The following is a 57,671-nucleotide window of genomic DNA, read 5'->3' as shown; positions in this document are numbered from 1 at the left end:
TGTCAGCGAAAAGGGCGGCCATGTGGTGTGGTACCTGGACAGCCGGGCCGTCGGCGCCCCCAGAGTGACGGTGGAGCAAGCCATTGCCAGGGCCAAACAATTCCTGGACTCCCGGGGCTATAAAAACATGGTTAATATTTATCACCAGGTACAGAACGGCTTTGTCATTATCAACTTTGCGCCGGAAGAAAAGGGGGTTATTCTCTACCCTGACCAGGTTAAAGTAAACGTTGCCCTCGACAACGGCCAGGTGGTGGGTTTTGATGCCAGGGGCTACCTGATGGCTCACAAGCAAAGAGACATCCCCACTCCCAAAATTTCTGCCGACCGGGCCAGAAGCAAAGTAAACCCGCGCATGGAAGTGATCAGCACCCGGTTGGTTATAATCCCCACCGACTCCGGCCAAGAGAGATTTTCCTATGAAGTTACCGGCCGCATAAACGGTGAAACATTCCTGGTCTATGTCAATGCCATGACCGGCAAGACCGATCAGGTCTTAAAATTAATTCAGACACCCAACGGAACCCTAACCATGTAAATTGACAGTTTAATAAACAGATGGTAAACTGTAAATCAATACTCCATACAAAAAACGATGACGGGGAAGAAGGTTGTGGGAATTGCTCAGCGAGCCGGGGGACGGTGCAAGCCCGGCCAAGGAAACAGCCGGGCCGCCCCGGAGTGCAAGCCGAAACAACAGTAAGCTTTGCCGGTTCTTCACCGTTACAGAAGTCCGAGTGGGTTGCCGCCGTCATGTACCGGCAGCCAATGAGGGTGGTACCACGGATACTAAAACTCCGTCCCTTTACGGGACGGAGTTTTTTGCTTTGGGGTCACCCCCCAAAGAAATACCAAATCAAAAAGCTGAAAGCTGATGGCTAAGAATACGGAGGTGCAAGCATGCTCGAGATTCTGGAGCTCCTACAAAACAACAGCAGACTGACGGCCAAGCAAATCGCCACCATGACCGGGCGGGAAGAGAAGGAAGTCCGGCAGATCATTGAACGACTGGAAGCAGACAAGACCATCATTAAGTATTTTACATTGATCAACTGGGAAAAAGCAGGCGTGGAAAAAGTGTCCGCCTTGATTGAGGTAAAAATAAGCCCCCAGAGGGACGTGGGTTTTGATGCGGTGGCGGAGCGCATTTACCGTTTTCCGGAGGTCAAGACCGTCCACCTGATGTCCGGGGCCTACGACCTGGCGGTTTTTGTGGAGGGAGTTACCATGAAGGAAGTGGCGCTGTTTGTGGCCACCAAGCTGGCCACCATTGAGAACGTGCTGAGCACGGCCACTCATTTTGTCCTCAAGACATATAAACAGGACGGGTTTATCTTTGAAGACCGGGAAACTGATAAAAGGTTGGTGATTACCCCGTGAGTACAGGCAAATGGACAGACTACATCAATCCTGCCGTAAGGAATATTCCTCCCTCCGGCATCCGCCGCTTTTTCGACCTGGCAGCCGAGATGGAAGGGGTCATCTCCCTGGGCGTGGGAGAACCGGATTTTGTTACACCCTGGCATATCCGGGAGTCCTGCATATATTCCCTGCACAGGGGGAGAACCTCCTACACCAGCAACCACGGCCTGCTGGAGCTCAGGGAAGAAATAGCCGGTTACCTGGCCGGCCAGGGGGTTCGGTATGATCCCCGGAAGGAAATCCTGGTTACGGTGGGGGTCAGCGAAGCGCTGGACCTGGCGCTCAGGACGGTGGTCAGCCCCGGCGATGAGGTGATTATACCGACCCCCTGCTACGTCTCCTATATTCCCTGCACCAGTCTGGCCGGCGGCGTTCCGGTGACCGTGGCCACAAGCATGGAAGACAGGTTCAGGTTGACCGCCGATAAACTGGAGGCCGTCATTACGCCCAGATCAAAGGCGCTGCTGCTCTGTTTCCCCAACAACCCCACCGGGGCGGTCATGGACCGGGAAAGTCTGCTGCAAATTGCAGAAGTGGTGCAAAAACACGACCTGCTGGTAATCTCCGATGAAATTTACGACCGCCTGACCTATACCGGTCAGCACACCTGCTTTGCCTCCCTGCCCGGCATGCGGGAGCGCACCATTCTCTTAAACGGGTTTTCCAAGGCCTACGCCATGACCGGCTGGCGGTTGGGCTACGCGGCAGCCCACGAAGATTTTATTGCCGCCATGACCAAAATACACCAGTATACCATGTTGTGCGCTCCCATTACCGCACAGGTTGCCGCCTTGGAGGCCTTGCAGAATGGAAAAAGCGCCATGGAAAAGATGGTGGCCCATTATAACCGCCGCCGGCGTTTAGTGCTCCAGGGATTTAAGGAAATAGGACTGCCCTGTTTTGAACCCGGCGGCGCCTTTTACGCCTTTCCTTACATCGGGCACACCGGCCTGACCGCCTCGGAGTTTGCCGAGAACCTGCTGCTGGAGGAAAAGGTGGCCGTCATCCCCGGCGATGTCTTCGGCCCCGGCGGCGAACACTGCATCCGCTGCTCCTATGCTTCCTCGGTGGAAGATTTAACCGAGGCCATTAACCGCATGGGCAGGTTTATCAAGCGCAAGGGCTTGAGTAAATCCAGGGTCGTATATATTTAGCTGTCAGCTATCAGCCCTCAGCCGTCAGCTTAAATAACACAAAAGCTGACGGCTGACAGCTAAAGGCGGAACCCCAAAGAAATACCCAAAATAATATGTAATTTTGTGCAGGAATTGACATAGTTATATAGAATAGGAACTACAATTTGCATGTTCGGAGGTGATCGCAGGACGGAAGAATGGTGGGACCCCAACCCCCCACCCTTAAGGCTAATAGCGAGCGACGAACAGCAAAAGCTGTTCCCAAAGAATCACCCTAAAGGGCCAATGGCTAGAGCCAACGGCCGACCTCAAAGGAATACCACATAGTAGAACAGGAGGACGGTAGAATGAAAGGGATCTTTCTAACCCTTTTTATAGGGTTTCTTTTATTTAGCGGGCTTTACTGCATGCGCCGGGCCAAAACCCTGAACGACTTTTTCCTGGGGGGCAGAACCGTAGGACCCTGGCTTTCCGCCTTTGCCTACGGCACTACCTATTTTTCGGCGGTTATCTTCATCGGCTATGCCGGCAAAGTGGGCTGGGGCTTCGGCCTGTCCGCCCTCTGGATTGTTGTCGGCAATACCCTGCTGGGCAGCCTGCTGGCCTGGTGGGTGCTGGCCAAGCGGACCCGGCAAATGACCGTGCGGTTAAACACCATGACCATGCCGCAGTTCCTGGGGGCCCGTTACCAATCACCGAGCCTCAAGATCTTTGCCGCACTCATTATCTTCGTCTTTATGATCCCTTACTCGGCATCAGTTTATATGGGTTTAAGCTACCTGTTTGAGCGGGTCTTTGAAATTCCCTATACCTATGCGGCCGTCGCCATGGCGGTGTTAACGGCCATGTACCTGGTCACCGGCGGCTACCGCGCGGTGGCCCTGACGGATGTGGTGCAGGGAACCGTTATGATTTTCGGGGTCTTCACATTAATTTACTATGTGCTGGGAGCGCCGCAGGTTGGCGGTTTCATGCCTGCCATCAGCAAGCTGGCGGCCGTCGATCCCCGGCTTGTTGCGCCGGTTGGGCCTCCCGGCTTCATTCCCATCGCTTCTTTGGTGATCCTGACCAGCCTGGGAACCTGGGGCCTGCCCCAGATGGTGCAAAAATTTTACGCCATTAAAGATGAGGCGGCCATTAAACCGGCGGCCGTTGTGGCAACCCTGTTTGCCCTTGTCATCACCACCGGTGCCTACTTTACCGGCAGCCTGACCCGGCTGTTCTTTGAGAAAGTACCCGTTGATGCGGTTACCGGCAAACCGAACCCCGATCTGATGATTCCCCAAATTATGATGAACAACCTGCCGGAATGGGCCGTAACCTTGATCCTGCTGCTGGTGCTTTCCGCCTCCATGTCGACCCTGGCTTCCCTGGTGCTGGTTTCCAGTTCATCCGTAACCATCGACCTCATCCAGGGAATTTGCCCGACCCTGAGCGAGAAACAAAATGTCCGGCTGATGAGAGTTTTCTGTGCGCTGTTCATCGCCCTTTCGGTGGGCCTGGCCCTGGCCAAACCCACCATTATCCTGAGCCTCATGGCCATTTCCTGGGGAACGGTGGCCGGCGCCTTTCTGGCTCCTTACCTCCTGGGCTTATACTGGCGCGGCGCCACTACCAAAGGGGCCTGGATCGGCGCCCTTACCGGTTTAACCATCTCGGTGATCTTTTCCTTCTACTTTAAATTGGACGCCGGCAAAATCCCCCTGGTGGGCTCCCTGGCCATGCTGGTGCCGCTGGCGGTGATGCCCCTGGTCAGTCTGGTAACCGAGCCGCTGCCCGAGGATCACCTGTGTAAGGTATTTGGTGACAGTGCGCCCAGATGTACCATGTTAGTGAAAAACAAGAAGGTGGAGCAGCTATGATCTGGAACAAACAATATGAAACCATGGACCGGGAAGCCCTGCATCAGTTGCAGGCCTCCCGGCTTCAACAAACCGTAGCCAATGTTTATCAAAAGGTTCCTTTCTACAAAGAACTGTTTGACCGGCACGGGGTAAAACCCCAGGACATAAAAACCGTTGCAGATGTTACCAAGCTGCCCTTTACTACCAAGACAGCCCTGCGGGACAACTATCCCTTTAATATGTTTGCCGTGCCGATGAAAAAGGTGGTGCGACTGCACGCTTCCTCCGGTACCACCGGAAAACCCACCGTGGTTGGCTATACCCGCCAGGACATTGAAACCTGGTCGGAGTTGGTGGCTCGCATGGTGACCGCCGCCGGGGTGACCGAGGAGGATGTGGCCCAGGTAAGCTTTGGTTACGGTTTGTTTACCGGAGCATTCGGGTTGCACTATGGTTTGGAGAAGGTAGGAGCCACCGTGGTTCCCTCTTCCACCGGCAACACAGAAAAACAAATCATGCTGATACAGGATTTTGGCACCACCGCATTGATCGGCACACCCACCTATGCCCTGCACATGGCGGAAGTGGCCAGGGGCATGGGCATTGATCCCAGATCCCTGGGGGTAAAAGTGGGCCTTTTTGGTTCCGAGGCCTGGACCGAAAGCATGAGGGACGAAATTGAGAGAGTTTGGGGGCTGTTTGCCACCGATAACTACGGCCTCAGCGAAATCATCGGGCCGGGAGTGGCGGGGGAATGCCGGGAACGCAAAGGCATGCATATTTCTGAGGACCACTTCCTGGTTGAAGTGATCAACCCCGACACCGGAGAGCCGGTACCCGACGGGCAAGAAGGGGAACTGGTCATTACCAGCCTGACCAAAGAGGCGCTGCCCATTATCCGCTACCGTACCAGGGATATTACCGTGAAAACCAGCGAACCCTGCCCCTGCGGCAGAACCACTGCCCGTATACGCAAGGTCACCGGCAGAACCGATGACATGCTCATCGTCAGCGGCGTCAATGTATTCCCCTCCCAGATCGAAGATGTGTTACTGCAGATCGCAGGGGTGGCGCCCCATTACCAGATCATTGTCACCAAGAAAGGATATCTGGATGCCCTGGAAGTTCAGGTGGAAATGAACGAGGATGCTTTCACCGGCAACTGGCGGGATCTCGAAGAACTGGAAGCAAAAGTCAGGGCGCGGCTGCTGGCGGTTCTCTCCATCAGCCCCAAAGTAAAACTGCTGGAACCCCGTTCTTTGGAACGGAGTGTAGGAAAGGCTAAGAGAGTCATTGACTTGAGAAATAAATAAGTCTAGGCTTAAGGGTAGTCCTCTGGGGTCCAGTCTGGGCCGGGAAGCATTTCTTTTGGGTCGAGTCTGGGCCGGATGCATTTCTTTAGGGTCTCACGTATTCATAAAGGCGGGACCTTAAAGAAATGCAGTATTAGCCCAGACAAGACCCCATAGAAATACCCAATAGCCCAAACGTGACCCCATAGAAACACCCAACAGCCCAGGACGCGACCCTATTCACTATCTAGGAGGCAAAACTTATGAAAGAACTCCTTTCCGGCAACGCTGCCATTGCCCGCGGGGCCTACGAGGCCGGGGTTACCGTCGGCGCCGGTTACCCGGGTACCCCCAGCACCGAAATTCTGGAGAACTTTGCCAAATATCCGGATATTTATGCCCAGTGGTCACCCAATGAAAAAGTGGCCCTGGAAGTGGGAGCCGGTGCCTCCATCGCCGGGGCCAGGGTGCTGGTGACCATGAAACATGTAGGAGTCAACGTGGCTGCCGACCCGCTTTTTACACTGGCCTATACCGGCGTTAACGGCGGGCTGCTCCTGGTGTCCGCCGACGATCCGGGCATGCACAGCTCGCAAAACGAACAGGACAACCGCTTCTATGCGCTGATGAACAAAATCCCCTGCCTGGAACCGGCTGACAGCCAGGAAGCCAAAGATATGGTGGGTCTGGGCCTGGATATCAGCGAACAATTTGATACGCCGGTCATGCTGCGGCTTACCACCAGGGTCTCCCATTCCCAGAGCTTTGTGGAGCTAAAGGAACCAGGCCCGCGAACCCTGCGTCCCTACAGCAAAGACCCTCTCAAGTATGTCATGGTACCCGCCCACGGCCGTCTGCGCCGTGTTTTCCTGGAAGAACGCACCGCCCGGCTAAAAGAATACAGTGAGAACTGCCCCGTTAACTTTATCGAGTGGGGCGACCGCAGTCTGGGTGTTATTACCAGCGGCATCAGTTACCACTATGTCAAGGAGGTTCTTCCCCGGGCATCGGTTCTCAAATTGGGACTGACCAATCCGCTGCCGGAAAAACTCATCAGAGCATTTGCTGCCGGGGTCGCGCAAATCCTGGTGATTGAGGAACTGGAACCCTTTTTGGAACTGCAAATCCGTGCCCTGGGCATTGCAGCAAAAGGAAAGGAACTGCTGCCCTCCTACGGAGAACTCAGTCCGGCCCTCATGGCAGACCGCTTATCCAAAGCCGGCTTTCCGGTGGCCCGGGAATACCTGGCGGCAGCGGCGGCCGGACAAGAAGCCGCCGGTGAGCCCTTACCCGGCCGGCCGCCGGTGATGTGTGCCGGCTGCCCCCACCGGGGTGTGTTTTATACCTTAAAGAAACTGAAATTAATCGTCAGCGGCGATATCGGCTGCTACACCCTGGGTAGCCTCAGTCCGCTCAGCGCCATGGATACCTGTATCTGTATGGGCGCTAGCATCGGGGCCGCCCTGGGCATGGAAAAGGCCAATCCGGAACTGGCCCGCCGCACCGTGGCCGTCATCGGCGACAGCACTTTCCTGCATTCCGGCGTGACCGGCCTGATGGATGTGGTCTATAACGGCGGCACCTCCACCGTGCTGATTCTGGACAACCGGACCACCGCCATGACGGGGCACCAGGAAAACCCCGCCACCGGGACAACGCTCTTAGGCAAGCCGGCGCCCGAGGTGGACCTGGCCGCCGTTGCCAGAGCCGTCGGCGTGAACCGGGTCCGGACCGTGGACCCCATGAATTTAGCTGAACTTGAACGGGCCGTCAAAGAAGAGGTGGCGGCGCCGGAGCCTTCCGTCATTATTGTAAGGCGCCCCTGTATGCTGCTTAAGAAAAATACAGCAGCCCAACCGGTGGCAGTAGACAAAGAGACCTGTGTAAACTGCGGCATGTGTTTACAATTAGGCTGTCCGGCCATTTCCCGCCGGGAGGGAAAGGCCCATATCACGGCTATCCAGTGCAACGGCTGCGGGCTGTGCATCCAGGTTTGTAAAAAAGGCGCTCTCACAAAGCGGGGTGATGAAAATGCTTAAGCCAATCAACATCTTGCTGGTGGGTGTCGGCGGGCAGGGAACCATTCTGGCCACCCGGGTCCTGGCCAAAGCGGCCCAGGACGCCGGCTATGACATTAAAGTTTCCGAGATCAAAGGTATGGCCCAGCGGGGCGGTAGCGTCGTCACCCAGGTGCGCTTAGGGGAAAAGGTCTACTCACCGATCATTTCCCAGGGCGGCGCCGATGTTATTTTAGCCTTTGAAAAAATGGAAGCCCTGCGCTGGCTGTCCTACTTGAAACCCGACGGTCATATGATTGTTAATGACCAGGCCATTCCGCCGGTACCGGTGCTGACCGGAGCGGCGGTCTATCCAACAGATTGCCTGGCCAGAGTCAAACAGGCCGCGACCCACACCATCGTAGTAGATGCTTTAAACATTGCCATCGGCTGCGGCAACCCCAGGGCTGCCAACGTGGTCCTCATCGGCCTGCTGGCCAGGCGGCTGCCCATTGCCAAAGACACCTGGTTGCAAGCCCTTCAGGCCCGTGTACCGGAAAAATTTTTAGACGTAAACCTCAAAGCCTTTGAGAAAGGATATGCTCTCTGACTGAGAGCATATTTTTATATATAATTGTCGAAATTTTTAGCGAATTTAGTCTTGCCCCTTTGAAGAATACGGCGTATATTAAATAATAAGCAAGTACCTATTTTAAAGACATTGCATAAATGCATATGTATTACATTGCGGAACCAACTTAAAACAAACCCTTTGCATTCCGGAACAGCATCAGTATTTTTCTTCCTGCTCACACAGAAAAACCTACAAGACATGTCCTGCCGCCTGTGGTACAATTATTTTCATAACTGAACAGACCAAATGACAGCCGGCTGCTTGATTTTTGGCGCCAAAGCTGTACAAAAGGCTGCCCCGGAAAATTTTGGCACTATTCAGATTTAGTGAAAAACTCCACATTGCCGTCAGCTGAATATCTGTTGACAGATTGATGGGACAGGTGTTAATATTTTTGTGGAGTACACTTGTATATTGGTTTCTGGATTGTGCAATTTGAGACAATATTGCCTGCTTTTCCAGGTTGGACAAGTTTGTCTTTTTTTGTCTAACTAGCTGTGGATCGTGTGTAACTGCTTTTATTAGTTACTAAACTAACGATCTGCGCTGGAAGAGCGGCTGTGCCATTTATGGCGGGGTAGGGTAACTCTATCCTTTTTCACAAAAAAACGGAGGTGAACTTAATGACCGAAGCCAAGAAGACTCCTCTCTTGGACGAACTCGAGAAAGGCCCCTGGCCCAGTTTCGTAAAAGAAATCAAGAGAGCTGCCGCTAACAGCCCGTCTGCTCAGGACCTGCTTGGCCAGCTGGAGCTTTCCTATGTTGACAAGAAAGCTCACTGGAAGCACGGCGGCCTGGTAGGTGTTATGGGTTATGGCGGCGGTGTAATCGGTCGCTACTCTGACGTTCCTGAGCAATTCCCCAACGTGGAAATGTTCCACACCATCCGCCTGAACCAGCCCTCCGGTTGGTACTACACCACCAAGGCCCTGCGTCAGGTTTGTGACGTTTGGGAAAAGTATGGTTCTGGTCTGACCAACCTGCACGGTTCCACCGGTGACCTGGTACTGCTGGGCACCCAAACCGATAAGCTCCAAACCATCTTTGATGAAGTTTCCAACTTCGAAGAGCATCCTTTCGATTTAGGCGGTTCCGGTTCCAACCTTCGTACCCCCAGCTGCTGTGCCGGTCCCGCTCGTTGCGAATTTTCCATGATCGACACCCTGGATCTCTGCCACGACCTGACTAACGAGTTCCAGGATTACCTGCACCGCCCCATGTGGCCTTACAAGTGCAAAATTAAGATCTCCGGTTGCCCCAACGACTGCGTAGCTTCTATCGCTCGTTCCGACATCTCCATCCAGGGTACCTGGAGAGACGATATCAAGATTGACCAGGAAGCTGTTCGCCAGTATGTTGCAGAAGGCTTTGATATTGAAGGCTTGGTCATTTCCAAGTGCCCCACCAAGTGCATGAGCTGGGACGGCAACGAACTGACCATTGACAACGCCAACTGCACCCGTTGCATGCACTGCATCAACAAGATGTGCAAAGCCCTGCGCCCTGGTGACGACCGCGGCGCTACCATCCTGATCGGTGGTAAAGCTCCTATTCTCCAAGGCGCTATGATGGGTTGGGTAATCATCCCCTTCATGAAGCTTGAACCTCCCTACGAAGAACTCAAAGAGTTCCTCGAAAAAGTTTGGGAATGGTGGGATGAAAACGGTAAGACCCGTGAGCGTGTTGGTGAGCTGATCCTCCGTCTGGGTATGCGCAACTTTCTGCGCGCTGTTGACCTCGAGCCCGTTCCGCAAATGGTCCTGGCTCCGCGTGCAAACCCCTTCTTCTTCTGGTGGCCTGAAGAAGTTGTTCAAGACTAATTGGAAAAACATGCAGGCTGATGCCGCATAAAATAATGAAACGGGGAGAGGTGAACCACATTGGCACAAGCAAGAACTGATATCGGACCGCCGCTCTATAAAGACATGTTACCGCCTATTATCAAAGAAAACTACGGCAAGTGGCGTTATCATGAAATCTTAAAGCCCGGCGTGCTCGTACACGTATCTGAAACCGGAGCCAAGCTGTACACCGTACGCGCTGGTTCTCCGCGTCTGATCTCTATCTACTTCATTCGTGAAATCTGTGATCTGGCAGACAAATACTGCGATGGTTACCTGAGATTTACCAGCCGCCACAACATCGAGTTCCTGTTAAGCGATGAAACCAAAATTGATCCCCTGATTGCTGACCTGAATGCAATGGGTGTTCCCGTTGGCGGTACCGGTAACTCCATTACCAACATCGTTCACACCCAGGGTTGGGTACACTGCCATACTCCGGCTACCGATGCTTCCGGTATCGTGAAAGCCGTCATGGATGAGCTGTTCGAGTACTTCACCACCATGAAACTGCCTGCCAAGCTGAGAATTGCTCTGGCTTGCTGCCTGAACATGTGCGGTGCTGTACACTGCTCTGACATCGCTATTCTGGGTATCCACAGAACCGTGCCCAGAATCGACCATGAAAACCTGCACAAGGTTTGCGAAATCCCGACTCTGACTGCCAGCTGCCCCACCGCAGCGATCCGTCCCAACCCCAAACTGAAGTCTATTGACATTAAAGCCGAGCGCTGCATGTACTGCGGTAACTGCTACACCATGTGCCCGTCCGTACACATCATCGACCCCAAGAACGATGCTGTGTCCATCTGGGTAGGTGGCAAGATTTCCAACAGCCGTATCGGTCCCAGATTCTCTCGCTTGGCTATTCCTTTCCTGCCCAACAACCCGCCGCGCTGGCCGGAAGTTGTTGACGCAGTTAAGAAACTGGTTGAGGTATGGGCTGCCAATGCTCAACCCGGCGAGCGTATGGCCGAGTGGATCGACCGCATCAGCTGGGAGAAGTTCTTCGAAATTACCGGTCTGCCCTTCACAGACAAGCACATCGACGACTTCACCCTTGCTCAAACAACCTTCAGATGCACTACTCAGTTCAAGTGGTAAGAATATAGCTGCTTGACTCTGAGTATAATATTTAAAGAGCCGCTGCCGTAAGGCGGCGGCATCTCAACATTTTACCACCCGTGAGGATGGTAGGAAACGGTGGTGTAATAAATGGAAGAATTAAAAGCTCAAATTCTCGCTTACCTGGAAGGCGTAAGCAAAGAAAAGCCTCGTGTAATTGCCGAAAAGATTGGTGCTAAGAAAAAAGATGTTGACAAGGCTTGCTCCGAGCTGGCCAAAGAGGGTAAAATTGAGTATCTCTATATAGGTACCTCCTATGTGACCCTGGCCGGTAAAGACCACACACCTGGCAAAATTAAGGAAGAATAAACTTATACCCCAAAAAGAGCGGATCATTCTCCGCTCTTTTTAAATTCAAGTTGGGGACGGTTCTTGACTTGAATTCCAGCAAATGGAATTCAAGTCAAGAACCGTCCCCAACTTGAATTGCATCTGGATGTTTTTGTTGGGTTAAAATAGTTGCGGAGGGCTCAGTATGGGCAAAGATGTATTGGTAACAGTAAAAGGCGCCCGCAGGGACCAGGACAATGAAACAGAAGTCATCGAGTTGGTATCCCCGGGTACTTACTACTTCAAAAACAATACCTATTACATTATCTACAAAGAGACCGCCCTCACAGGCATGGAAAATGCAACCACTACCATCAAGGCCGAAGGTAACTCCGTGACCATCCTGCGCAACGGCAGTGTCAGCATGAGACAAGTCTTTGAAAAAGGCAAGCTGCACAGGTCCGTCTACCAAACCGGCTTCAGCAGTATGGAAATGGTTGTTAAGCCCTGGAATATTGAGGTTGACTTGACAGAGCTTGGGGGAAGTATTAAGCTAGAATATGAGTTGGAACTAAGCGGCGCGCCGGTAGGTTATAACAGCTTGGAGATTGTAGTCAAAGAAGTCTAGCTACAGCATGTTCTGGCCCGCGGCTTCAGGAATTATCAAAAAGATGAAGGCTGAGGGCCGATGGCTGATGGCCGTGATGCAAGTCATCCTAAAGAGATTAAGGATATGTGTTGAAACATGAATCTAAGTTTGAAAGATAGGAGGGTACTTCCCCTTGCAAGGATTGGTTGAACAAATAAAAACCGGTTTGGCCGCTGCATTGCAAAAGGCCATTGCCGGGGCAGTGGACAAAGGTTTGATAAACCCGGTGGAGGTACCGGAAATTACCATTGAGGTTCCCCGGGAAAAGGGACATGGGGATTTTGCCACCAATTTAGCCATGCAGCTGGCTCGCTCAGCTAAAATGGCGCCCAGAAAAATTGCCGAAGCTGTGGCGGAAAACCTGGACCTGGCAGGAACTCCCGTAGAACGTGTGGAGATTGCCGGCCCGGGCTTTATTAATTTCTACCTGCAGCCCGGCTGGGTTTACGGTGTCATTCCTTTAATCATTGAGCAGGACAGAAACTATGGCCGGCTGGAAATTGGCGAGGGCCAAAGGGTGCAGGTGGAATTTGTCAGCGCCAACCCCACAGGCCTGCTGCATATGGGCAATGCCCGGGGCGCCGCCCTGGGCGACAGCTTGGCTTCCATCTTGGATTTTGCCGGTTACCGGGTGAGCCGGGAGTATTACATCAACGATGCCGGAAACCAAATTGAAAACTTCGGCCGCTCCCTGGAGGTCCGTTTCCTGCAGCAGCTTGGCCAGGACATCCCCATGCCCGAAGAGGGTTATCACGGGGAAGATATTATCGACACAGTAAAGGGATACATTCGTAAATACGGCACCGGTCTGGCCGAAGCCGATGCAGTGACCCGCAGAAAGACCCTGGCGGAATACGCCCTGCAGGAAAAACTCACCCATATTCGCAATACCCTGCTGGACTTCGGGGTGGTCTACGATGAGTGGTTCTCCGAGCAGTCCCTGCATGACAGCGGGGCCATCCAAAGGACCCTGGATGAGCTGAGGGAAAAAGGCTACATATACGAACATGAAAACGCCCTCTGGTTTAAAGCCACCGAATTTGGCGACGAAAAGGACGAAGTGGTGGTCCGCTCCAACGGCATACCCACCTATTTTGCCGCCGACATTGCCTATCATAAAAACAAATTTGAACGGGGCTTTGACAAAGTCATCGACATCTGGGGCGCCGACCACCACGGCCATGTCAACCGCATGAAAGGTTCCATGGAAGCCCTGGGTTATGACAGGGATGCTCTGCAAATCATCCTCATGCAGTTGGTCCGCCTGTACCGTGGCGGCGAGATTGTTCGCATGTCCAAGCGCACCGGCCAGTTCGTGACCCTGGAAGAACTGGTGGAAGAAGTGGGCCGGGACGCCGCCCGGTACTTCTTTGTCATGCGCAGCCCGGACAGCCACCTGGAATTTGACCTTGACCTGGCAAAATCCCAGACCAACGACAACCCGGTCTTTTATATTCAATACGCCCATGCCCGCATCTGCAGCATCCTGCGGCAGCTGCAGGAGCAGGGACGCCGGCTGCCTAACGTCAGCGAAATTAATGTGAACGTGCTGACCGAGCAGGCAGAACTGGACTTGTTAAGAAAGCTGGCAGACTTCCCCACCGAGATCGCCGCCGCTGCGGAGCTCATGGCCCCCCACCGGATTGCCCGCTATCTCCATGACCTGGCAGGCCTGTTCCACAGCTTCTACAACAGTCACCGGGTCATTACCGATGACGAAACCCTTTCCCAGGCCCGCCTGGTGCTGGTGGACTGCGTCCGCATTGTATTGAGGAACGCCCTGGGTCTGTTGGGGCTTACGGCGCCGGAAAAAATGTAGGAGTAGGTAGCTATGAAAGAAATTTTATTGTCCACCGTAAGCGGCTTTGCGGTGGGCCTCCTTTTTGCCAAGTTAAAATTGCCGGTCCCGGCGCCGCCTACCCTGGCCGGGGTGATGGGCATCGTTGGCATGTTTTTAGGTTATATGCTGGCAATGCGCTTTGGGGTGCGTTAACTATTGACATGACATGTCCCGGTCGTTAGAATGGGATAGGCAGCCAAAATTCAACTGATTTTGACAGGAGGCAACCATGGCCAAGTTTATTTTTGTGACCGGCGGAGTGGTGTCATCCCTGGGTAAGGGTATTACGGCGGCTTCCTTGGGGCGGCTGCTTAAAAGCCGCGGGTTGAAAGTCGCCATTCAAAAACTGGACCCGTACATTAACGTCGACCCGGGGACCATGAGTCCATACCAGCACGGCGAAGTTTTCGTAACCGAAGACGGGGCCGAGACCGACCTGGACCTGGGGCACTACGAACGGTTTATTGATACCAACTTGAACAAAACCAGTAATGTGACGGCCGGCGGCATTTACTGGTCGGTGATCAGCAAAGAACGCCGGGGCGATTACCTGGGGGGCACCGTTCAGGTGATTCCCCATATCACCAACGAAATTAAAGACAGGGTTCTGCGCATGGCCCGGGAACTGGATGCCGATGTGGTCATCACCGAGATCGGCGGCACCGTGGGGGACATCGAATCCCTGCCCTTCCTGGAAGCCATTCGTCAGCTGCGCACCGACCTGGGCCGGGACAATGTGATGTATATCCACGTGACATTGATGCCCTATCTTAGAATGGCCAATGAATTTAAGACCAAGCCCACCCAGCACTCGGTGAAAGAGCTGAGAAGCCTTGGCATTCAACCGGATGTCATTGTCTGCCGCACCGAGAAGCCCTTCCCCAAAGAAATGGAAGAAAAGCTGGCCCTGTTCTGCGACATCGACAAAGATGCGGTGATTCAGGCAGTGGATGCTTTTTCCATTTATGAAGTTCCCCTGCAGATGGAACAGGAGGGCCTGGACGATATCGCCGTGGAGCGGCTCGGTCTTAAGTGCGGCGAAGCGGATATGACCGGTTGGCGGGACATGGTCAACCGGATGAAGAATCTCAAGAACAGCACCACCATCGCCCTGGTGGGCAAATATGTTTCCCTGCCGGATGCTTATCTCAGCGTGGCCGAGGCACTGCGCCATGCCGGGCTGCATCATGATTCCGCTGTGGAAATTCGCTGGGTCAATTCCGAGGATTTGGAGAAAGTACCGGCGGAACAATTGCTGAAGGGCGCCGACGGCATCCTGGTACCCGGCGGCTTTGGCGACCGCGGTATTGAAGGAAAGATCAATGCCATCCGGTATGCCCGTGAAAATAAGATTCCCTTCCTGGGGATTTGTCTGGGCATGCAACTGGCCGTGGTGGAGTTTTCCCGGGCGGTGCTGGGCTGGCAGGACGCCAACAGTGCGGAATTCAACCCCCACTGTCAATACCCGGTGATTGATTTATTGCCGGAACAAAAGGACCTGGACAAGATGGGCGGCACCATGCGGCTGGGAGCTTATCCCTGCAAACTGGCGCCCGGCACCTTGGCCTACCAGGCCTACGGTGAGGAAATCATTTACGAACGCCACCGCCACCGTTATGAGTTAAACAATGAATACCGTGCAGACCTGGCCCAGGCCGGTATGGTCTTCAGCGGTACCCTGCCCAACGGCAAGCTGGTGGAAATCGTGGAATTACCTGATCACCCCTGGTTCCTGGCCACCCAGTTTCACCCGGAATTCAAATCCCGACCCAACCGCCCGCACCCTGTTTTCCGTGACTTTGTAGGGGCGGCCATAAAGAATCGCAGGTCATGCTAACGGGTATTCCTTTTGGGTCCGGCCATCAGCCCTCAGCCTTCAGCCATTGCTTTTTTCATACAGCATCATAACAGCAGCATAAAACACTTTCAGCTTTGGTTTTTTGCCAAAGCTTTCTTCTTATCCCGAGGTATGTTTTTGTTCCACAGGCGTAAGATAACAAATGGCAGTACAACAATCACCAAAACCCAAAGCTTAACACAAAGCCCAAAAGAAATACTCTAACAACTAAAAACCGATGGCCGCTGGCCCCTACCCAAAAGGAATACAACAAACCCTTAAAGCTGAGGGCTGATGGCTGACAGCTGAAGGCCCGTCCCCAAAGAAATACCCCAAATTAAGGAGTGATACCTTTGCGTAAAAAACTGATCGCCGGTATCATCATCGGCATCGTCCTTTTCTCACTGGCGGCTGCCATAGCTTTTAAAAGCAAAGCCGGGGCGCCCGGCCGTGAAGGGACAGGAGAAAAAATTGCCGTGGTACATATTGAAGGGATGATCGTTTCATCCGCCCCGGGTGGCTTTGGCTCCTCCGGAGTGGCAGCCGCCGACAGAATTGTGAGCGACCTGAAAAAAGCTAGGGAGAATCCGGACATTAAAGCAGTCATTCTAAAATTAAACACCGGGGGTGGCACAGTGGTGGGCTCCGATGAGATCGGGCGGGAGGTGGAGAGAGTCCGCCGGTCCGGCAAAAAGGTGGTGGCCGCCATGGGTGAGATGGCGGCCTCCGGGGGGTACTGGATTTCCTGCAAAGCGGATAAAATTGTGGCCAACCCCGGCACCTTCACCGGCAGCATCGGTGTGATTATGGAACTCACCAACCTGCAGAACCTGTACAATAAATTAGGCATAGAATTCGACAACTTTAAAACCGGCCCCAATAAAGACATGGGCGCCACCTACAGGGAACTTACGCCGGAACAACGCCGGATCTTCCAAAGCCTGGTCAACGACACCTATGAAGACTTTATTAAAGTGGTGGCCGAAGGCAGAAAAATGGATCCTGCCAGGGTGAGACAATTGGCCGACGGAAGAATCTATACCGGAAAACAGGCGAAAGCCCTGGGGCTGGTGGATGAGCTGGGGGATTTCACCGAGGCGGTAAAAATGACCGCCCAATTAGCCGGCATTAAGGGAGAGCCGGAACTGGTAGATATGACCGGCGAACAACCCTTCTGGCAGCAATTTTTTAGCAGCATGCAGGGCAGGGGCGGCATTCTGTCTTTACCCCCGGAAGGACTACTCCTGGTGCCGGACCCCTCCGTACTGCCTCTGAAGGCAGAAGTAAAATAGGGAGGGAAACACCTATGAGTGAATTCAAAGATGATCTGACGAGAGACGTGAGCGGTGACCTGCCTGTAACACCGGGACCGGCTGTTCCACCGGCGGTAACGGAAGGCATCCAACCGGAACCGCAACAGCCGCCCCTCAAATACTATGAAATTATTTACGGGGTTTTGTTTGACCCGGTGCAGACCATGAAACGGGTTGTACAAAAACCTCCCCTAGGAACTACCCTCATCATTGTCATCCTTTTGGCGCTGGCAGGTTTGCTGACCAGTCTGTATATCTATGCCCGGAGTGGACCGTCCGATTTAGGGCTGGAAATGGGCCTACCCTTACATCACGCCATGTTTTTCTCGCGGGCCCTGCGGGCGGCGGCCCCTGTTTTGGCCATGCTGGGCGCCGTTTTTTACTTCGTTAAATGGTTTTTCTACAGCGCCCTGCTGCACCTGCTGGCGGATTTTTACGGCGGGCGGGGCGAGGCCCGGACGGTCTTTGTGGTCTACGGCCTGGCCGGGCTGCCGGAAGTCTTTTTGATTCCCCTGAACGTATTAACCACCCTGATCTCACCCGCCATGGCCACAACGGTCAACACCCTGGGGGGCATTGTGGCGCTGATTTGGGGAGTTGTTTTATTAACCATTGGCCTGCGGGAGGCCCACCGTCTCAGCACCGGGCGGGCCCTGGCCGTTATTTTTACACCGGTGCTGGCGGTTATCGTGCTGGCCCTGATCACCGTGGTTGTCCTGGTATCGGCTATGTCTGCCTTTATGCCCCCGGCATGGTAACATGTCATATCTTTGGAAAAATAATGAAAGATCCGGGTATCACAGCAGGTATTGCACCCCTGGTGTCGAAAACTTATCAAACGCGCGCTGTATGAACCTAGGGGGTGCAGAATAAAATGAATAATGACAACATCGATGTTCTCATTGTGGATGACCAGATGGGAGTAAGGCGGTTGTTATTTGAAGCGTTGGCTGACGAAGGATACATCGTAAAAATGGCGGGCGGCGGATTAGAGGCTTTGAAGATTCTCTCCGGTACCCAACCCTCCCTGGTGCTGCTGGACATGAAAATGCCGGGGATGAACGGGATTGAAACCCTGCAGGAAATTCGCAGGCTTTACGGCCAATTACCGGTGGTGATGATGACAGCCTATGGCGACATGGAGATCATTGACCAAACCAAAAGTTTAGGTGTAAAAGATTATCTCAGCAAGCCTTTTGATTTGGAGGAGGTACGGGTTTTGGTCAGGGCTATCCTGGCTGAAAGCAGAAACACAGGCAACTTCAAGCCGGTATCAGCCAGCACCCTGTAACCGGCTATTTCATCATTATGAAAAAAAGGAATTTACCCGCCGGCGGCGAACTCTTAATGGCAAAGAGGAGGTTATAGAGGTGCTTATAACCACAGTCACCACATTGGCCATTCGCTGTCCGGAGTGCGGCGCTCTAGAATTTCATAACCTCTCACGCTTCGCCCTTTCAGGCCGGGGCAAGCTGCAAATTAGCTGTTCCTGTGGTGCTTTCCTGCTGGGTGTTGTCAGCAGACCTCCCGGCAGTTACTGGCTGCAAATACCCTGTGTTTTTTGCGAGACCAAACACATCCGGGAAATATCCGGTATGCGGCTCTGGGGAAAGGAAACCATTTACCTCACCTGTCCGGAATCCGGACTGGAGCTGGGGTTTATCGGACGGCCGGAAGAAGTTAAGCTGCTGGCGGAGTCCCTGGATACAGGCCTGGAGACCCTCATGGACGAATTAGGGTACGACGACTACTTTACCAACCCTGAGGTGATGCATCAGGTAATGGAATGCCTTCAGGAGATTGCCGACAACGGGGGCCTGTACTGCCAGTGCGGCAATAACCACATTGAAGTGGAAGTTTTCCTGGACCGGTTGGAACTGCACTGCCAAGAATGCGACAGCATTAACATCGTATACGCTGAAACAGAGGAAGACCTGAAGGTCATTCAGCAGGTGGAAACCATTGAGTTGACTAAACATGGCTTCAAGTGCCTTGACAGTTTTTCCAATACCCCTAAACTGACAAAAAAGACCCGGCGCAAGCGGAATAAACAATCCTAGAAACATAATTCCGGGTAACTATGGTCATACTGTTTTTGACCCCTTCAACCGGGGGTAGACCGACAAGCTCCCGCCGGAATATGGTCCCAGAAGATAAAGCAGTACCAGTTTCGCCGGCTCGGACGCGGTCCGGGCTTTTTATTTTGTCCCAATTCAAGTCGGGGACGGTTCTTGACTTGAATTGCCTAGCAATAGGCAGGAGGCTGCGCCGTATTGTTTTATCCGGGCGCACCTACACAGTAAAAATGAGGAGGGTTTTTAAATGCCACTTGTTCCTGTAAAAGAACTGTTACAAAGGGCGGAAGAAGGTAAATACGCCGTAGGGGCCTTTAACGTCAACAACATGGAGATTGTACAAGCTATTTTAGCGGCCGCCGAAGCCGAAAGGGCGCCGGTTATCATGCAGGCCAGCCAGGGTGCCATTAAATATGCAGGCATTGAGTATATCTATGCCCTGGCCAGTTTGGCAGCCAGCCAGGCCACTGTGCCGGTGGCCCTGCACCTGGACCACGGCACCAGTTTTGAACAGTGCATGAAGTGCATCCGGGTGGGCTTTACTTCAGTGATGATTGACGGTTCTAAACTTCCCCTGGAGGAAAACATTGCCCTCACCAACAGGGTATTGGAAGTTGCCCGGGCCACCGGTGTGTCCGTGGAAGCAGAACTGGGTAAAATCGGCGGCACCGAAGACGATATTCATGTGGACGAAAGAGACGCTTTCTTTACCGATCCCGAAGAAGCCAGATATTTTGTGGAGAAGACCGGCGTAGATTCTCTGGCCGTCGCCATAGGTACCGCCCATGGCCAGTATAAAGGGGTACCTCAATTGGATTTCCCCCGTTTGGAGAAAATCGTCAGCCTGGTCAAGATCCCCATTGTACTGCACGGTTCCTCCGGCGTTCCCGACGAAGCGGTTCAAGAGGCCATCCGACTGGGTGTGCGGAAGGTGAACATTGACACCAACATCCGGGAAGCTTTCACCGCCGCCTGCCGCCGGGTGCTGGACAACAATCCCAAAGAAATCGACCCCCGCAAAGTCCTCGGCCCTGCCCGGGAAGCCGCCACCCAGGTGATCAGGGAGAAGATCCGGGTCTTTGGCAGCGCAGGAAAAGCTTAAGGGTATTCCTTATGGGTCTAGCCGTCAGCCATCGGCCATCAGCTCTCAGCTTTTCTCCCTAAGGCTGATGGCTGACAGCTGAGGGCTGAAGGCTTGACCCCAAAGAAAAACAGGCTAAATCCAGGAGGTACAACTATGCTTCTCTTCATAGACACCGCCAATGTTGATGAAATTCGTGCCGCCAATTCCCTGGGAGTCATCTCGGGTGTCACCACCAACCCCTCTCTGATTGCCAGGGAAGGGCGGGATTTTGCGGAAGTGGTCAAGGAAATAACCTCCATCGTCGATGGCCCTATCAGCGCAGAAGTCATCAGCCTGGAGGCCGAGGGAATGATGAAAGAAGCGGTGGAACTGGCTGCCATCCATCCTAACATTGTCATTAAGATTCCCATGACCGCCGAAGGCTTAAAGGCCACTAGGGCCTGTGCCGAAAAGGGCATTAAAACCAACGTGACTCTGGTATTCTCGGCCAACCAGGCCCTGCTGGCCGCCCGGGCCGGGGCCACCTACGTCAGTCCCTTTGTGGGCCGACTGGACGACATCGGACACGACGGCATCGGGTTAATTTACGACATCGTAGAAATATTTGATAACTACAGCCTGGAGACACAAATCATCTCAGCCAGCATACGCCACCCGCTCCATGTGCTGCAGTCCGCCAAGGCCGGCGCCCATATTGCCACCGTTCCCTATAAAGTCCTCATGCAGATGATCAAACACCCGCTGACAGACAAAGGCATCGACGCCTTCCTGGCAGACTGGGCGAAGCTGAAGGGCTAGACTTAGGGGTGGGGCTCATGGGTCCAGTCTGGGCAAGCCCAAAGCCAAACAGTTGACCAATCCTCCTCCCTGCGCTATACTGAAAATGGCGCATCACACAGTTCGCCTGACCCGTAAAAGGGTTGTCTCACTCAAAGAAGCATAAGAAAAGCTAAGGCTTCTGTGCATAAAAGCTTGGCGTACCCCAGGGGCACAGCCACGCCAGGCTTTTTCTGACTTTTTAGGAGGATTTTTGAGGTGGCAAATATCATCAGTAAGCTTTTCAACAAATGCAAGGACGCCTGCATGGACTCGTACCACCGGCTCTTAAACCTCCCGGAAGCGCCTCAGAAGGTGGCACAGGGAATTGCCCTCGGCATTGCCTTTGACTTTTTGCCTGTTCCTTTTATCAGCATCCCCCTTTCCTTTCTGGTGGCAAAACTGGTGCGGGTGCATGCGGTGGCGGCCACCCTTACGGTTTGTCTGTTTAAACCTGTTGTTCCTCTGTTTTTCACCTTGAATATCTTTGTAGGCAAACTCCTGGTTGGTACGGCCCCTTCGCCCATTACCGATGAACTTGCGCACGGCGTTCCCATCCTTACCAAAGCCCTTTTAAAAATCAAAGCTCTGGGTTTTCCCTTTTTGGTTGGCAGTGTCACCAACGCCCTCTGGGCCGGCCTTTTAGTCTACTTCATTGCCGTTAAATTCTTAGAGGCCCGTCAAAGGGCCATTAAAAAAAAACCTGAGGGCAGCCGCTGCTGTGAATAAAACCATTTGGCCCTGGATATAAAGTTCATAAAAAATAAATACAGAATTAAAGGTGGAGTGTACTTGCCTGAGAACGATGTGCCTGTTAACATACAGGCTGAATTAGAAGCAAAGACCATGCGGGAATTGTATGGCATCGCCCGCGAGCTTGAAATTCCCGGCTATTATAAATTAAGAAAGAAAGAACTGGTTTTTGAGATCTCCAAACTGCAGTCAAAACAAAGCGGCGTATCCTATGCCGGCGGGGTTCTGGAGATTTTGCCCGACGGCTACGGTTTTTTAAGGCCTTCTACCTATGTGCCCAGCAACGACGACATCTATGTTTCGGTGTCCCAAATACGCAGGTTTGACTTGCGGACCGGCGATCTGGTGTACGGTCAGGTCAGAAAGCCAAAGGATAACGAGCGATACTACGGACTCTTACGGGTAGAACAGGTTAACGGCGGCAGACCCGAACTGGCAGCGGAACGGATGCACTTCGCCGGCCTCACACCCCTTTACCCCCAGGAACGCATCCGGCTGGAAACCGGCCCCGAAAGGATTTCAGCCCGCGTCATTGACCTCATTGCGCCCATCGGCAAAGGGCAAAGAGGTCTGATTGTTGCCCCACCCAAAGCAGGCAAAACCATTCTGATCAAAGAAATTGCCAACAGCATCACCGTCAATCACCCGGAAATCGAATTATTTATCCTGTTAATTGATGAGAGGCCCGAAGAAGTTACCGACATTGAACGGTCGGTAAAGGCCGAGGTCATCAGCTCAACCTTTGATGAGCCGCCGGAAAACCATGTGAAGGCTTCCGACATGGTGTTAGAGCGGGCCAAAAGACTGGTTGAAAGCGGCCGCCATGTGGTGATTTTGTTAGACAGCATCACCCGTCTGGCCAGGGCCCACAACCTGATTATTCCCCCCAGCGGCAGGACTCTGTCAGGGGGTGTGGACCCGGCGGCCCTGCATAAGCCCAAGCGTTTCTTCGGCGCCGCCCGTAACGTGGAAGAAGGGGGCAGTCTTACCATCCTCGCCACCGCTCTGGTTGAGACCGGCAGCAGAATGGATGATGTGATTTTCGAAGAATTTAAAGGCACCGGCAATATGGAGCTGATTCTGGACCGCAAGCTGGCGGACCGCAGGCTGTTCCCTGCCATTGATATCCAGCGCTCCGGCACCCGGCGGGAGGACTTGCTTTTATCGAAAGAGGAACTGGAATACGTCTGGAGCCTGCGTAAAGCCATTGCCGGCATGACATCCATTGAAGCCCTGGAGAATCTTTTGGAGCGCATGAGAAATACCAAAGCCAACCTGGAAATACTGGGCGACTTTAAGCCCAGGGCCAGGGTCCAGCCGGCAACCGCCGAGCTGACTGAACCGGAAGCTGCACCGCCGCAGAAACGGCCATACAGGCGAAAAAATGCAGAGGAACAAACGAGGGTATAAAAGTATTGGCCAACGACCAATGGCCAATAGCTAATTCATGTATATTTTTCCGTCACCTCGGATAAACTACTAACAGTTTGCTTATTTCGAGGTGATTTTTTATGAGAATTTCCATAAATAAAAAACGTTTTCTGGCGGTTATCATGGCCGCTGTCATTGCCGGCACGGCCCTGGGCGCCTGGCCTGCCAGCGCCGGTCTGGATGAAGTGATGTCGGAGGGAGACTATACCCCGCCCATTGCCCGGAAAGCGGCAGTGATAAAACACCCGGAACAACCGGCCAGGGGCTCCGGCGTACAGATGGAATACCGGGTGCGTCCCGGCGACACATTATGGAGTATTGCCGAACGGTCCGGTATTTCCGTGGGCGAGCTGGCCGCTGTCAACCGGTTAAGTCAGGAAGATGTGCTTGCGGTGGGCCGCACCCTCACCATTCCCGGTAGAGAGGTTTGTTACCACCTGGTGGCCGGCGGGGAAACCCTTTCCCATATCGCCGGTCAGTATGGCATTTCCCTGCAAGAACTAATGAAGGCCAATGATATTACAAATCCTGACCTGATCAGGATCGGGCTCAGGCTTACCATCCCCGTAGAAGCGGCCGAACCGGCGACAGCCGCCTCTGCTGGACAAACCGGCAAAATTCAAATCGGCGGCTGGGCCTGGCCGGTGGCCGGCGAGGTGACCTCTCTCTTTGGCATCCGGGGAGACCGACCCCATGAAGGGGTGGACATCGGGGCTGTTGAGGGGGCCACCATTGTGGCCCCGGAGAAGGGGCGGGTTGTCTGGTCCGCTCCCAGGGGAACCTATGGCCTCACCGTCATCCTGGATCATGGCAACGGCATCCGCTCCCTGTATGCCCACTGCTCAAAACTGCTGGTTCGGGAAGGCCAACAGGTGGATAGAAACCAGCCCATTGCCGCAGTGGGGAATACCGGCCGGTCCACAGGACCTCACCTGCATATGGAAATTCTGCGGCAGGGAGTTCCCCTGGACCCCCTGATGTTCCTGAAAGAAAGACTCTTTGTCTAAAAAAAACCCCTATCCGTTGGATAGGGGTAATTGATTGCCCTATGAAATTTTCCGTAACGCCGTCCCTGATTTTCCCATCATCTTTATTGCTGTTTCATATCTTCGCTGTGGGGCCGCTCTCCGGAAAGCGGCCCGCTTCATGCGCCGGAGAACTAGGGAAAAGGCCTTTGCCTTATGTGTATGCAGGGTTGGGGGCGTCTCTTCTTCTTAAAATTCAACCGGACCTGCATGGTTCCCGCGACTTGGCTACTTGGGCTATGCAGTACCGTTAATGGCTTTGGAAGTTCAAGAAAAAAATGATCAGAAAAAGGAAGGGAAAAGTTTAATCAGATCAGAGGCTTGTCGTAAATGCCGGCATTTATACCATTCAAAGGTAAATGAAAAATTTTTCAAGACAGGTGGTAATTGTTACCACCCGGGGTATCACATCCTTTCAATAGTTTTATAAATTCTTCCCGGGTTGGTGGCCTGGGGTTGTCCGGGTCCCCTGACTTTCCACCAACCCGTGCGGGGACCGACGTTCTTCCCGGTGGTCCTGCATTCTCAGGCGGTGGTTGTACCCCTTCTTCTTTGAACAGTCTGCCGGGCGGGCCTGATGGCCAGGCTATCATGGTCCTGATGGGCTCAGGGGAGTATTTCACTGAACACATCCAAATCGCCTCCCTCAACATGCAGGTTCTGTTAAAGGACCATCCATATTTAATTGTAGAATTCCTGCAAAACAATAGAGCCGGTGGTGGAGCTACCTGCTCCCGGCGGGGGTATGTCCCATCCCCGCAACCCGCAAGGCTTCGATAGGCAGGAATTATCTTAGATACCATTTTATGGTATCTAAGATTATTATACGCCAATGTTTGCAAAATACCTTTTTTTGGAAATTATAATTTTAAAAAAATATTAGACTAAGAGGTATTCCTTAGGGGTCTGGCCATTGGCCATTAGCCACCAAAGGCCCAAAGCACTCTCCCCAAAGAAATACCCCAAAGCCCAAAACCCGCTCTTGTCTGCTGTTTTTTTCTATGCTATAATATCGTCGTGTGTTTATAAGTAGTTAATGCCGCAGGCATTTGCATTTGCTGGAGAAAGAAGGTGAGTGTAAGTGAAAGAAAAAATTCATCCCAATTATAATGAAGTAGAAGTTAAGTGTGTATGTGGAAACACCTTTAAAACCGGTTCCACCAAGAAGGAGATCAAAGTTGAAATTTGCTCCAACTGCCATCCCTTCTTCACCGGGGCCCAGCGTCAAATTGAAGTCGGTGGCCGGGCCGAGAAGTTCCGTAAGAAATACGGCTTGAAATAGCTTAGTTAGCAGAGCGGTGGCTCTGCTTTTTCCTTATTGGAAACCTTTAAGGAATATTGGGAAAAAAGCCGCCCAGTCGGAGGTAAAATACATGTCTTTTCAATACGGAGGCCAGGCGGTCATCGAAGGCGTCATGATGCGGGGACCAGACAGCCGGGCCATTGCGGTGCGCCGGCCTGATGAAACCATCATTATTAACGAAAAGCCCGTGGGTTCCATTACCCGGAGGCTCACATTTCTCAAGCTTCCCTTTATTCGCGGCGTGGTCATGTTGTTTGAATCCCTCATCATGGGGATTGAAGCCTTGGCCTTTTCGGCCGAGCAGGCCATGGGGGAAGAGGAAGAGGAAAAACTGAGCAAGTGGGAAATGTTTTTAACCATTGCCGTTTCTCTGGGTTTGGCCATCGTGCTGTTTATCGTGATTCCCACCACGTTGACATACTATACGGCTTCTGCCATCCAGGACAACTTCGTCCGCAACCTTGTGGAGGGGGCCATTCGACTGGTCGTCTTTCTCGGGTACGTGGCAGGGGTCTCCCGGATGAAGGATATTCAACGGGTATTCATGTATCACGGTGCGGAACACAAGGTTATTAACGCCTATGAAGCAGGCAAAGAGCTGACCGTGGAGGAAGTACAGAAATTTTCCACCCTGCACCCCCGCTGCGGCACCAGCTTCCTGCTCATTGTTATCCTTATCAAGGTGGTTATTTTCTCCGGAGTCACCGCTTCGGGGTTGTTCGGTCAAATTTTCTTTCGCATCCTGCTGCTCCCGGTGGTGGCCGGGGTAGCCTATGAACTTCTCAAGCTGTCGGGGAAGTACCAGGACAGGGGCCTCTGCCGCATCTTTATCGCCCCGGGCCTCTGGCTGCAAAAGCTGACCACCAGAGAACCCGATGACAGCCAAGTAGAAGTGGCCATTAAAGCCTTTAATGCAGTCCGTAAGGAAGGTGACATCAATGTTCGCTAAACTCCAGGCGCTGGAGGATAAATACGTACAACTGGAAAACCAAATCAGCGATCCGGAAGTCATGGCCGACCGGGCCAGGTGGCAGCAACTGGTAAAAGCCCACTCGGACCTGGGGGAAGTAGTGGATGTTTTCCGCCAGTACAAAAAAGCCCGCAACGATCTCCAGGAAAACAAGCAAATGCTGGAAGAGAAGCTGGAGCCGGACTTTCGGGAAATGGTAGAATTAGAAATTGAAGAACTGGAAGGCAAAATCGAAGAGCTGGAGAAGAAACTCAAAATTTTGCTGCTGCCCAAGGACCCCAACGATGAGAAAAACGTAATTATGGAGATCCGCGGCGGTACCGGCGGCGAAGAGGCCGCTTTGTTTGCCGGCGACCTGTTCAGAATGTATTCCCGCTACGCCGAAAAGAAGGGCTGGCGCACCGAAATTCTCGACGCCAACGAGACCGACCTGGGAGGCTTCAAGGAAGTCACCTTTGTCATCGAGGGGAAGGGCGCCTACAGCACCCTGAAATTCGAGAGCGGTGTGCACCGGGTGCAGCGGGTGCCCGCCACCGAAAGCGGCGGCCGCATCCACACCTCTGCCGCCACCGTGGCAGTTTTGCCGGAAGCGGAAGAGGTTGATATTGAAATCAATCCCAATGACCTCCGCATCGACCTGTTTTGTGCCAGCGGCCCCGGCGGCCAGTGCGTAAACACCACCCAGTCCGCGGTGCGGATTACCCACATCCCCACCGGCACAGTGGTGTCCTGCCAGGATGAAAAATCCCAGCATAAGAATAAAGAGAAGGCCATGCGCGTATTGAGGGCCCGCCTGCTGGATAAAGCCCAGGAGGAACAGCAAAAGGCCATCGCCGGCGCGCGGAAGTCCATGGTGGGCAGCGGTGACCGCAGCGAGCGCATCCGCACCTATAACTTCCCCCAAAACCGCGTCACCGACCACCGCATCGGCCTCACGGTACACCGCCTGGAAAGCGTGCTGCAGGGCGATTTGGACGAAATCATCGAAGCCCTCATCACCACCGACCAGGCCGAACGCCTCAAAGCCGAGCAAACCGACTAACATCGGGGGGTCAGACCCCTTTTGGGATTTTTTTCCAAAAGGGGTCTGACCCCCGTAAGGTGAGGTTTACCATGCAAATTCGAGAGGCCCTTATCATGGGACGGGAATTTTTAAATTTACATAACATCCAGTCCGCCAACCTGGATGCCCAGGTGCTGTTGTCCAAGGTGACGGGGCTGGATCGGACAGGTTTATTTCTGCAGGGGGAACGAGACCTTACAGCCGAGCAGCAGCAGCAATACAGGAGTCTCCTGGACAGACGGGCCTGGGGGGAACCGGTGGCCTATTTAACCGGGTTTAAGGAATTTATGGGCCTGGACTTTGTGGTTACGCCCGCTGTGCTAATACCCCGCCCGGACACCGAACTGCTGGTGGAAACCGCCCTGGAATACCTAAAAAAAACCCACAAGAAAAATCCTCTGGCCGTGGATGTGGGGACGGGCAGCGGCGCCATCGCCATAAGCCTGGCCTGCCTGGTTCCCGAGCTGCGGGTCTTGGCCATAGACCTCTCAGCTGAGGCCCTGGCAATAGCCAGACAAAACGCCCGGCTGCACCGGGTGGAGGGCCGGATAGACTTCATGCAGGGAAACCTGCTGGAACCGATGCCTCCGGAAATGAAGGGAAGCATCGACGTAATAACCGCGAACCTTCCCTACATCCCCAGCGGCGACATCCCCGGACTCATGCCTGACGTCAAGGACTTCGAACCCCACCTGGCCCTAGACGGCGGCCTGGACGGTTTAGACCTTTACCGCCTCCTGATTCCCGGGGCCTGCCGTTTCCTGCAGCCGGGCGGGCTGCTGCTGATGGAAATCGGCCCGGGACAGGGCGAACCAGCTCGTAGGATTTTGCCTGCCGACCGGTGGCATTCAGAAATAAAGCTTGACCTCGCCGGCCGTCAGCGGCTGGTGGCGGCGAAAAAGAAATGATCCATATTAATGAGTAATTCTGGGCGTAGAAGCAGCCATAGCAGAAAATCCCCGGGGTAACCCTGGGGATTTTGTCGTGGTATACAAATTATGTTAATAACTTGGGTACCGGGCGCCTTATTAGGACATCATTTTGGTTAAAGCGTTGTAGGAAGTGAGTCCCCCGATGACGGTTATCAGCAAGCCGCTGAGCCGGGGCAGCAGGCGGCAAGGGCCGCGCTCTAGCAGCGTTCCCGCAAAGGAGGACAGCTTCACGAAGACCAGCCCCACAGCCACCAGGGCGACGGCCCCGCCGATGCCAAAGGCAACAACTAGGGCGAGGCCGGTCAGCATCGCCCCGCTGCTGACAGAAAGCAGCAGCACGGCCAGGGCGCTGGGGCAGGGCATCAGGCCGTTGGTAAATCCCAGCATCAGCACATCCAACAGATTGCCTTTGGGCGGGCTGTCATTCTTGACCGAGAACTTGCGTGGATGGCGGGAACCCCCGCAGCCGCAGCTGCAGGCATCATTTTTTCGCAGCATCATGCGCAGCCCCACCAGTACGATAATAACACCGGAAATCAGCTTCAGCCAGATTTCCATACGGTCCTGCGGCAAAACAGCGCCGGACATGGCCAGCGCTGCAGCCGAGTGGGCCATGACGGCCATCATCACGATCACCAATGTGTGCGTAACGGCCGAAGTCAGGCCCAGCAGAACGGCATCCCTTGACCTTCCCCGGGACATCATTAAATAGGCTCCCATGATGCTCTTGCCGTGGCCCGGCTCCAACGCGTGCAAAGCCCCGATACCCAGAGCCGACCAGAAATACAACCAAAAATCCACGGCTCATTCCTCCTGTGCAGCGCTTGCTTAAGGGTATTCCTTTGGGGTCGGCCATTGGCCGTTAGCCATTGACTGTTGGCCGTTAGCCTTTGGCTATTAGTTATTAGCCCTGGCCCCTTAAGGAAACGGTTTTTACCAAATTGTATTCAAGAGTCAAACCAATTTATGCCAAATAATGCCTGCATTCACGCCTCTCTAAAAAAACTGTGTCCAACAGCCAACAACCAAGAACCAATGACCAACAGGTAAAGGCCAAAGGCCAACAACCAACAACCAACAGCCAATGGCGCAGAGCTCAAAAACATGATATAATTTCCACCGTAAGGACGGAGATGCCTAATGAAAAACACCGGTACCCGGGTGTGGCAACTGGACCCCGACAGACCTGATCCGGAAATTATTTCCCGGGCGGCGGAGATCATAAAAAAAGGAGGCCTGGTGGCCTTTCCCACGGAAACGGTCTATGGCCTGGGCGCCAACGGCCTGGACGGTGAGGCTGTGGCCGGTATCTACCGGGCCAAGGGCAGACCCTCGGACAACCCATTAATTTTACACGTGGCCGACCTGGATATGGCCAACCGCCTCAGCCGCAACCTGCCGCCGCAGGCACCGCTTTTGATGGAAAAATTCTGGCCCGGGCCGTTAACCCTGGTGGTTCCCAAAGCCGGGGGTATCCCGCAGCAAGTGACCGGGGGCCTGGACACCGTGGCCGTACGGATGCCCGGTCACCCGGTGGCGTTGGCCCTAATTAAGGCTGCTGGTGTACCCATCGCAGCCCCCAGCGCCAACCGGTCCGGCCGCCCCAGTCCCACCACCGCGGACCATGTCCTGGCCGATTTGGAGGGACGGGTGGATGCCATCCTGGACGGCGGACCTGCCGGCCTTGGTTTGGAATCTACGGTCCTCGACTTAACCGGCCCTTGCCCGATCATCTTGCGTCCCGGCGGGGTCACCTATGAACAACTGGCCGGGGTTCTCAAAGAGGTGGCCATTGACCGGTCGGTGTTGGGAGAAAAGTTATCCAAAGACCAGGTTCCCCGCTCCCCCGGTATGAAATATATTCACTATGCCCCGGCAGCTCCGGTCATCCTTTTTGAAGGGGAGCCGGAAAAGGTACGGCAAGCCCTGAGCCGCCGCGCGGCGGAACTTTCCGCCAGGGGCAAGCGGGTGGGCATCCTGGCCACCGAAGAAACCGCTGCCGGGTATGCCGGGGGAGCCAAGATACTCACCATGGGCCGCAGAAAAAACCCTGCCGATGCCGCAGCGTTACTCTTTGGCCGGTTGAGGCAGTTTGATCAACTGCAGGTTGATGTAATCCTGGCCGAAGGCATGGAAACCCGGGGAATCGGCCTTGCGGTCATGAACCGCCTGCGCCGCGCCGCCTCGGAAATCGTAAAGTGCTGAGGGCTTTGGGGTATTCCTTTGGGGTCTGGCCATTGGCTTTTAGACGCTGCGCATAATTTTTTTATTTCTTCAAACATACATATAGTAGCTAGGGAAACACTATTTGAGATAACCCGATAATAGTCTTAACGAAAAAAGCTATGGCCGATGGCTTGAATAATCAACCCGGAAGAAATTAGCCCTGATGGCCCACAGCCAAAGGCCAAAGGCCGACGGCCTGACCCCAAAGAATTCCCCCAAAGACAAGGACGGTGTTACTTTGGATCTTTTTACTCTGCTGGCCCTGGCCGTTGCGTTGGGGTCGGATGCTTTTTCTTTATGTGTCGGTATTGGCATGGCCGGTGTCACCCGCCGGCAAATTGCCATTATCAGCCTGACAGTGCTGGTTTTTCATATCTTCATGCCCCTGCTGGGCTGGTATGTGGGAGGTTTTCTGGGAAGCAAAGTGGGTCAGGCGGCCTCCATTGCCGGGGCCCTGCTGCTGGTCTACCTGGGGGCGAAAATGATTTGGGATGCCTTAAAACCCGGCCTTGAAGAACCCCGGTTTGTCATCACCAACACCGGAGGACTGCTTCTGCTGTCTGCCAGTGTCAGCATGGATGCTCTCAGCGTAGGCTTTACCCTGGGAACCCGGCAGGTTTCTCTGGCCCTGGCTGCAGGAGTCATCGGTATGGTGGCGGGGGCCATGACTCTGGCCGGACTCACCCTGGGCAAATTTGTCGGCGGTTGGATCGGCGACAAGGCACAGTTGGCGGGAGGAGTCATACTGACCGGGATAGGTATTAAGTTGTTTTTTTAGGGGATATTGCAGAAATCATACATAAAAATCAACTGTCCACGGCAATTTTGGACAGTTTTTTCTTATTGTACTTACCGGCGTCGGAAATACTACCAGCGGAGGAATGCAAATGATGGCAAAGAAAGTCCTTTTTGTATGTACAGGAAATACCTGTCGCAGCAGCATGGCCGAGGCGCTGGCCCGGGCCGTGGCATCGGAAATGGGGATTACGGGATTACAGTTTCTTTCGGCCGGCACCCTGGCCTGGCCCGGGGACAAAGCGTCCGACCAGGCCGTAGAAGCCCTGGCGGAACAGGGAATCGAACTTTCCCGGCACCGGGCCACTTTATTAACCCCCCAACTGGTGGAGGAGGCCGACCTGGTGCTGACCATGACCGAGAGTCACCGCAGGCAAGTACTGAACCTGCTGCCGGATGCCCAAGGAAAAGTCTTTACCCTGGGAGAATTTGCGGGCGTTCCGGGCGATATTGCCGATCCTTACGGCAGCCCGGTGGACAACTACCGCCGCTGCGCCGAGGAGATAAAAGCCTTGATCCGCAAGGTATTGCAGAAACTGAACAATGAACAAAACAAACCTTAAAACATATTTTCAAAAAACAAAGGAATTACCCTCTTCGACGAAGAAACAAATATCGACAGATATGGAGGTTTTATAAGATGAATAAAATTTCAGTGGTTCTTGGCAGTGACCATGCCGGTTTTGAGATGAAGGAACAAATTCGCCAGTACCTGCAAGGCAGGGGCTACTTTGTTCAGGATATGGGCTGCCAGGGCACAGAGTCCTGCGATTATCCCGACTTTGCACTGGCAGTGGGAGAAAAGATCCGTTCCGGCGAATGCCAGCGGGGCATCCTCATCTGCGGCACCGGCGTAGGCATGGCCATTGCCGTCAATAAAGTTCCCGGCGTCCGCGCCGCCAACGTCTTCGACCCCGCCATTGCGGTCCTGGCCCGGGAACACAACGACGCCAACGTCGTCACCCTGGGCTCCCGGTTTATCGACCTGGAAAAAGCCAGAGAAATCGTAGAAAAATTCATGACCACCGACTTCGCCGGCGACCGCCACGCCAGACGGGTTAACAAAATTTCTGAGATTGAGAAAAAGTATAGCTTATAGAAAATTATGACCAAAAAGAAATGCAATCAAAAAAGCTGATGGCTGACGGCTGAAGGCTGATGGCTAAAAGCTTTTCCACTATAATTTTGTAAGGAGAGGACACTTATGTTCAAAGGAAACCTTATACAGACCGATCCCGAGCTTGCTAATGCCATCCAACTGGAACTCCAACGCCAGCAGAGAAACATCGAGCTCATTGCCTCGGAAAACTTCGTCAGCCCTGCGGTGCTGGAGGCCCAGGGGTCGGTGTTAACCAACAAATACGCCGAGGGTTATCCCGGCAAGCGCTACTACGGCGGCTGTGAATTTGTCGATATAGTGGAAAGCCTGGCCATTGAGAGGGCCAAGCAGCTGTTCGGGGCAGACCATGTCAATGTGCAGCCCCACTCCGGAGCCCAAGCCAACTTTGCGGTCTACTTTGCCCTGCTGCAGCCCGGCGATAAAATTCTCGGCATGAACCTGGCCCACGGCGGCCACCTGACCCACGGCAGCCCGGTTAACGTCTCCGGAAAATACTTTACAATCGTCTCCTATGGCGTCGAAGAAGCCACCGGACGCATCAACTACGACCAGCTGCGCGAAATTGCCCTGCGGGAAAAACCGAAAATGATTGTAGCCGGCGCCAGCGCCTACCCCCGGGCCATTGACTTTAAACGGATCGGGGAAATTGCCAAAGAAACAGGGGCTTACTTTTTTGTGGACATGGCTCATATTGCCGGACTGGTGGCAGCCGGACTGCACCAGAACCCGGTGCCTTACGCCGACGTGGTCACCACCACCACCCACAAAACCCTGCGCGGCCCCCGCGGCGGCATGATTCTCTGCAAAGAACAATATGCCCAGCTGATTGACAAAGCCATCTTCCCCGGCAGCCAGGGCGGTCCCCTGATGCACGTCATAGCGGCCAAAGCCGCTGCCTTTGGGGAAGCGCTGAAGCCCGAATTCAAAGCTTACCAGCAGCAAATCATCAACAACGCCCAGGCCCTGGCCCAAGGCTTGATGCAGCGCGGGTTCAACCTGGTTTCCGGCGGCACCGACAACCACCTCATGCTGGTGGATCTCCGGGGCACCGGCATCACCGGCAAAGAAGCTGAAAAACTGCTGGATGAAGTTCATATCACTTGCAATAAAAACGCCATCCCCTTCGACCCCGAGAAGCCCTTTGTTACAAGCGGCATCCGCCTGGGCACCCCTGCCGTCACCACCCGGGGCTTTAAAGAAGAGGACCTGGACCAGGTGGCCGAAATCATCGCCATGACCCTCCAGGGCAAGGACAACCCCGCCATCAAAGACAAAGCCCGGGCCATGGTGAAAGAGCTGTGCGACAAGTACCCGCTGTATGCTTAGGGGTATTCCTTACGGGTCTAGTCTGGGCCGGAGAAGCATTCCTCAAGGGTCCTGTCTGGGCTATTGGGTAGTACTTTGGGGTTCTGGTCTGGGCTTTGGGGTAGAACTTTTGGGTCCTGTATTTTTGGGCAGGACCCAAGAGAAAAGCAGCATAAGCCCAGACATGACCCCAAAGAACGACAGGAGGTTCGAGCCATGCGCCCTTCCTGGGATGAATATTTTATGGAAATTACCCGGGTGGTTGCCGCCCGTTCTACTTGTTTGCGCCGCAAAGTGGGAGCTGTCATTGTGAAGGACAACCGCATCCTGGCCACCGGCTACAACGGCGCTCCCGCCGGATTGGCCCACTGCCTGGAAATCGGCTGCCTGCGGGAACAAATGAGCATCCCCTCCGGCCAGCGCCACGAACTATGCCGTGGCCTGCATGCGGAGCAAAATGCCATTATCCAGGCAGCGGTCCACGGCACCGCCATCCGGGGCAGTATCATCTACGTCACCAACCAGCCTTGCGTCATGTGCAGTAAAATGATCGTCAACGCCGGGATCAAAAAAGTCATTTTTGCCGGCGACTACCCCGACGAACTGTCCCTGAAAATCTTTCAAGAAGCCAAAGTGGAACTCATAAAACTCCCCTCGTAGAGGGGTCAGCCCCCTTTTCAAGTTAAGAACCGTCCCCAACTTGAATTCCCTGCTGGGGGAGAGGAGGCAAGCTATGCTTACGAAAACCATTGCCCTGCCAAAACTGAATAACCTCTCGCCCACCATGGAGTCCACCGCCCTGAAACTCATGGAAGAGGCCGGCGAGCTGGCCCAGGCCATCGGCAAGCTCAGAGGCATGAGCGGGGAGCAGGCAAGGTGGGAGGAAAAAGAAGTTATGGAACTGATCACCAAAGAACTGCTGGACGTAGCCCAAACCGCCGTCAGCATGATGTTCGTTTTGGAGGAACACTACGGCGTAAACATAGAAAAGGCCCGGGAACAGCATATCAGCAAGCTTGTTAAAAAAGGATACCTAAAAACCAACGGCCAATAGCCAATGGCCAAAAGCATTACCCAGGAGGCTAAATATGCTCAAAATTCTCACCGTTTTCGGCACCCGCCCCGAGGCCATCAAAATGGCCCCATTAGTAAAAGAACTCAACAGCAGGCCCGATAAAATCCGGTCCCTGGTTGCTGTAACCGCGCAGCATAGAGAAATGCTGGACCAGGTCCTGGAACTGTTTGATATCGTCCCGGACTACGACCTCAATATCATGCAGGAGGGACAGACCCTCTACGACGTCACCGTCCGCGCCCTGGAGGGGCTGAAAGACGTCCTCATAGACAGCAACCCGGACCTGGTGCTGGTGCATGGCGACACCACCACCACCTTTGCGGCGGCCCTGGCGGCCTACTACCGGCAAATTCCCGTGGGCCACGTGGAGGCCGGCCTGCGCACCCATAACAAATACTCCCCCTTTCCGGAGGAAATGAACCGTCACCTTACCGGGGCCCTGGCCGAATACCATTTTGCGCCCACCGAAAGGGCCATGCAAAATCTGATTAAGGAAAACGTCAATCCGGACAACATTTTCGTCACCGGCAACACCGTCATTGATGCCTTAAAGGCAACCGTCAAAGAAAACTATGTATTTTCCGATCCCCTTTTGAATAATATAGATTTTGGCAGACAGCGTGTCCTGCTGGTAACCACCCACCGCAGGGAAAACCTGGGCCAGCCCATGCGCGACATCTACCGGGCCCTTAAAGAAATTGTCGAAACTTACCCGGATGTCGAAATTGTCTTCCCGGTACACAGGAATCCCGCCGTCCGCCGAGTGGTCAACGAAATCCTGGGCAACATACCCAGGGTGCACCTCATCGAGCCCCTCCAGTACGAGCCCTTTATCAACCTGATGCAGCGCTGCTACCTGGTGCTGACGGATTCGGGGGGCCTGCAGGAAGAAGCGCCTTCCCTGGGCAAGCCCGTCTTAGTCCTGCGCAGCACCACCGAGCGGCCGGAGGCCGTTGAGGCAGGCACCGTAAAACTGGTCGGCACCGACCGGGAGGTTGTTCTGTCTGTCACAAAAGAATTGTTGAATAACCCCGAGGCCTACAAAGCCATGGCCGAGGCGGTTAACCCCTACGGGGACGGTCTGGCTGCCAAGCGGATTGCGGATTTCCTTTGTTACAAATTTCATTTAACAGAAGGCCGGCCGGAGGAATTTTTGCCCAAAAAATAAGGCAAAATCGGCCTGTCGGAGTTGCATGAAAGTTGTCAGATTAAAAAATAATTTAAAAAATTGCCTAAAATCCCTAACCGGCTGGAGGAATAATGAAAATCTTGTAGAAGTTATATATCAAACCTCACAAGATTGGCGTCTGGCTGACAAAGTTATACTCCCAACTGGTGGCACATATTGTGAATAATGGAATTAACATGGTCCGTTTCCGCGACCCGGGGTAATGACAAAAGCCAAATGCTAGCAACAGCCAACAGCGGGACCCAAAAGCAATACCCGCAAGGCTGGCAACTGGACCCGAAAGGAATACCCAAAAGCCATGAGTGGAAAAGGTAAAGGAGACCCGCTTAGAGCACTGGCGCTGGCATCGTCCATCAGCGTGGAGATCGCGGCCGCTACGGTTGCCGGCTTCATGGGAGGGCGGTGGCTGGACAGCAAGCTGGATACCGCTCCCTGGTTCATGCTGGCAGGGCTGCTGCTGGGTATGGCCGGGGGGATGTGGGGGGTCTACCATACGCTGGAAACCTTCCGCAAGAAAGACAAGGGGTGAGTCGATGCTGGGATCCACTACCATACCGAGTCTGGAAGTGCAACTGAAACGCACCGTCAAATGCACGGCCATTGTGGTGGCCTTGATGGCGCTGGCGGTTGTGGTGGATTATCAAAACGCCGTTTATAAGGGCTTTTTGATCGGTTCCCTGGTCAGCTTGCAAAACGCCATCCTTCTCAGCAAGAGAATTAAAAAGGCTTCCACCATCAAAGATGTGGGTAAAGCAATTGCATACATGCGCAGGGGCTTTTTTATCCGCCTGATCCTTATTATGGCCACCCTGTGGCTGTCTGTCAGAATTCCCAGTGTCAGCGTGCATGCCGCAGCGGTAGGCTTGTTTGTTGCCCCGGTCCTGTCGATATCCGATTTTCTGATCACGTTGCTTAAAGAGAGCGTCCTCAATAAAGACGCCCTCGCAAATAAAGTTAATTCATTTCAACGTGAAGGGGGTGAAAACGCATGAGCGCTGCGGCGGGAGCTGCGCATGCAGCAGAGCATCATGATATGCTGCACCAGGTGGAAGTGGCCCTGAACTACTGGGGAATTCCGCTGTTCTCGGAGTACGACAAGTACTGGCACATCATGGGCCTCAGCATCAGCCCCAGGACCATGATCATGACCTGGATCACCATGGCCATTGTATTGCTCTTTGCCTGGGCCTGCACGAGAAATCTGAACGTCAGAAGCCCCGGTAAAGGACAGGCTACCTTTGAATTGCTGTGGGAATTCCTGGGCGGGCAGGTGTTTGCCAACCTGGGTAAAAACAAGCTGGGTAATGCTATGCTGCCCATCATCGTAACATTCTTTACCTATATCGCCTTTGCCAACCTGCTGGGTCTGATACCCACGTTAAGTTCACCCACGGCAGATAAAAACACAACCTTTGGTTTAGCTTTAATCGTTGTCTTTTTAATTCATTACCACGGCATCAAATCCAACGGTCTCGGCGGTCACATCGGCCACTACTTCCAACCCTTTAAACCCTTCGTGGTTCTGCACCTGATCGAAGAAGTGGCCAGACCGGTGACGCTGGCCTTCCGTCTTTACGGCAACATCTTTGCCGGTGAAGTGCTGATCGCTGTACTGTTAGGTCTGATCAACATAAACGCCTATGTATTCGGCGGATTTATCCCGTCGGTTATTTGGTTGGCGTTCTCGGTGTTTGTCGGTTTTGTGCAAGCATTCGTTTTCTCGATGCTGACCATCGCCTACGTATCACAGTTCGCCGCTCATCACGATGCTGCTGACCACCACTAGGTTTTAAGTGATGAACATCTTACGAAAGGAGGGGAAATGGAAATGGAAGTAACTGCTGCTGCTGCCATCGCTACCGGCCTGGCCGTAGGTTTAGGCGCTCTGGGTGCCGCTGTTGGTGACGGTATCTGCACCGGCAAAGCCATCGAAAGCATTGCCCGTCAGCCCGAAGCTAAAGGTACCATTCAAACCACCATGTTTATTTCCGTAGGTCTGATCGAATCTATCCCCATTATCGCCGTAGTTCTTGCCTTCATGCTGTTTGGTAAGATTGGTTAATTTTGAAGGATAGTCTAGTTTTTTTAAGGACGGGGGCGATTTGGCGGGCTTAACGCTGTCTCCAAGCCCGCAGTCGCCTTCCTTATTGTCCGCCCAGACGGAAGGAGGGGAATTTGTGGAGAGCTTAGGTTTTAATGCTACGTTATTAGCCCAGATGTTCAACTTCCTGGTCTTATTAATCCTGCTCCGGGCGGTGGCCTACAAGCCGTTTATGAACATGCTGGAAAAACGCAGGGAACTGATCGAAAGCAGCATTGCTGCGGCCGAAGAAGATAAAAAGCAGGCAGAACAAATGCGCGCCGCTTTACAGGCCGAACTGCAGCGTTCCCGTGAACAGGCCGCTGAAATGATGGCCCGGGCTACCAAGAATGCTGAAGAACAGGCCCAGCAGATCATCGAGGCAGCCAAAGCGGAAGCTGCCCGTGTGAAAGACAGCGCCCTAGCCGAAATCCAGCGTGAAAAGGAAAAGGCCGTGGCCGAACTCAGGGACCAGGTTGCTACACTCTCCATTTTGGTGGCTGGCAAAATTATCGACCAGAAACTCAATGGTGACATTCATAAGGATCTGGTTAACAAATTTGTTAAAGAGGCAGGCGATCTGCCATGTTAAAAGGGGCTGTGGCAAGACGTTATGCCCAGGCCCTGTATGAAATTGCCCGGGACAAAAACGCCCTGGAAACCATGGAACAGGAACTGAAGGGCATTGCCGAGGCAATCGAAGGGACCAGGGAACTCCAAAAGGTATTATACCACCCGCAGGTGTTACCCAGCGAGAAGAAAAACCTTCTCAAGGCGCTCTTTGCCGACAAAATTTCCGCCGAGACCATGAACTTCCTTGGTCTTGTTGTAGATAAGCGCAGAGAGAACTATATCGCAGGCATTGCCGCCGAGTTTTCGGCCTTGGCCAACGAAGCCCGCGGTAAAGTGGCCGCCGAAGTAACCTCCGCCATTGAACTTAGCGAGGAACAAAAACAACAATTGGTGCAAGTAGCCTCCCGCTTGGCCGGTAAAGAAGTGGAACCGACTTTTACGGTGGATCCTTCCCTTATCGGCGGCGTTGTTGTAAAAATCGGTAGTAAGGTTATCGACGGCAGCATCAAGACCCGCCTTGCTACCCTGAAATCACGCCTCATGTCCAAAACCAGTTAATAGATAGGGGTGAACCAGTACATGAATTTGCGACCTGAAGAGATCAGCTCGATCATTAGGCAGCAAATCGACAAATACGAGGCCCAGGTAGAAGTATCTGACGTGGGCACCGTTATCCAGGTCGGCGACGGTATCGCCCGTGTTTATGGCCTCGAGGACTGCATGGCCGCAGAACTGTTGGAATTCCCCGGCGGTACCCTCGGTATGGCCCTTAACCTGGAAGAAGATAACATCGGTTGCGTTATTATGGGTCCCTACACCCATATTAAAGAAGGCGACCCCGTTAAGCGTACCGGTCGTATTATCTCCGTTCCCGTCGGCGATGCCCTGATCGGTCGTGTTGTAAACCCGCTGGGCCAGCCCATCGACGGCAAAGGCCCCATTAAAACCGATAAATACCGCGCCACCGAGCGTATCGCTCCCGGCGTTATTACCCGTAAATCCGTTAGCGTGCCTCTGCAAACCGGTATCAAGGCCATCGACGCCATGGTTCCCATCGGCCGCGGCCAGCGTGAGTTAATCATCGGCGACCGCCAGACCGGTAAAACCGCCATTGCCGTTGATACCATCATCAACCAGAAGGGTCAGGACGTTATCTGCATCTACGTGGCCGTAGGTCAGAAGGCCTCCACCGTGGCCGGCGTGGTACAGACCCTGGAAGCCCACGGCGCCATGGAATACTCCATCGTGGTAGCTGCCAACGCTTCCGAACCCGCTCCGCTTTTATACCTGGCTCCCTATGCCGGCTGCGCCATGGGCGAAGAATTCATGGACAACGGTAAAGACGTATTGATCATCTACGATGACCTGTCCAAGCAGGCCGCCGCTTACCGCGAAATGTCCCTGCTGCTGCGCCGCCCGCCGGGCCGTGAAGCCTTCCCCGGTGACGTATTCTACCTGCACTCCCGCCTGCTGGAGCGTGCTGCCCGCCTAGCGCCTGAGTTCGGAGGCGGTTCCTTGACCGCGCTGCCCATCATCGAAACCCAGGCCGGCGACGTGTCTGCCTACATTCCTACCAACGTTATCTCCATTACCGACGGCCAGATCTTCCTGGAAACCGACCTATTCAACGCCGGTCAGCGTCCTGCTATTTCCGTAGGTCTGTCGGTATCCCGCGTTGGTGGCGCTGCGCAAATTAAGGCCATGAAGCAGGTTGCCGGTCAGCTTCGTCTGGACCTGGCCCAGTACCGCGAGCTGGCTGCCTTCGCCCAGTTCGGTTCCGACCTGGACAAAGCCACCCAGGCCCGTCTGAACCGCGGCGCCAGGACCGTGCAAATCCTGAAGCAGCCCCAGTACAAGCCCTATCCCGTTGAAGAGCAGGTTGTTATCATCTACACCGCCGTTAAAGGCTTCCTGGATGATATCGAGCTGAACCGCATCAGCGCCTTTGAAGAGGGCTTCATCAACTTCATGCGTACCAGCAAGGCCGATATCCTGAAGGCCATCAAGACCGATAAAGAAATCAAGCCCGAGACCGATGCCAAGTTAGTGGCAGCCATTGAAGAGTTCAAGAAGACCTTTGCGTAGAGAATCGAGGTTCGCCATCGTTGTTCGCAGGTTGACTTCATAAAATGATTCGTGCCTCGGACATCGAACACCGAACATCGAGAAAAGGTGGTGATTTAGTAAATGCCCAGTGCCCGTGACTTAAGGCGCCGGATTAAGAGTATTAAAAGTACCCAACAAATCACCAAAGCCATGAAGATGGTGGCTGCTGCAAAACTGCGCCGGGCCCAGGAGGCGGCAGAGTCTGCCCGTCCCTTTGCCCTGAAAATTAAAGATGTTTTAAGCCGTGTGGCTGCTGCCAGCGGCGGTGCCAGCCACCCCCTGTTAGAGGTACGGGAAGTTAAAAGAACGGCCTATATCGTCATTACCGCCGACCGCGGCCTGTGCGGCGGCTTTAACGCCAACGTCCTGCGGCGTGCCGCCGCCGAGGTAAGGGATGTGCCCAACCCGGCCATCATTGCCGTGGGCCGCAAGTCCCGCGATTATTTTACCCGCCGTGGCTTTGATGTGGCGGCATCTTACGTGCGTTTAGGCGAGACCATCCAGTTCTCCCAGGCCAAAGAAATCGCCAAGTTTGTCATGGATAAATACATGGCCGGCGAGGTTGATGAGGTATACCTGATCTTCAGCGAGTTTGTTAACGTGCTGACACAGCGTCCCGTTAAAGTCAAACTGCTGCCGGTGGAAACCCCGGCCGAAGAGAACAAGGGTCCCAAGGTGGAATACATCTTCGAGCCCTCTGCCGAATCGGTTTTGGCCAGCCTGCTGCCCACCTACGTGGAAACCACCGTATTCAGGGCTATGCTGGAAGCCAAGGCCGGCGAACAAGGCGCCCGGATGACCGCCATGGATTCCGCCACCAAGAACGCCAAAGAATTGATTTACAAGTTAACCCTGTCCTTGAACCGCGCCCGTCAGGCTGCCATTACCAAGGAAATCTCCGAAATCGTTGGCGGCGCTGCGGCGCTCGAATAATAATGTCGTGAAAATCTGACTGCAAGGAGGTCGGAGAACAACATGAACGTTGGCCATATCGTCAGTGTTATCGGTGTGGTTGTGGACGTCGAGTTCCCGCCAGGCCAGGTACCTGATATATATAGTGCGGTAAAAATCCGTACTGAAGACCAGGAAGACAAGTCCACCGAGTGGAACCTCACCCTGGAAGTGGCCCAGCACCTGGGTAACAACCGCGTACGCTGCATCGCCATGTCCTCCACCGAGGGTCTCAAGCGTGGCATGAAAGTCGTAAATACCGGTAAACCCATCGCCGTTCCCGTAGGACGTCCCGTTCTGGGCCGCCTGCTGAACGTTCTGGGCGAAGAAATTGACGGCAAAGGACCCATTAAATCCGACAAATACTATCCCATTCACCGTCCCGCCCCTGCCCTGATCGACCAGTCCACCAAGGCAGAAATCCTGGAGACCGGCATCAAGGTTATCGACCTGATGATCCCCTTCCTGAAGGGCGGTAAAATCGGTCTCTTCGGCGGCGCCGGTGTAGGCAAGACCGTTATCGTTATGGAGCTCATCAACAACATCGCCAAGCAGCACGGCGGTATCTCGGTATTCGCCGGCGTAGGTGAGCGTACCCGTGAAGGTAACGACCTCTACCATGAAATGAAAGAAGCAGGCGTATTGGATAAGACCATCATGGTGTTCGGTCAGATGAACGAACCCCCGGGAGCCCGTCTCCGGGTAGGTCTCACCGGTCTTACCATGGCCGAGTACTTCCGTGATGAAGAGGGCGCCGACACCCTGCTGTTCATCGACAACATCTTCCGTTTCACCCAGGCCGGTTCCGAGGTTTCCGCGCTGCTGGGCCGTATGCCCTCCGCCGTAGGTTACCAGCCCACCCTGGCCACTGAAATGGGTCAATTGCAAGAACGTATTACCTCCACCCGCAAGGGTTCCGTTACCTCGGTACAGGCCATTTACGTGCCGGCGGACGACCTGACAGACCCGGCGCCGGCCAACGCCTTCGCGCACCTGGACGCCACCGTAGTTCTGAGCCGTCAGATCGCCGAGCTGGGTATCTATCCCGCGGTAGACCCGCTGGATTCCACCTCCCGTATTCTGGACCCCCACATCGTGGGTAAAGAACACTATGAGTGCGCCCGGGGCGTACAGTCCGTACTGCAGCGCTATAAAGAACTGCAGGACATCATCGCCATTCTGGGTATGGACGAACTGTCCGACGAAGATAAACTGATCGTGGCCCGCGCCCGTAAGCTGCAGCGCTTCCTGTCCCAGCCCTTCCACGTAGCGGAAACCTTTACCGGCGCACCTGGTAAATATGTATCCTTGAAGGACACCATACGTGGCTTCAACGAAATCCTTGCCGGTAAATACGACCACCTGCCTGAACAAGCCTTCTATATGGTAGGCGGCATCGAAGAAGTTGTGGAAAAGGCAAAACGTATTGAGGCTGGTGCATAATATGGCTAAAACCCAACGCCTTGATATCGTCACTCCTGAAAAAGTTGTTTTCAGCGAGGAAATCGAATTCATCGTGGCCCCCGGCGCCGACGGTGAACTCGGTATCTTGCCTGAACACGCTCCTCTGGTCACCGCCCTCAAAATTGGCGTTTTGCGGGTCCAGCAGGGCGGCAAGTTCTTTAAAGTGGCCGTCAGCGGTGGGTTCATGGAAGTCAAGAACAGCCGGGTCGTTGTTCTGGCTGACACCGCCGAACGCGCCGATGAAATTGATGTTGAGCGGGCCAGAGCTGCCAAGCAGCGCGCCGAACAGCGCCTGGCCAGCAAAAGCCCCGAAATCGACATCGCCCGGGCCGAAATCGCCCTCCAAAAAGCCCTCAACCGCATCAAAGCGGCCGAGTAAGCAGAGAAAACCCAGGATAGCCAACCTATCCTGGGTTTTAGTATTTTATTAGCAATCATTGGCAATAATATAACAAGACCCCAAAGAAAAGCAGAATAAAACCCAAGGGGTCTGGCTCCTGCTGCACACAACTGTCGCAGCTGCCTAAAGCCGACACCAACCACCACCCCAACAAAGTGGTGCAACCCAACAGCAGGTGCCTGACCCCGACGAAATAAGAAAACCCAAGGGGTCTGGCTCCTGCTGCACACAACTGTCCAGCTGCCTAAACCCGACACCAACCACCACCCCAACAAAGTGGTGCAACCCAACAGCAGGTGCCTGACCCCGACGAAATAAGCTAAACAGGAGCAAATATGGGAAAAATCATCATCACCGGCGGAAAACCCTTACAAGGAACCATAAAAGTCAGCGGCGCCAAAAACGCTGTCCTGCCCATACTGGCCGCTTCCCTGTTAACTACAACCCAAACCAGACTGCTGGACGTCCCCAACCTGGCCGACGTTCAGGTGATAAGCTCCGTCCTGCAGGAACTGGGCGCCAAAATAGAAAAAAAGCCCGGCGAACTGCTCATCTCCGTCCCCTGCCTCACCGGTACGGAAGCGCCCTACGAGTATGTCCGTAAAATGAGGGCCTCCTTCCTTGTCATGGGCCCCCTGCTGGCCCGGGCGGGAAAAGCCAGAATCTCCCTGCCCGGCGGCTGTGCCATCGGCACCAGGCCCATTGACCTGCACCTCAAAGGCTTTGCCGCCCTGGGGGCGGATATCCGTTACGGCGCCGGCTGCATCGAAGCCGCCGCCAGGCAGCTGACAGGCGCCAGGATTTACCTGGACTTTCCCAGCGTCGGGGCCACCGAAAACATCATGATGGCAGCGGTCCTGGCCAAAGGCCAGACTACCATCGAAAATGCCGCCGAAGAACCGGAAATCGTGGATCTGGCCAATTTCCTCAACTCCATGGGGGCCAACATCAAAGGGGCCGGCACCAAGGTGATACGCATCGACGGCGTGGACCGTCTCGGCGGCGCCACCCACGCCGTCATCCCGGACCGCATAGAAGCGGGCACCTACCTAGTGGCGGCAGCCATTACCAGAGGTAACCTGCTGGTGGAAAACGTCATTGCCGACCACCTGAAACCGGTGGCCGCCAAGCTCATAGAAGCCGGTGCGGAACTGACAGAAGAAGAAACCGGTGTTCGGGTCAACTGCACAGGCAAAGTCCTCAAAGGAGTCGACATCAAAACCCTCCCCTATCCCGGCTTTCCCACCGACATGCAGGCCCAATTCATGGCCCTTATGACAGTAGCGGAGGGCACCAGCATCATCACAGAAACCGTCTTTGAAAACCGCTTCATGCATGTCAGCGAACTCAAACGCATGGGCGCCAAAATCAAAATCGAAGGCCGCACCGCCGTTGTCCAGGGCGTTAAAAACCTGACCGGCGCCGCAGTCAAAGCCACCGACCTGCGGGCCGGCGCCGCCATGATCCTGGCCGGCCTGGCCGCCGAAGGCGAAACAGCCATCTCCAACATCCACCACATCGACCGCGGCTACGAAAACCTGATTGAGAAGCTGCAAGGGATAGGAGCCAACATCCGGCGTGTGGAGGAATGCGTACCGGCTCTGGGGTAAGGCTTTCGGGTCAAGCTATCAGCTGTCAGCTATCAGCTGTCAGCCCTCAGCCGTCAGCTTTTGGCCTTTGGCCCTTAGCCATTGACTCTAGTTGGCCATTGGCCATTGGCCCTTAGCCTTTAGCTCTATAGGAGCGGTAAAAAACTTATAGAATAACAACGCGGGTGTGGAATATATTTCCACACCCTTTCATATGTATTAAATAAGGAACGGCCTATGTGCTTCCTTAAAAGCAAGATCTATGAGAAACGCTAGAATCTAGCAATAAAAAAGCTGACAGCCAAACCCAAGGGGTCTGGCTCCTGCTGCCCACAATCATCATAACAACACGCACCATACACCAACCACCGCACCCACCAACCCACCGAATCCCCACCAGCAGGTGCCTGACCCCGCCGAACCAAGCCAAACCCAAAGAAAGGCAGGCCCCACACCATGCGCAAACTCCTCCTGGCCTTGCTGGCGATAGCCCTCCTGGCCTACCTGCTTCCCCCAAAAGCCCCAAAAACACAAATCCAATCCCAGGGCACCATCGTCAAAATGTACAACCACCTGACAGGGCAAATTCAACCCATCCCCCTGGAAGAGTACCTCATTGGCGTGGTGGCAGCCGAAATGCCGGCCTCCTTCCCGGTGGAAGCCCTCAAGGCCCAGGCCGTGGCGGCCCGCACCTATATCATGCAGCGCCTGGCCCCCGGCGGCGTTCAAAACGCCCGCCGCCCGGCAGCCGATGTGTCCAGCGACCCCAGAGAAGGACAGGCCTGGATCTCCCGGGAAGAGATGCAAAAACGCTGGGGCAAAATCAAATCCCTGGAATACTACTATAAAATCAAATGGGCGGTGGACAGCACCCGGGGCCAGGTCATCACCTACAAATCCCAGCTCATCTTCCCGGCCTTCCACGCCTCCTGCGGCGGCGGCACCGAAAACGCCGAAGAAGTATGGGTAACGGCAGCCCCCTACCTCAAAGGCGTCCCCTGCCCCCACTGCGCCGACCCCGATCCGGAAAGGCAGGTTACATATACCCTGGCCGAGCTGGACAAGAAACTAAAAACAAACCTCTCGGCCATGCCTGTGTCAACCATCAAAAACAAAGCCCTCGCCGTCATTCAGGAAACCGCCACCGGCCGCCCCAAAGAAATACGCATCGGCGACAAAACCTACCCGGCCACCATGCTCCGGGAACTCCTGAACCTCCGCTCCACCCGCATTAGCTGGAGCATCGAGGGCGACCAAATCACCTTCACCACCCGCGGCTACGGCCACGGCGTCGGCCTCTGCCAGTACGGCGCCAAAGGCATGGCATTACAAGGCAAGAGTTACGAACAGATACTAAAGCACTATTACACAGGCGTGGAGATTACGACCATCCCACCAGCAGGTGCCTGACCCCGCCGAACCATGTATAAAACCTTCGCAATATGGCAATACTCTAACTAAAGAACTACCACCGGAAGCGAGGTTATAAACATGTGGCCCTTCGAAAACTCCCTGCGAAACCAGCTGCGAAACCAGGATCTCATTAAAAAATTCCGCGACTGGCTGAGAAAATGGCTTTTCAAAGGAAACAAAATCAACCCCTTTACACTGCTGGGCATCCTATTAACCGCAGGCATCTTATCCGCCTATGGCCTCTACGCCTGGTTTCACGGCCCCGCCGAGCAAAGGGCCGTTACACCGTCAAACACCAACCAGGTAATCAATCAGGACATCCAAAAAACGCCGCCCGTTAGCAGTCAAAGCCGGTCCGCAACAACCGGTCAGCCCCAGGAAGCCGGAGCAACCCAGGCCCCGCCCGCGGCAAACCCCGAAGAAATGGTGAAACCCGTCATGGGGCACGTACTGACCGGCGTGGGCATGACCTACTCCGAAGTGTTTAAGGACTACCGCTACAATACCGGCGTGGCCCTGGCCGCCGCACCGGGCACAGAAGTAAAAACCGCCATGGCCGGCACGGTATCCCTGATTTTCACCGCAGAAAGCGGCACCAGCACCGTCAGCATCAACCACGGCAGCGGCTGGGAATCCTACTACAGCGGCCTGGATCGGGTCCACGTCAAAGCCGGGCAAAAAGTAGCACAAAATGAAACGCTCGGCACCCTTGGTAACAACAGCAGGACCAACGGGGTCATGGAAAACCACCTGTACTTCAAAGTAACCAGGAACGGCGAACCCGTAGACCCCAATATTTACTGGAAATAAATAATAGCTTGTCATTGCTCATCCAAATGGCCGAATAATGGCCATTTTCTTTTTATTTTGTGACATTTCTCCCACCCCCCCGCATATATTTAAGTAAAAAGTAAGCTCGGCAACGTCAACTAAACCTCGGACTAATTTGCTGCACTAATAAAATTTCAAGGACAAATCCCAAAGCATACATGTAACCGGCTAATTGGTTTGCGACAACCATAATTATCCGACGTCCGACGACCGAAACAGGAGGTAGGGAAATGCAGGACTATATCCAAAAGCGGGTGCTGGACATCTGTGCTTATATTCTGGAAACCAGGGCAACGGTCCGGAAAGCTGCCCAGGTCTTTCAGGTCAGCAAAAGCACAGTACACAAAGACATGACCGAACGGCTCCCGTCCCTAAATAAACACCTGGCACAGGAAGTCAAAGCCATCCTGGACGAAAACAAAGCCGAACGCCACCTCAGAGGCGGCGAAGCCACCCGCCGCAAGTATAAAGAAATCATCTAAAACTCTACTGTGAAATTTTGTAGATAGAGAGGAATTTTAGCAGGAAAGAGAGAATCCTACCACCTTAGGACAATCTGCCATTCCTGTTTTTCTTTTTACATACCCTGTGTACCACCCACCGAATGGCGGACAAGCAGTTTGGCCATCAGTAGAACTAACCAAAGGGGTCTGGCTCCTGCCTCCACAAACCTGCCACATTAGACAAGCCCTTACACCGGCAGGTGCCTGACCCCGACGACATTGTCACTAACACCTAGGATGACACATACAACCCAGGGGTCTGGCTCCTGCCGCAACAAACCCATCCCATTTAGAAAAGCCATTACAACCGGCAGGTGCCTGACCCCGACGACGATGACCCCGACTAACATGGAATACATACAAGCTAGGAGGAAAACAAATGTTTGGATTCAGCTCCGACATCGGCGTCGACCTCGGCACCGCCAGCGTCCTGGTCTATGTCAAAGGAAAAGGCATCGTACTCCGCGAACCCTCGGTGGTAGCCATAAACAAAGATACCGGCCGCATCATCGCCGTCGGCGAAGAAGCCCGCCGCATGCTGGGCCGCACCCCCGGCAACATCGTCGCCACCCGCCCGTTAAGAGAGGGCGTTATCGCCGACTACGACGTCACCGAAAAAATGCTCCGCTACTTCATTAATAAAGCCGTGGGCAAAAAATGGTTCTTCCGCCCCCGGGTTATGGTCTGCATCCCCTCCGGCGTCACCGGCGTCGAGGAACGGGCCGTCCGCCAGGCCGCCATCTCCGCCGGCGCCCGCAGCGCCCACCTCATCGAAGAACCCCTGGCCGCCGCCCTAGGCGCCGGCATCGACATCTCGGAACCCAGCGGTTCCATGGTGGTGGACATCGGTGGCGGCACCTCCGACGTCGCTGTTCTCTCCCTCGGCGGCATCGTCTGCAGCCGCTCCATCCGGGTCGGCGGCGATAAATTCGACGAAGCCATCGTACGTTATATAAGGAAAGAATTTAGTCTCATGATCGGCGAACGCACCGGGGAAGAAATCAAAGTAGAAATCGCCACCGCCTTCCCCCAGAAAACCCCCGAGCGGGTCACCCAGATCCGCGGCCGCGACCTCATCACCGGCCTGCCCAAAGCCGTCACCGTCAGCAGCCACCAGATCTACCACGCCATTGAGGAACCCCTGGAAGCAGTGGTGGGCGCTGTGAAGGAAGTATTAGAAATCACCCCCCCGGAACTGGCGGCCGACATCGTCAACAAAGGCATCGTCATGACCGGCGGCGGCTCCCTGCTGCACGGCCTGGACATGCTGCTGTCCGAAGAAACCGGCCTGCCGGTCTATGTGGCGGACGACGCCATCTCCTGCGTGGCCCAGGGCACCGGCAAGGCTTTAGCTATGATGAATGTTTTGCCGAAGCCAAAGAGCAGTAAATTGTTTAAGAAGGTGGTGGGATAACACAAAACAAGCATAAATTTGGGAACAAAGTATATAGCGGAAGCGTCTATGTTCATGAGGGAAGAACAGTCGCTTCCTTTTTTGATGCTAAGAAACAAAGTTTTTAGATTTAGTTAAAAGTTTTCAACTTAACGGAACCTTTTAGAAACCTAGCCCGTCTAAGTTAATGAGTTGGTCAGAGAGTAAAAACTCTCCTACCGAGAAAAAAGAACCCAGATTTAAAGGATTTTTGCCAGTTAGTGTAGAACTAACCAAATCTAGCATTGGTGCCCGTATTTCTGGCAAGTAACTGCCATAACTGACACCTTGCAGGAAATGGCAAAAATCTAGGCACCTTATGAATTTGTTGAAAGGGGGGATGACGAACCCGAAGGGAATGGTTCGTCCGACTTACTAATCAACTGCTTGGCGAACTTCTCCAAGGGAAGGGATCCAACCGGTAGGCTCTTATAGCTCAGTCCGGAAATTATGAAGAATCCTTGGAATAACATTTAGGAGGGAAAAAGGTGAGAAAAGCTAACAAGATTGTATCTATTCTTGTTACACTGTGCATGCTGTTGAGCATCATGGCTCCTGCATTCGCAGCCGACACTACTGGTTTAACTGTACCGAAAGTCAAAACTGGTGACGAAAGAAGACTGGGTGACCTGTTGCTGGTAGAAACTGTACAAGGAACCACTTATTCTACTGGCGGTGACTTTGTTTTAACTGTTGAATTACCCACAGGCGTTGAGTTCTCTGAAAAAGCAGATGTAGTAGCTGAGAAAAATGGCTCTTTAGTAACAGTACCTGCCAATGTGAAAGATAAACCGAACGCTCTTGCTACCGGTGATGTTGAAGTTAAACAAGTAGGTTCTAACTATGTAACCTTTGAAGTTAAGAGTGCTACTGGCGATTCTGGTGGAAAAGCTGGTTTTGTGTTCAACTTAAGCAAATATGATGTTGACATTGCTTCCTCTGCGGCTGGCGATCTGAAGGTAAAAGTTAAAGCTGAGGGTACTCCTTTCGAAAGTGGCGAGTTCTTAGTGGGTCGTGCTTCCAAAGGTGACACCACTGTAACTGTTGCAACTCCTGAAACCATCGGTCGTGACAGTGCTAAAGCTGCACAGATCAAAATTGAAGAAAATGCAGTTGGTACCTTTGATGTTAATGATGAGATCAAAGTAGTTCTTCCCAAGGATATTGACTGGGATGTAACCGAAACTCTGAAAAACATCAGCGCTGTAGGTTTCGAAATTGAAACTCCTAGTGCTAGCAGCTTCAGTGGTGACACCTTAAAGTTAGTAGTTAAAACCAAGAGCACCAAGTATCCTGGTTTTGTAACCATCACCCCTGTTATCGATGCTGATGATGATTTCAAAGCTGGTGACGTTGAAGCAACTGTTAAAGGCGACAACATTACTTCTACCGACGTAGTTATCGCTAAGGTTGCCGACTATGATGTAATGGTTAAGCTTGACGACAATGATGTTAAAACTGTTGTAGCTGGTGTATTCGATAACGAAATTGACCAGATTAACATCGAAGAAACCGTAGCAGACAGCTTCCTGAAAAATCGCACCATTACTTTGGAATTGCCTGATTATGCACACTTTACTGCTCTGCCCACTGATATGACTGATGAGAGCAAAGTTTACACCGAAGGCGGTATCACCTACACTGTTTCCTATGACAGCTTAGACAAACTTGCAAAAGATTCTTCCCGTTCTGACAAGAAGTATCCCAGCAAGATTACCCTGAGAGCTAAAGACAACGCTGGTAAAGATGCTGAAACCATCGAGTTAGATGGCATCGAAATCGCAGTAGATGCAGATGCTCCCGCTGGAGATCTGAAACTGGAAATTGCCGGTACTCTGGGTATTAAGGCTGAATTAGTTATTGCTAAAGTTGTAGCTCCTGTTACTGTAAAGGCTGCTAATAAGGATGTTAAGATTGGTATTCAAAACCAAACTATCGGTGACATCCAAATTGTTGAATCCGTAGACGGTGCTATCACTAAGGATGGCAAGTACCTCTACGTAAAAGCTCCTACTGGCGTTAAATTTAGCGAAGTCCCCAAAGTAGAAGTTGCCAGTGGCAACTTCGAGGTAGACACCATTAAGTTTGCTACCTCTGACGACGATGTTCTGAAAATTACTGTTGACGAAGAAAGCACCAAGGCTCCTTCCACCATTGTTCTGAAGGACGTTAAAGTTGACGTAGACCGTACCGTAGCTGTTGGTCCCATGAAGTTCAGCGTATACGGCAGAGCAATTGATGAAGTTTCTGAGACTGATGAAGATGTAGAAGACAACGCTATCAAGTTCGTAGCTGGTAACGTTGTAACTCCCGCTGGTTCCGTATCTGCAGTGTTCAGCATCGGCTCCGGTATCTACACTGTTAACGGTGTAGCCCAAGTTATGGATGTTGCTCCTTACATCAAGGAAGGCCGCACCTACGTACCTGTTCGCTACCTGGCTTATGCTCTGGGTGTAAGTGAAGATAACGTACAATATGAAAACGGCGTTGTAACCTTAACCAAAGGTGACAAAGTTGTTAAACTGACTATTGGTAGCAAGACTATGGATGTTAACGGAACTACTTCTACAATGGATGTAGCTCCTGAAACTAACAACGGTCGTACCATGTTGCCCGCTCGCTTCGTAGCTGAAGCTCTCGGTGCTACTGTTGGCTATGCTAACGGTCAGGTTGTAATCAACCAGTAAGTCAGTAGGCTTAACTAAATAAGATGAGCCCAGGTTTCTTAAAACCTGGGCTCACTTCCTTATAACAAGTATGGTGGTGAAAATATGCGCCGCATTATATTAATATCATTGCTAGTAATATCATTAATATTTACTAACAACGCCTTTGCTATTGATAAATATACCATAAACTTAAGTATTGAACAGGTCATTGCTATGGCAAAGGCTAATAGCTTAGAATTAGCTAAGAAAAAGGCTGTGTTAGAACAGAAAGAAGAAAGCAGAAAAGATGCCTACAGTGTAGTGGAATACCTTCCTACTAGCCCCTATTATGTTCGAGAAATCTCAGGAGCATATTCGCAGTATATTGGTGCCGATTTTAATCAAAGGTTAGCCCAGAAAAACAAAGATTTTAGTAATATTGTTGTTACTGTAGATGCTAAAAACAAGTTCTATGATGTTCTAAATAAAAAAGCCTCGTTAAGGCTAAAGGAATTAGAATATCAAAAAGCTCAAATATCCCTATCTCAGATACTTGCTAAAAAAGAAGTTGGTATGGCTACAGAATTACATGAGTTTCAAGCCAGAACAGAACTTGCAGCAGCCCAGACCGCATTGAAGAATGCAGAAGCAGCATTAGAAAAAGCTTACTATGAATTGAATGACTTAATAGGTATTCCTCGTGAATCACGTCCCGAATTATTAGAACCAACTGGTTATGACAAAATCAAAGTTGAGAGTATGCAAGCTGAGATTAATAAAGTCATGCTAGAAAGACCGGATGCTTTTGCAGCAAAAGAGTTAGTCACAGTAAAAGCCAAGTTAAAGGAGCATGCGTCTAATTATAAGATTGGAGAATTAGAAGAAAGTATCGCAAAACTTGACTATAAAGATACAAAAGATAAAGTTGAAAGAGATGTCCATTCAATGTATAACGATATTGTTAATCTGGAAAAGCTCATCGAAACTCAAGAAGAAAGTGTAAAGGCATGTAAAGAAGCGTTAAGGAATATGGTTGTTCAATATGAACTAGGTATGGTTACAAGGCTTGAAGTATTGTCTTCTGAAACTAAGTTAAAAGAAGCTGAAAACTCCTTGAAGCAGTCCCTGTATAAACACGATGTGGCAATGAGTTCTTTTCCATATTTAGCTGGGATGTCGAGCAATTCTGGAACGGTCAATAATACTATTAGCGCTTCAGAATAACTGGACAAAATTATGATATTAAATAACAGGAGAAACCAAGGGGTTGCCTCCAATGCGGGAGCTCCTTGGTTTTGTAATAAAATAAATTATATAATGTTGAATTATTACCATAATAAGCGTTTGAACACACTACCAATTTCTAATCCATACCCAAAATAGCACATTTAATGCCATAAATGCAAGTTTATTTTATGTAACGCTAATGATAAGATACCTTAAAAATAGCTAAATACACACTTCCGTTATTGCAGCTTGGAATATTATTCTGTGCATATAAATTAAATAAAAAAGGGAGGGGATGAAAGTGAAAAGAATTGCATACTTGATGGTATTGTTAGTGTTTTTTTTAACGCCAGGTATATCCTGGGGGGAATCAAAAATTATTGTGGATAACAAAGTCCTTAGCCAGAACCAATCTACTGTAATGCTGTATAACCGCATTCTTGTCCCCCTCAGGTCAATTTCGACGGCTCTGGGAGCAGAAGTCCGATTTACGGTTTCAAATCAGACCATAGACATATTAAAAGAAGATAAACACATTACTTTGTGCTTAGGTAGCGCAAAAGCTTTTGTAAACGAGAACCCCTATATTCTTGAACTCGAGCCCCAGTTTATCAAAGGAAGTACGTACGTACCCTTACGATTTGTTTCAGAGGCATTGGGGGCACAGGTTTTTTTTGATCAGACAAGTGGGTCAGTGATTATCAATTCAAAAAAACAGGAAAATATACTGGTCAAAGCCGACCTAGCTAAAATACATTACCTTGATGTAGGTTACGGGGATTGCACATATATCGATTTACCAGGAGATGCCGATATTTTAATCGATGGCGGCAGTGCTGAAAAATCTAGCGATGTTATCAATTACCTAAAAAATCAGGGAGTAAAGGATATAGAACTGCTTATTGCGACGCACCCCCACGAGGACCATATTGGTGCCATTCCAGAGATTATTAAGGCCTTTCCAGTTAAGGAAGTAATTGATAACGGGGTAGTAACCTCCCACGCCTACTACCAAAAATATAAACAGGCAGTTTGGTCTTTGCGAAACCGAAACCCTAACATCGGCAAGATCTGGAGATTTGGAGATTCAGTTTTGGAAACCATAGTTCCTCCGGAACATTATTTTGCTGATTATAATAATTCTTCACTGGGGGTAAAGCTGACTATTGGTGATATAAAGTTCTTCTTTGCCGGCGACTTTGAACAACCTGTAGAGCAAGATATTAAAGGGAACATTCAGTCCCAATTCTTGAAGGTTGGGCATCATGGTAGCAATGATGCCAGTTCTTATGAATTTATAGAAAGAGTAAAACCCGCCGTTGCTGTGATCAGTGTGGGGCAAAATTCCTATGGTTTCCCATCATCAAAGGTTATTGAAAGATTGCAGCACAGCGGGGCAAAAGTATACCGTACGGATTTAAATGGAAATATCGTTGTAACAACGGACGGCAAGAGTTACACTGTAGTTACATCAAAAGGTAAGGAAATGGAGACGGTAACCAACCCGGCTTCTGATGTCATTCCTGTTAAGGGGGAAGTTGTAGCCAGCGATGAGAGCAACTTTTACCACAAACCCGACTGCACCTTAATAAAGAATTTGAATGTTGAAAACCAGATTTGGTTTTCTAATAGCCTAGAAGCTAGAGGGAAAGGTTTTTACCAGTGTAGTGAGTGCGAACCCGAGTAAAAGAATGAAGAGGGAAAGAGCATGGAAGGTACTAAATAAATTAACCGTCCATGTGTATTCGGCAAGATAAAAAATAGCAAATGGAAGTAAATTTTTGAAGCACCCCCTGTTCCTATTTCTGGGAATTTATAGGAGGGTTGTAAGCGGTAAAATAAAAGGGACGAATTTCGGCCAATAAAAATGGACACTTTTTTCCAGTTCACAGTTCAACTCTTCTTCGTTAACTGTATATTTACTCAGATAACGAAAGGAGAGGATAACTTGATGAGGTGGAAAATGTATAGTGAAATTCATCAACTTAAAAACATGGGCTTAAATAAGGCCCAAGTAGCCAGGCGATTGAAGATTAACGTAAAAACAGTTCGTGCTCGAGGAAATCCCTGGCAGAAAACCTCTGCCAGGGATTTCCAAAAGGTGCCTGGCACTTTACTAAACTAAAGTGAAGGCGCTTTTTCTTTTCCGGGTCATCCTTTTGGGTCTGGTGGTTTCAATGAAAGGCTACCTAGGCGGTGCCAGGTACCGTCTCGCATGAAAGTTGTATACGAGCACAAAAAGTTACCGGCGGACGGAACCAGGCACCGCCCCTGGTAAATTGGGAAAATTGCACCAAAAAACACTTGCATTTTACTAAATTAAAGTGCAATTCTACGTCCTGCTGGAACTGCAGCCCACCGTGGACCACACCATGCCCTTCCGCTTGCTGCAATACATGCTGGAAATATGGCGGGACGTCTACAACAATACCCCGGAGAAAGAGCGGAGGCGCAAGGGCTTCCGGCTGCCGGCCATCGTCCCCGCCGTCATCTACAACGGCGAGAGAGGCTGGACGGCCCGCAGGAGCTTCAGGGAGTACCAGTCGGGGCACGAGCGGTTCCCCGGTCGCCTGCTGGACTTCTCCTACATCCTCTTCGACGTAGTACGCTACAGCGAGGAAGAGCTGCTCCGGGCGGCCAACGTGGTGTCCAGCGTGTTCTACTTGGATCAGACCGTGGTGAATATTTCGGTGCGCGAGTGCACGTTAACCGTTTGACGTTGTGCACACCTTCCGCTGATATTGGGCATAGGTTTCGTTACAACTGATCACGGTAGCTAGAGGATAGTATCTTAATTTGGAATCCTGGTGCCGGTTGCCCCGACACCAGTTCCCCAAAAGACAGATCTATTCCATAATACCCTTTCTCTTGCGCATGGAGTCTCCTTCAATCATAATTCTGTAAGAGTCGTGGACTATTCTGTCGCAGATAGCGTCTGCAAGCGTCGGCTCACCGATTTTAAGATGCCAGCCGGCAACATCAAATTGGGAGCAGAAAATGGTGGAGGCTTTTTTATGCCTTGCCTCGACGATTTCAAGCAGATCCCGCGCTTCACTCTCTTTGAGAGGAAATAGCAGCCACTCATCTAAAATCAATAATTTCACTTGCTTGTACTGCTTGATAACCTTGCGGTAGGTTCCTTCGCCGCGGGCGATTGCCAACTCGCTCAGCAGATCTGGTAATCTCACATATTTCACGGTGTAGAAGTTACGGCTGGCCGCCATTCCGAAGGCATTAGAGAGGTAGGTTTTGCCACTTCCTGTCGCCCCGAGAATGACTACATTGTGATATTCCTGGATGTAGTTGCAGGTAGCCAGTCTGATTATCTGTGCCTTGTCAAGCTTTCGGTCCGGGTGGTACTCAATGTCCTCGACGCACGCGCCACTGATAGCATAATCGGCCTTTTTGATGAGCCGAGCCATCCGGTTATTCTTACGTACCGCCCACTCCGCGTCAACGTAAGCGTCAAACCGTACCCACCTAGCTTTATGTTTTAGCTTGTAGGATAATCTTCCTCAGGATACAAACGAGGAGGATTTTTTTATGACTAAAGCCCAACGACAAAAAGAATGGGAAGACAGAATAGCGGCATATCAGGCCAGCGGCCTCAGTGTCAGAGAGTGGTGCGCCGCACACGGCGTCAATCCCGACCGGCTATGGTACTGGCTGCGGAGAAATAAAAACCAGACAGCTAGTCCCGTAAAAACGCCAAAAACACCCCAGTGGTTGCCGGTGGAAGTTAGTGAACAAATGCCCGGGAACCAGAACAATGCTGTACTGATCAGAATAGGACAGGCCAGCGTCGAAGTAAACCCCGGCTTTGATCCGGCCATGCTCTCCGAAATAATTCGTATCCTGGTGGCCGTATGCTGAGTGATGCCGGTATTGATAGGGTTTACCTGGCCTGCGGAGCCACTGATTTACGCAAGTCCATTGATGGTCTGGCCGCCCTGGTAAAGGAGGGCTTCGCCCTAGATCCCTTTGCGCCCTGTCTGTTTGTTTTTTGCAACCGGCAACGAGATAAACTCAAAATACTTCGCTGGGATCACAACGGGTTCTGGCTATATTACCGGCGCCTGGAGCGCGGGAAAT

56 protein-coding genes, 2 pseudogenes and 1 other annotated feature (1 of these 59 running past the window's edge) are annotated in these 57,671 nt (G+C 52.6%); of the genes and pseudogenes, 56 read left to right on the top strand and 2 right to left on the bottom strand.

Going from position 1 to position 57,671, the window contains the following annotated elements; genetic code table 11:
* From ypeB to prmC, 27 genes are all read left to right on the top strand, one after another.
* Positions 1-538 carry the 3' portion of a germination protein YpeB gene (gene ypeB / locus BUB67_RS07735; protein ID WP_073238281.1) on the top strand. Its footprint begins 818 nt before the window's first position, so the window shows 538 of its 1,356 coding nt (coding positions 819-1,356); its start codon lies off the left edge, out of view; its stop codon occupies positions 536-538.
* Positions 539-586: 48 nt separating this feature from the next.
* Positions 587-808: a binding site (T-box leader), on the top strand.
* 92 nt (positions 809-900) lie between these two features.
* The gene (locus BUB67_RS07725) at positions 901-1,380 is read left to right on the top strand and encodes an Lrp/AsnC family transcriptional regulator (RefSeq protein WP_073238276.1); all 480 of its coding nucleotides are present in this window, start codon (positions 901-903) and stop codon (positions 1,378-1,380) included.
* Complete coding sequence (locus tag BUB67_RS07720) at positions 1,377-2,576, top strand: aminotransferase class I/II-fold pyridoxal phosphate-dependent enzyme (protein ID WP_073238273.1); 1,200 nt, start codon at positions 1,377-1,379, stop codon at positions 2,574-2,576. Before BUB67_RS07725 ends, BUB67_RS07720 begins: the two co-directional genes overlap by 4 nt.
* Positions 2,577-2,905: 329 nt before the next feature.
* Positions 2,906-4,420, top strand: a complete 1,515-nt coding sequence (locus BUB67_RS07715) for a sodium:solute symporter family protein (protein WP_073238270.1) — start codon at positions 2,906-2,908, stop codon at positions 4,418-4,420.
* Positions 4,417-5,715: a phenylacetate--CoA ligase family protein gene (locus BUB67_RS07710; RefSeq protein ID WP_073238266.1), complete on the top strand. Its 1,299-nt coding sequence runs from the start codon at positions 4,417-4,419 to the stop codon at positions 5,713-5,715. Before BUB67_RS07715 ends, BUB67_RS07710 begins: the two co-directional genes overlap by 4 nt.
* A 242-nt stretch (positions 5,716-5,957) precedes the next feature.
* The gene (gene iorA / locus BUB67_RS07705; RefSeq protein WP_073238263.1) at positions 5,958-7,733 is read left to right on the top strand and encodes an indolepyruvate ferredoxin oxidoreductase subunit alpha; all 1,776 of its coding nucleotides are present in this window, start codon (positions 5,958-5,960) and stop codon (positions 7,731-7,733) included.
* A complete protein-coding gene (locus BUB67_RS07700; RefSeq protein ID WP_073238260.1) occupies positions 7,726-8,301 on the top strand; it encodes an indolepyruvate oxidoreductase subunit beta in 576 nt (191 codons plus the stop codon). The genes iorA and BUB67_RS07700 overlap by 8 nt, the downstream gene beginning before the upstream one ends.
* 647 nt (positions 8,302-8,948) lie before the next feature.
* Entirely contained in the window at positions 8,949-10,145 is a 1,197-nt protein-coding gene (dsrA, locus tag BUB67_RS07690) for a dissimilatory-type sulfite reductase subunit alpha (protein ID WP_073238254.1), read from the top strand.
* A 60-nt stretch (positions 10,146-10,205) separates the two neighbouring features.
* Positions 10,206-11,270 (top strand): dissimilatory-type sulfite reductase subunit beta, encoded by a 1,065-nt coding sequence (gene dsrB, locus BUB67_RS07685; protein ID WP_073238251.1) that lies wholly within the window; start codon positions 10,206-10,208, stop codon positions 11,268-11,270.
* A gap of 111 nt (positions 11,271-11,381) precedes the next feature.
* A complete protein-coding gene (locus tag BUB67_RS07680) occupies positions 11,382-11,600 on the top strand; it encodes a hypothetical protein (RefSeq protein WP_073238248.1) in 219 nt (72 codons plus the stop codon).
* A gap of 166 nt (positions 11,601-11,766) precedes the next feature.
* A complete protein-coding gene (locus tag BUB67_RS07675) occupies positions 11,767-12,189 on the top strand; it encodes a YwiB family protein (RefSeq protein ID WP_073238245.1) in 423 nt (140 codons plus the stop codon).
* 154 nt (positions 12,190-12,343) lie between these two features.
* On the top strand, positions 12,344-14,029 hold the full coding sequence (argS, locus tag BUB67_RS07670; RefSeq protein WP_073238242.1) for an arginine--tRNA ligase: 1,686 nt from the start codon (positions 12,344-12,346) through the stop codon (positions 14,027-14,029).
* Positions 14,030-14,041: 12 nt separating this feature from the next.
* Complete coding sequence (locus tag BUB67_RS07665) at positions 14,042-14,203, top strand: XapX domain-containing protein (protein WP_073238239.1); 162 nt, start codon at positions 14,042-14,044, stop codon at positions 14,201-14,203.
* 76 nt (positions 14,204-14,279) lie between these two features.
* Positions 14,280-15,887: a CTP synthase gene (locus BUB67_RS07660; protein WP_073238236.1), complete on the top strand. Its 1,608-nt coding sequence runs from the start codon at positions 14,280-14,282 to the stop codon at positions 15,885-15,887.
* A 353-nt stretch (positions 15,888-16,240) separates the two neighbouring features.
* The gene (gene sppA, locus BUB67_RS07655) at positions 16,241-17,179 is read left to right on the top strand and encodes a signal peptide peptidase SppA (protein WP_073238233.1); all 939 of its coding nucleotides are present in this window, start codon (positions 16,241-16,243) and stop codon (positions 17,177-17,179) included.
* 14 nt (positions 17,180-17,193) lie between these two features.
* Positions 17,194-17,958, top strand: coding sequence for a Yip1 family protein (locus tag BUB67_RS07650; RefSeq protein WP_073238230.1), 765 nt, complete (start codon positions 17,194-17,196; stop codon positions 17,956-17,958).
* A 116-nt stretch (positions 17,959-18,074) separates the two neighbouring features.
* Positions 18,075-18,491: a response regulator gene (locus BUB67_RS07645; RefSeq protein ID WP_073238227.1), complete on the top strand. Its 417-nt coding sequence runs from the start codon at positions 18,075-18,077 to the stop codon at positions 18,489-18,491.
* A gap of 79 nt (positions 18,492-18,570) precedes the next feature.
* Positions 18,571-19,260 carry a hypothetical protein gene (locus tag BUB67_RS07640; protein ID WP_073238223.1) on the top strand — a complete coding sequence of 230 codons (690 nt, stop codon included), beginning with the start codon at positions 18,571-18,573 and terminating at the stop codon, positions 19,258-19,260.
* Between the two features lie 262 nt (positions 19,261-19,522).
* Entirely contained in the window at positions 19,523-20,377 is an 855-nt protein-coding gene (locus BUB67_RS07635) for a class II fructose-1,6-bisphosphate aldolase (RefSeq protein ID WP_073238220.1), read from the top strand.
* Positions 20,378-20,512: 135 nt separating this feature from the next.
* A complete protein-coding gene (gene fsa, locus BUB67_RS07630; RefSeq protein ID WP_073238217.1) occupies positions 20,513-21,157 on the top strand; it encodes a fructose-6-phosphate aldolase in 645 nt (214 codons plus the stop codon).
* A gap of 237 nt (positions 21,158-21,394) precedes the next feature.
* A complete protein-coding gene (locus tag BUB67_RS07625) occupies positions 21,395-21,904 on the top strand; it encodes a DUF2062 domain-containing protein (protein ID WP_073238214.1) in 510 nt (169 codons plus the stop codon).
* 117 nt (positions 21,905-22,021) lie between these two features.
* A complete protein-coding gene (gene rho / locus BUB67_RS07620; protein ID WP_416358823.1) occupies positions 22,022-23,338 on the top strand; it encodes a transcription termination factor Rho in 1,317 nt (438 codons plus the stop codon).
* A 101-nt stretch (positions 23,339-23,439) separates the two neighbouring features.
* Positions 23,440-24,366 carry a M23 family metallopeptidase gene (locus tag BUB67_RS07615; RefSeq protein ID WP_073238208.1) on the top strand — a complete coding sequence of 309 codons (927 nt, stop codon included), beginning with the start codon at positions 23,440-23,442 and terminating at the stop codon, positions 24,364-24,366.
* Between the two features lie 1,099 nt (positions 24,367-25,465).
* Complete coding sequence (rpmE, locus tag BUB67_RS07605; RefSeq protein WP_073238202.1) at positions 25,466-25,666, top strand: 50S ribosomal protein L31; 201 nt, start codon at positions 25,466-25,468, stop codon at positions 25,664-25,666.
* A 91-nt stretch (positions 25,667-25,757) separates the two neighbouring features.
* Positions 25,758-26,636 carry a DUF1385 domain-containing protein gene (locus BUB67_RS07600; protein ID WP_073238199.1) on the top strand — a complete coding sequence of 293 codons (879 nt, stop codon included), beginning with the start codon at positions 25,758-25,760 and terminating at the stop codon, positions 26,634-26,636.
* Positions 26,626-27,699: a peptide chain release factor 1 gene (prfA, locus tag BUB67_RS07595; protein ID WP_073238197.1), complete on the top strand. Its 1,074-nt coding sequence runs from the start codon at positions 26,626-26,628 to the stop codon at positions 27,697-27,699. The genes BUB67_RS07600 and prfA overlap by 11 nt, the downstream gene beginning before the upstream one ends.
* A 71-nt stretch (positions 27,700-27,770) precedes the next feature.
* Entirely contained in the window at positions 27,771-28,628 is an 858-nt protein-coding gene (prmC, locus tag BUB67_RS07590) for a peptide chain release factor N(5)-glutamine methyltransferase (RefSeq protein ID WP_073238194.1), read from the top strand.
* A 120-nt stretch (positions 28,629-28,748) separates the two neighbouring features.
* Here prmC and BUB67_RS07585 read toward each other — a convergent pair whose 3' ends face one another.
* The gene (locus BUB67_RS07585; protein WP_073238191.1) at positions 28,749-29,453 is read right to left on the bottom strand and encodes a HoxN/HupN/NixA family nickel/cobalt transporter; all 705 of its coding nucleotides are present in this window, start codon (positions 29,451-29,453) and stop codon (positions 28,749-28,751) included.
* Positions 29,454-29,792: 339 nt separating this feature from the next.
* Between BUB67_RS07585 and BUB67_RS07580 the strand changes: the two genes are divergently transcribed.
* From BUB67_RS07580 to BUB67_RS07445, 27 genes and pseudogenes are all read left to right on the top strand, one after another.
* Complete coding sequence (locus BUB67_RS07580; protein ID WP_073238188.1) at positions 29,793-30,857, top strand: L-threonylcarbamoyladenylate synthase; 1,065 nt, start codon at positions 29,793-29,795, stop codon at positions 30,855-30,857.
* A 259-nt stretch (positions 30,858-31,116) separates the two neighbouring features.
* Positions 31,117-31,656, top strand: coding sequence for a manganese efflux pump MntP (locus BUB67_RS07575; protein WP_073238407.1), 540 nt, complete (start codon positions 31,117-31,119; stop codon positions 31,654-31,656).
* Between the two features lie 109 nt (positions 31,657-31,765).
* Positions 31,766-32,236 carry a low molecular weight protein arginine phosphatase gene (locus BUB67_RS07570; RefSeq protein WP_333870374.1) on the top strand — a complete coding sequence of 157 codons (471 nt, stop codon included), beginning with the start codon at positions 31,766-31,768 and terminating at the stop codon, positions 32,234-32,236.
* A 77-nt stretch (positions 32,237-32,313) separates the two neighbouring features.
* A complete protein-coding gene (rpiB, locus tag BUB67_RS07565) occupies positions 32,314-32,772 on the top strand; it encodes a ribose 5-phosphate isomerase B (RefSeq protein ID WP_200798146.1) in 459 nt (152 codons plus the stop codon).
* Between the two features lie 105 nt (positions 32,773-32,877).
* On the top strand, positions 32,878-34,119 hold the full coding sequence (locus tag BUB67_RS07560) for a serine hydroxymethyltransferase (protein WP_073238186.1): 1,242 nt from the start codon (positions 32,878-32,880) through the stop codon (positions 34,117-34,119).
* A gap of 195 nt (positions 34,120-34,314) precedes the next feature.
* Positions 34,315-34,758 (top strand): deoxycytidylate deaminase, encoded by a 444-nt coding sequence (locus BUB67_RS07555; RefSeq protein WP_073238183.1) that lies wholly within the window; start codon positions 34,315-34,317, stop codon positions 34,756-34,758.
* A 73-nt stretch (positions 34,759-34,831) separates the two neighbouring features.
* Positions 34,832-35,152, top strand: coding sequence for a MazG-like family protein (locus BUB67_RS07550; RefSeq protein WP_073238180.1), 321 nt, complete (start codon positions 34,832-34,834; stop codon positions 35,150-35,152).
* Between the two features lie 34 nt (positions 35,153-35,186).
* Complete coding sequence (gene wecB, locus BUB67_RS07545; RefSeq protein ID WP_073238177.1) at positions 35,187-36,341, top strand: non-hydrolyzing UDP-N-acetylglucosamine 2-epimerase; 1,155 nt, start codon at positions 35,187-35,189, stop codon at positions 36,339-36,341.
* Between the two features lie 319 nt (positions 36,342-36,660).
* A complete protein-coding gene (locus tag BUB67_RS07540) occupies positions 36,661-36,891 on the top strand; it encodes an AtpZ/AtpI family protein (protein ID WP_073238174.1) in 231 nt (76 codons plus the stop codon).
* Between the two features lie 4 nt (positions 36,892-36,895).
* On the top strand, positions 36,896-37,354 hold the full coding sequence (locus BUB67_RS07535; RefSeq protein WP_073238171.1) for an ATP synthase subunit I: 459 nt from the start codon (positions 36,896-36,898) through the stop codon (positions 37,352-37,354).
* Positions 37,351-38,148 carry a F0F1 ATP synthase subunit A gene (atpB, locus tag BUB67_RS07530; protein WP_073238168.1) on the top strand — a complete coding sequence of 266 codons (798 nt, stop codon included), beginning with the start codon at positions 37,351-37,353 and terminating at the stop codon, positions 38,146-38,148. The genes BUB67_RS07535 and atpB overlap by 4 nt, the downstream gene beginning before the upstream one ends.
* Before the next feature lie 42 nt (positions 38,149-38,190).
* Complete coding sequence (atpE, locus tag BUB67_RS07525; RefSeq protein WP_008411844.1) at positions 38,191-38,424, top strand: F0F1 ATP synthase subunit C; 234 nt, start codon at positions 38,191-38,193, stop codon at positions 38,422-38,424.
* A gap of 115 nt (positions 38,425-38,539) precedes the next feature.
* Entirely contained in the window at positions 38,540-39,034 is a 495-nt protein-coding gene (atpF, locus tag BUB67_RS07520) for a F0F1 ATP synthase subunit B (RefSeq protein ID WP_073238166.1), read from the top strand.
* A complete protein-coding gene (locus tag BUB67_RS07515; RefSeq protein WP_073238162.1) occupies positions 39,028-39,573 on the top strand; it encodes a F0F1 ATP synthase subunit delta in 546 nt (181 codons plus the stop codon). Before atpF ends, BUB67_RS07515 begins: the two co-directional genes overlap by 7 nt.
* Before the next feature lie 21 nt (positions 39,574-39,594).
* Positions 39,595-41,100, top strand: a complete 1,506-nt coding sequence (gene atpA / locus BUB67_RS07510) for a F0F1 ATP synthase subunit alpha (protein ID WP_073238159.1) — start codon at positions 39,595-39,597, stop codon at positions 41,098-41,100.
* A 102-nt stretch (positions 41,101-41,202) separates the two neighbouring features.
* Positions 41,203-42,054, top strand: coding sequence for an ATP synthase F1 subunit gamma (atpG, locus tag BUB67_RS07505; protein ID WP_073238156.1), 852 nt, complete (start codon positions 41,203-41,205; stop codon positions 42,052-42,054).
* A gap of 42 nt (positions 42,055-42,096) precedes the next feature.
* Positions 42,097-43,515, top strand: coding sequence for a F0F1 ATP synthase subunit beta (gene atpD / locus BUB67_RS07500; protein ID WP_073238153.1), 1,419 nt, complete (start codon positions 42,097-42,099; stop codon positions 43,513-43,515).
* Between the two features lies 1 nt (position 43,516).
* The gene (locus BUB67_RS07495; RefSeq protein WP_073238398.1) at positions 43,517-43,915 is read left to right on the top strand and encodes a F0F1 ATP synthase subunit epsilon; all 399 of its coding nucleotides are present in this window, start codon (positions 43,517-43,519) and stop codon (positions 43,913-43,915) included.
* Between the two features lie 356 nt (positions 43,916-44,271).
* The gene (murA, locus tag BUB67_RS07490) at positions 44,272-45,546 is read left to right on the top strand and encodes a UDP-N-acetylglucosamine 1-carboxyvinyltransferase (RefSeq protein ID WP_073238150.1); all 1,275 of its coding nucleotides are present in this window, start codon (positions 44,272-44,274) and stop codon (positions 45,544-45,546) included.
* 435 nt (positions 45,547-45,981) lie between these two features.
* A complete protein-coding gene (gene spoIID, locus BUB67_RS07480) occupies positions 45,982-46,935 on the top strand; it encodes a stage II sporulation protein D (protein WP_073238144.1) in 954 nt (317 codons plus the stop codon).
* A gap of 81 nt (positions 46,936-47,016) precedes the next feature.
* The gene (locus tag BUB67_RS07475; RefSeq protein WP_073238141.1) at positions 47,017-47,748 is read left to right on the top strand and encodes a M23 family metallopeptidase; all 732 of its coding nucleotides are present in this window, start codon (positions 47,017-47,019) and stop codon (positions 47,746-47,748) included.
* A 251-nt stretch (positions 47,749-47,999) separates the two neighbouring features.
* Positions 48,000-48,251 carry a sporulation transcriptional regulator SpoIIID gene (gene spoIIID / locus BUB67_RS07470; RefSeq protein ID WP_073238138.1) on the top strand — a complete coding sequence of 84 codons (252 nt, stop codon included), beginning with the start codon at positions 48,000-48,002 and terminating at the stop codon, positions 48,249-48,251.
* Between the two features lie 400 nt (positions 48,252-48,651).
* A complete protein-coding gene (gene mreB / locus BUB67_RS07465; RefSeq protein WP_073238135.1) occupies positions 48,652-49,686 on the top strand; it encodes a rod shape-determining protein in 1,035 nt (344 codons plus the stop codon).
* Positions 49,687-50,192: 506 nt separating this feature from the next.
* Positions 50,193-52,391, top strand: a complete 2,199-nt coding sequence (locus BUB67_RS07460) for a copper amine oxidase N-terminal domain-containing protein (RefSeq protein ID WP_073238132.1) — start codon at positions 50,193-50,195, stop codon at positions 52,389-52,391.
* Positions 52,392-52,475: 84 nt separating this feature from the next.
* Positions 52,476-53,576 (top strand): TolC family protein, encoded by a 1,101-nt coding sequence (locus tag BUB67_RS07455; RefSeq protein WP_073238129.1) that lies wholly within the window; start codon positions 52,476-52,478, stop codon positions 53,574-53,576.
* A gap of 304 nt (positions 53,577-53,880) precedes the next feature.
* Positions 53,881-55,266, top strand: coding sequence for a stalk domain-containing protein (locus BUB67_RS07450; protein ID WP_073238126.1), 1,386 nt, complete (start codon positions 53,881-53,883; stop codon positions 55,264-55,266).
* A 637-nt stretch (positions 55,267-55,903) separates the two neighbouring features.
* Positions 55,904-56,257 (top strand): annotated as a pseudogene (locus BUB67_RS07445) (Rpn family recombination-promoting nuclease/putative transposase); the annotation flags it as partial.
* Positions 56,258-56,425: 168 nt separating this feature from the next.
* Here BUB67_RS07445 and istB read toward each other — a convergent pair.
* Positions 56,426-57,052 (bottom strand): annotated as a pseudogene (gene istB, locus BUB67_RS07440) (IS21-like element helper ATPase IstB); the annotation flags it as partial.
* 70 nt (positions 57,053-57,122) lie between these two features.
* On the opposite strand from istB, the gene tnpA reads away from it, so the two are divergent.
* Both tnpA and tnpB read left to right on the top strand, forming a co-directional pair.
* Positions 57,123-57,452 carry an IS66 family insertion sequence element accessory protein TnpA gene (tnpA, locus tag BUB67_RS07435; protein WP_073238123.1) on the top strand — a complete coding sequence of 110 codons (330 nt, stop codon included), beginning with the start codon at positions 57,123-57,125 and terminating at the stop codon, positions 57,450-57,452.
* Positions 57,446-57,671 (top strand): IS66 family insertion sequence element accessory protein TnpB (tnpB, locus tag BUB67_RS07430; RefSeq protein WP_143157018.1); only part of this gene is annotated, 226 nt, incomplete at its 3' end. The genes tnpA and tnpB, both read left to right, overlap by 7 nt.

This window comes from Desulforamulus putei DSM 12395 (assembly GCF_900129195.1).
GTDB classification, from domain to species: domain Bacteria; phylum Bacillota; class Desulfotomaculia; order Desulfotomaculales; family Desulfotomaculaceae; genus Desulfotomaculum; species Desulfotomaculum putei.
The sequence above is the reverse complement of the archived record's forward strand: the minus strand, read 5'-3'. Positions and strand labels throughout refer to the sequence as shown.

What these genes read in the sequence shown, in the direction of transcription:
- prfA (WP_073238197.1), top strand. Translation starts at nt 26,626, where the DNA reads ATGTTCGCTAAACTCCAGGCGCTGGAGGATAAATACGTACAACTGGAA.
- BUB67_RS07715 (WP_073238270.1), top strand. Translation starts at nt 2,906, where the DNA reads ATGAAAGGGATCTTTCTAACCCTTTTTATAGGGTTTCTTTTATTTAGC.
- murA (WP_073238150.1), top strand. Translation starts at nt 44,272, where the DNA reads ATGGGAAAAATCATCATCACCGGCGGAAAACCCTTACAAGGAACCATA.
- BUB67_RS07665 (WP_073238239.1), top strand. Translation starts at nt 14,042, where the DNA reads ATGAAAGAAATTTTATTGTCCACCGTAAGCGGCTTTGCGGTGGGCCTC.
- BUB67_RS07645 (WP_073238227.1), top strand. Translation starts at nt 18,075, where the DNA reads ATGAATAATGACAACATCGATGTTCTCATTGTGGATGACCAGATGGGA.
- atpB (WP_073238168.1), top strand. Translation starts at nt 37,351, where the DNA reads ATGAGCGCTGCGGCGGGAGCTGCGCATGCAGCAGAGCATCATGATATG.
- fsa (WP_073238217.1), top strand. Translation starts at nt 20,513, where the DNA reads ATGCTTCTCTTCATAGACACCGCCAATGTTGATGAAATTCGTGCCGCC.
- BUB67_RS07570 (WP_333870374.1), top strand. Translation starts at nt 31,766, where the DNA reads ATGATGGCAAAGAAAGTCCTTTTTGTATGTACAGGAAATACCTGTCGC.
- rpiB (WP_200798146.1), top strand. Translation starts at nt 32,314, where the DNA reads ATGAATAAAATTTCAGTGGTTCTTGGCAGTGACCATGCCGGTTTTGAG.
- prmC (WP_073238194.1), top strand. Translation starts at nt 27,771, where the DNA reads ATGCAAATTCGAGAGGCCCTTATCATGGGACGGGAATTTTTAAATTTA.
- BUB67_RS07635 (WP_073238220.1), top strand. Translation starts at nt 19,523, where the DNA reads ATGCCACTTGTTCCTGTAAAAGAACTGTTACAAAGGGCGGAAGAAGGT.
- BUB67_RS07650 (WP_073238230.1), top strand. Translation starts at nt 17,194, where the DNA reads ATGAGTGAATTCAAAGATGATCTGACGAGAGACGTGAGCGGTGACCTG.
- BUB67_RS07710 (WP_073238266.1), top strand. Translation starts at nt 4,417, where the DNA reads ATGATCTGGAACAAACAATATGAAACCATGGACCGGGAAGCCCTGCAT.
- BUB67_RS07555 (WP_073238183.1), top strand. Translation starts at nt 34,315, where the DNA reads ATGCGCCCTTCCTGGGATGAATATTTTATGGAAATTACCCGGGTGGTT.
- BUB67_RS07455 (WP_073238129.1), top strand. Translation starts at nt 52,476, where the DNA reads ATGCGCCGCATTATATTAATATCATTGCTAGTAATATCATTAATATTT.
- BUB67_RS07550 (WP_073238180.1), top strand. Translation starts at nt 34,832, where the DNA reads ATGCTTACGAAAACCATTGCCCTGCCAAAACTGAATAACCTCTCGCCC.
- iorA (WP_073238263.1), top strand. Translation starts at nt 5,958, where the DNA reads ATGAAAGAACTCCTTTCCGGCAACGCTGCCATTGCCCGCGGGGCCTAC.
- BUB67_RS07475 (WP_073238141.1), top strand. Translation starts at nt 47,017, where the DNA reads ATGTGGCCCTTCGAAAACTCCCTGCGAAACCAGCTGCGAAACCAGGAT.
- BUB67_RS07560 (WP_073238186.1), top strand. Translation starts at nt 32,878, where the DNA reads ATGTTCAAAGGAAACCTTATACAGACCGATCCCGAGCTTGCTAATGCC.
- BUB67_RS07615 (WP_073238208.1), top strand. Translation starts at nt 23,440, where the DNA reads ATGAGAATTTCCATAAATAAAAAACGTTTTCTGGCGGTTATCATGGCC.
- BUB67_RS07580 (WP_073238188.1), top strand. Translation starts at nt 29,793, where the DNA reads ATGAAAAACACCGGTACCCGGGTGTGGCAACTGGACCCCGACAGACCT.
- BUB67_RS07600 (WP_073238199.1), top strand. Translation starts at nt 25,758, where the DNA reads ATGTCTTTTCAATACGGAGGCCAGGCGGTCATCGAAGGCGTCATGATG.
- dsrA (WP_073238254.1), top strand. Translation starts at nt 8,949, where the DNA reads ATGACCGAAGCCAAGAAGACTCCTCTCTTGGACGAACTCGAGAAAGGC.
- mreB (WP_073238135.1), top strand. Translation starts at nt 48,652, where the DNA reads ATGTTTGGATTCAGCTCCGACATCGGCGTCGACCTCGGCACCGCCAGC.
- spoIIID (WP_073238138.1), top strand. Translation starts at nt 48,000, where the DNA reads ATGCAGGACTATATCCAAAAGCGGGTGCTGGACATCTGTGCTTATATT.
- BUB67_RS07700 (WP_073238260.1), top strand. Translation starts at nt 7,726, where the DNA reads ATGCTTAAGCCAATCAACATCTTGCTGGTGGGTGTCGGCGGGCAGGGA.
- BUB67_RS07725 (WP_073238276.1), top strand. Translation starts at nt 901, where the DNA reads ATGCTCGAGATTCTGGAGCTCCTACAAAACAACAGCAGACTGACGGCC.
- atpE (WP_008411844.1), top strand. Translation starts at nt 38,191, where the DNA reads ATGGAAGTAACTGCTGCTGCTGCCATCGCTACCGGCCTGGCCGTAGGT.
- tnpA (WP_073238123.1), top strand. Translation starts at nt 57,123, where the DNA reads ATGACTAAAGCCCAACGACAAAAAGAATGGGAAGACAGAATAGCGGCA.
- BUB67_RS07680 (WP_073238248.1), top strand. Translation starts at nt 11,382, where the DNA reads ATGGAAGAATTAAAAGCTCAAATTCTCGCTTACCTGGAAGGCGTAAGC.
- BUB67_RS07495 (WP_073238398.1), top strand. Translation starts at nt 43,517, where the DNA reads ATGGCTAAAACCCAACGCCTTGATATCGTCACTCCTGAAAAAGTTGTT.
- BUB67_RS07540 (WP_073238174.1), top strand. Translation starts at nt 36,661, where the DNA reads ATGAGTGGAAAAGGTAAAGGAGACCCGCTTAGAGCACTGGCGCTGGCA.
- atpD (WP_073238153.1), top strand. Translation starts at nt 42,097, where the DNA reads ATGAACGTTGGCCATATCGTCAGTGTTATCGGTGTGGTTGTGGACGTC.
- BUB67_RS07535 (WP_073238171.1), top strand. Translation starts at nt 36,896, where the DNA reads ATGCTGGGATCCACTACCATACCGAGTCTGGAAGTGCAACTGAAACGC.
- BUB67_RS07515 (WP_073238162.1), top strand. Translation starts at nt 39,028, where the DNA reads ATGTTAAAAGGGGCTGTGGCAAGACGTTATGCCCAGGCCCTGTATGAA.
- atpA (WP_073238159.1), top strand. Translation starts at nt 39,595, where the DNA reads ATGAATTTGCGACCTGAAGAGATCAGCTCGATCATTAGGCAGCAAATC.
- BUB67_RS07675 (WP_073238245.1), top strand. Translation starts at nt 11,767, where the DNA reads ATGGGCAAAGATGTATTGGTAACAGTAAAAGGCGCCCGCAGGGACCAG.
- spoIID (WP_073238144.1), top strand. Translation starts at nt 45,982, where the DNA reads ATGCGCAAACTCCTCCTGGCCTTGCTGGCGATAGCCCTCCTGGCCTAC.
- rho (WP_416358823.1), top strand. Translation starts at nt 22,022, where the DNA reads ATGCGGGAATTGTATGGCATCGCCCGCGAGCTTGAAATTCCCGGCTAT.
- wecB (WP_073238177.1), top strand. Translation starts at nt 35,187, where the DNA reads ATGCTCAAAATTCTCACCGTTTTCGGCACCCGCCCCGAGGCCATCAAA.
- BUB67_RS07660 (WP_073238236.1), top strand. Translation starts at nt 14,280, where the DNA reads ATGGCCAAGTTTATTTTTGTGACCGGCGGAGTGGTGTCATCCCTGGGT.
- atpG (WP_073238156.1), top strand. Translation starts at nt 41,203, where the DNA reads ATGCCCAGTGCCCGTGACTTAAGGCGCCGGATTAAGAGTATTAAAAGT.